Genomic DNA, 44,945 nt, shown 5'->3' with positions numbered 1-44,945 from the left:
AGCCCATCGCGGAGGCCGCCTGACGCCCAATCATCAGTCGTTTCTTCCTAGCGAAGCGAAGCAATCCAGACTGGCTCTGCGGCGGGATTCTGGATTGCTTCGCTGCGCTCGCAATGACGAAGAATGCCGCAACAGCAGCGTATCACAATGCATCATGCGAGCGCGGGGACAGACCCCCACCCGAGCGAGATCGTTCTCCTTGCGTCGCTGCCCTCTCCCACAAGGGCGAGGGCACAGTAACGCGCAGCTTGCTTGCGGATTGGATCGATCCAGCGGCACGCATGCCCTGACACCCCGCGCTCTAATGCGTCCCCGACCATATCTGGAAACAGCCGATCGCGACTTCGATCACGATCAGCACCACCACGGCCACTTCGAGCCGCAGCGAGCGCTGGGTATCGATGATGTCGGTGAGCGCGTTGGCGGTCTCCGATACGGCGGTGAGCTTGCGCTCGAGGGTGTCGAGACGCTCCTTCAATTCGTACTCGTCCTCGAGACGGGAATAGAGCCGGTCGAGCTCGGGCTTCTCCCAGAGCACGTCGGGTTTCTCGGCAATCGCAACACGGCCGGCGACGCGCTGCTGCACCAGCAGCGCGTTACCGATCAGCTGCAAAATGCCCTTGCGCCGGCGCGGAGTGCGGCCGCGCTCGGCGAGCTCCCGCGCAAAGGGCTCGATGACGTCAAATACGGCGGCGACGCGCCGCTCGTCGCGCGCCAGCGAGGTGCTCTTGGCGAGCGCGTCCGCAACCAGCAGCAGCCGGTCGTCGGAGAATTTGGCCAGGCAGATCGGCCCGCCCGGCTGGATCGCCTCGGCGTTCTCGTCGTTGCAGAGCTGCGCCTGCGCAGTCTCCTCCTCGTAGGGGCTGAACGCGCCGATCACCCGCGGCTTCAGGCTGTCGATGAGGATCTTTTCCTCCGAAGGGAGCAACCCGATCAGCACCACGACACCGTAACGGAAGATCACGGCAAGGCCCGTGTGGACGCGGAAGGCCGCGGGCGCCGAGGACACCAGCGTACCGATCTCAAGCCCCGAGGCATTGATGCGGTCGCCCAGCATCAATGCGCGGATCCGCAACGCCGGCGCGGCGTCCTGCTTCACCGATGCTGGCGCCATGCCAACGGAGTGTTGATCGGCGTTCACGCGAACATCCTGTTTGATAGGGCCGCTTTCCATCATTGCAGGTTTTTCCTGTCCAGGCCGCCGATCGAGACGTCAATGCTCGCGATCGTATAACCGGCCGATGCTCGACAATCGCGACAGCGATATCCGGTTTCCTACGTCATCGCCCTCACCTGCCGAAACATTCGGCAATCTTGTCACCCGTACGCGACACATTTGGCTGATCACTGGCGGTGGTTTACCATTGAAACGCCGAAAGCGCCGTCGAACGTTGCGCTCGGAACCGCAGCGTGTTTATGACAACATCATTACAGACTACGCTTCTCCCGAATTTGAGAGACTGAAGCCTCGATCATGCTGAGCGTCATCATTCCGACCGAAGGCGTCGAGCAGACCGCGGTCGCAACTCTGGCCGCGCTGGTACCCGGTGCCGCTGCGGGGGTCATCCGGGAGGTCCTCCTGGTCGACGGCACCCGCAACGGCGTCATCGAGCGCGTTGCCGATGTCGCTGGCTGCCGTTTCATCGGCTACGAAGGGTCCTCGCCGGGCGCCGCGCTTGCCGCCGGCGCGCTTCAGGCCCGTTCGCCGTGGCTGATGTTCCTCCCCGCCGGCGCCGTGCTTGAAACCGGCTGGATCGAGGAAACCACCCAGTTCATCCAGGCCGTCTCGACGAGCGGCCGGGATCGCGCGGCGGTGTTCCGCTATGCACGCTCGCCTTACAGCGATACCGGATTCCGCCACATGCTTCGCGCGGTGGCGCGCAAGCTGATCGGCCCGCTGGGCGATCAGGGACTTTTGATCGGGCGTGATCACTATGACCGGATCGGCGGCTACCCGCCCCAGGCGCGCCGTTCCGAGGCGCGGCTTTTGCGGCGGCTCGGCCGCTCCTCCCGGACCATGCTGCGCAGCCGGATCGTCATGGTGGGGTGAGCCAAACCAAGATACTTGCCAAAGTCAAACACTTGATTGACAATGGCAAGTATTGAGGTACCCCATGCCAGCAAGCCCTTCAACATCAAGTTCTGCGACCGATCAGGTCTGCGATAACCAGGTTCAGGCGGTTCGCGCCTTCAACCGCTTCTACACCCGCAAGCTCGGCGTGCTCGACCAGCAGCTCCTGAAGACCCCGTTCTCGCTCAGCGAGGCGCGCGTGCTCTACGAACTCGCGCATGGTGGTAAAGAAACTGGCGGCGAGCAGTCGGCCAAGGAGATCGGCGTCGCCCTTGGGCTCGATGCCGGCTATCTCAGCCGCATTGTGCAGAACTTCGACGAGAGCGGGCTGATCGTACGCAAACCGCTCGCAACCGACCGCCGGCAATACCAGCTGAGCCTGACCGCGAAGGGCCGCCAGGCCTTCGCAAGGCTCGAGAGCGTGACGCAGGAGGACGTCGCCGCGATGCTGCGAGCCCTGCCGGCCGAGGACCGCAGGCGGCTGACCGGCGCGATGGAGACGATCGAGCGGCTGCTCGGTCTGCCGCGCACGCCGCCCCCGCGCGCGATCTTGCGCGATCCCCGTCCCGGCGACATGGGCTGGGTGGTGCAGAGCCACGGCGCGCTTTACGCCAGCGAATATGGCTTCAATTCCGGCTTCGAGGCGCTGGTGGCCGAGATCGTCGCCAAATACATGACCTCCTACGACGCCTCGCGCGAGCGCTGCTGGATCGCCGACATCGAGGGCCGCCCGGTCGGCTCGGTGTTTCTGGTCAAGGCGAGCGACGATGTCGCCAAGCTGCGCCTGCTGCTGCTCGATCCGGCGGCGCGCGGCCAGGGCCTCGGCCAGCGGCTGGTGGCCGAATGCGTCACCTTCGCGCGCGCCTGCGGCTATCGGCGAATGACGCTGTGGACGCAGAGCATACTCGTTGCCGCACGGCACATCTATGAAGGCGCCGGCTTCAAGCTCGTCGCCACCGAACCGCACCGCAGTTTTGGCCAGAACCTGATCGGCGAGACCTGGGAGCGGGATCTCTGATGATTCCGCAACGGGTGAGATGCGCATTATTGTGCCCTCGCCCCTTGTGGGAGAGGGCAGCTCCGCAGCGAGACGCGAACTCACTCGGGTGAGGGGTCTATCTCCGCGAACTCAATCTTGCACTTGCGAAGAGAGACCCCTCATCCGGCGCCGTAGCCGAAGCTTGGCTTCGGCGTTCTTAAGAACGGCGGCCGAAGGCCGCCTATGCCACCTTCTCCCACAAGGGGAGAAGGGAAGAAATAGCGCCCGCAACTACACCGTCGCGCCTTTTGCCTTCGCCCTTCGCAGATGCTCATCCAGCCGCGGCATGATCTCGACGAAGTTGCAGGGGCGCGTGCGGTAGTCGAGTTGGGCGGCGAGGATGCCGTCCCAGCCGTCGCGGCAGGCGCCCGGAGAACCGGGGAGACAGAAGATGTAGGTCGCGCCCGCGACGCCCGCGGTGGCGCGGCTCTGGATCGTCGAGGTCCCGATCTTGGCGTGGCTCAACATGTGGAACGCGATCGAGAAGCCGTCCATGCGCTTCTCGAATAACGGCTCGATCGCCTCGGGCGTAACGTCGCGCCCGGTAAAACCGGTGCCGCCGGTGGTGATGACGACATCGACACCGGCGTCGGCGATCCAGCGGCGGATGACGGCGCGGATCGCCTCGATGTCGTCGGTAACGATCGCGCGCGCGGCGAGGAGATGGCCCGCGCCCGTGAGGCGGTCAACGAGCGTCTGGCCCGACTTGTCGTCAGCGAGTGCGCGCGTGTCGGAGACTGTGAGCACCGCGATGTTGAGGGGGACGAACTGTTTTGACTCGTCGATCGATGCCATCGCTTGATACCTCCTTGCCCATCCACCGGCGTCATCCTGAGGTGCGCGCCCTTGCGCGCCTCGAAGGATGGGCCGGAGGGTCCGGGGATGACGTACGGCCAGTCTACAACGCCCCGGCGCCGAACGTGTTGCAGCCCTGCACCGTGCCCTGTTTATAGCCGGTCATGAACCATTGCTTGCGTTGCGCGGCCGAGCCGTGGGTGAAGGAGTCAGGCACCACCCTGCCGGTGGCCTGGCGCTGCAGCGTGTCGTCGCCGATCGCGGTCGCCGTAGTCAGCGCTGCATCGATGTCGCCAGCCTCGAGGAAGCCCGGACGCTTCTTCTCCTCGCGGTTGACCCAGACGCCCGACAGGCAGTCGGCCTGGAGCTCCACCTTGACCTGCAGCGCATTGGCCTCGGCCTTGCTGCCGGCCTGCTGTTGCAGCCGCGTCACCCGCGGAATGATGCCGAGCAGGTTCTGGATGTGATGGCCGGCCTCATGTGCGATGATGTAAGCGGCGGTGAACTTGCAGGCATTGCCGGAGCAGCCGCGGAAGCGCGTCTCGACCTCGCGGAAGAAGCCTGTGTCGAGAAAGATGGTGCGGTCCGGCGGACAATAGAACGGGCCCATCGCCGACTGCGCCATGCCGCAGCGGCCGCCATTGGTGGCGTTGCGGAACAGCACGATCTTTGGCCCGGTGTAGTTCTGGCCGCTGGCCTGGAAGATCTCGCTCCAGCGATCGTCGATCTCGCCCAACACGCCGGAGATCATGCTGCCCATCTCGTCGGTCGGCGCGCCGCGCTTGCCCGAGGACGCCTGCCGATCGGTCTGGTAGGTCGGCGCCTGGCCGCCGCCGGTGAGGATCTCGGCACCGCCGATCAGGATGCGCGGATCGATGCCGAAGGCGTAGCCGATCAGGCCGAGCACGATGACAGTGCCGATGCCGAGCCCGCCGCCGCCCATGGGCAGGCCGAACCCGCCTCCTCCACCACCGCCGCCGCCATCGTCGCGACGATCCTCGATGTCGTCGCTGCGGCGGAAATCATCGTAGCGCATGGCGGTTTCCCTCAGTCCTTGCCGGCATCATCTGGGCGCACAAGCGCGAAAGCCCAACGGCCACACATGTAAAATTTCCGTTGCATTGATCAATATCGTGCTCGGCAAAAATTGCCTAGTGCGACAGCGCGCCGATGCCAGCAATATTTTCCGAGGGTCGTGCAATTTTTTCCGAGAGAAATTGCAGTCTTTCTAGGGGTTGAGCTGCTCCCGCAACGCGAAGAAGTGCGAAATACACTGTAAAACACGGAGAATGCGCGCAACAAACCGGGCGCAACGCGCGATGCGGTGCCTGCTCACAAAAGCAGCGGGTTAAGTCGATTTTTACTTTGCCGCTTCAATGTAACGGTCAGTCGGTTGTTTGGTCCCGCGTCGCCGACAGCGTCGCCTGAGTCAGAGTTCTTGAGTCATGGTAGAGTCGCGTCGCGGGGCGTCTGCAAGGGCGCCCCGCACAAATTTTGAATCCGCATCGCATCGCATCGTCCTCGGCGATTGCGTCGCCGAGATGTCGAAGCTTCAGGCCGGTTCGGTCGACCTCGTGTTCGCCGATCCGCCCTACAACCTCCAGCTCAAGGGCGATCTCAAGCGTCCCGACGAATCCCACGTCGATGCCGTCAATGACGACTGGGACAAATTCGATTCGTTTTCGGCTTATGACGATTTCACCCGCGCCTGGCTGCTCGCCGCCCGCCGCGCGATGAAGCCGTCGGCGACGATCTGGGTGATCGGTTCCTATCACAACATCTTCCGCGTCGGCGCGATCATGCAGGATCTCGGCTTCTGGCTCCTGAACGACATCGTCTGGCGCAAGACCAACCCGATGCCGAATTTCCGCGGCCGCCGCTTCACCAACGCGCACGAGACCATGATCTGGGCCGCGCGCGACGAGAAGGCCAAGGGCTACACGTTCAACTACGAAGCGCTGAAGGCGGCCAACGAGGACGTGCAGGCGCGCTCGGACTGGCTGATTCCGCTCTGCACCGGCGAGGAGCGCCTCAAGGGTGCCGACGGCAAGAAAGTTCATCCGACGCAGAAGCCGGAAGGCCTGCTCGCGCGCGTGCTGCTGTCGTCGTCAAGACCCGGCGATCTCGTGATCGATCCCTTCAACGGCACCGGCACCACCGGCGCGGTCGCCAAGCGTCTCGGCCGCTCCTATATCGGCTTCGAGCGCGACAAGGCCTACGGCAAGGCGGCCGAGATGCGCATCGCCGCGGTCGAGCCGCTGCCGGAGGACAGCCTCGCCCCGTTCATGACCGCGCGCGAAGCGCCGCGGGTCGCGTTCTCCGAATTGATCGAGCGCGGCATGATCATGCCCGGCACGAAACTGTTCGACGCCAAGAAGAAGTTAGGGGCGTTGGTCCGCGCCGACGGCGCCATCATGCTCGGGGACAAGGTGGGCTCGATCCACCGCATGGGTGCAGTGGCGCAGGGTTCGGCCGCCTGCAACGGCTGGACCTTCTGGCACGTCGAGACCAAGAAGGGCCTCAAGCTGATCGACGAGCTGCGCGCCGAGATCCGCGCCGGCATGGCGGCGGAGTAGCGTCTCTATCTCCCGTCATTCCGGGGCTCGCCAAGCGAGAACTACGATGCGCAATTGCGCATTTGAGAATCCATTGGACCGCATGTTCAGACGTTCGATGGATTCCGGGCTCGCTCGCTTTGCTCGCGCCAGGGAATGACGACTTGTTGAACACCGCCGCCGCTGGAACTGCGATAGAATCATTGCTTCCGCCCCGACCGGCCGGCTCCCATGCGACGACAGTCCGAGACATTGCTGCTGGTGCCGCTGCTGCCGATCTTCCTGATCGGCATGTTTCCGATGTTCCTGATCGGCCTGCTCGGTTTTTTCGGCCTCGCCCTCTTCGGCGTGCTCGTAATCTGCGTTGGACTGGCCAGCAGCAACGAAGCCCACGACAATTTCAATCACGACGTCATCGTTCACGGCTATGCGCGGGGATCGGAACGAGCAACGCAAGCGTCCAATATGCACACGGCGACGCGGCTGGCCTTGCGGCTCGAGGCCGTCGGCGCTGCCATGGTCATCGCGGCGGCAATCGGCCTCGTCTATCCCGGCTGATCTGCGCGGCGCGCAGATGCCACCCGGCAAACTCGTCGGTTGCGCTCCCGGACAAGCTTTTGGCAAGAGGGGCCGCCTGCGCGGCGATGATGCTGCGTTCGCGCCCGGCAACAGGAGACAAACGATGCTCAAATTCTACTTCAACGGATCGCCGAACCCGACCAAGGTCGCGCTTTATCTCGAAGAGACCGGCCTGCCGTTCGAGCCGGTGAAGATCGACACCCGCACGGGCGAGCAGTTCGCGCCGGAATTCCTCAAGATCAATCCGAACGGCAAGGTGCCGGCGATCGACGACAACGGCACCATCGTTTTCGACTCGAACGCCATCCTGCTCTATCTCGCCGAGAAGACCGGCAAATTCCTGCCCTCAAACCGCGCGGAATTACTGTCCTGGCTGATGTTCGTGGCGACCGGCGTCGGGCCGTATTCGGGTCAGGCCGTGCACTTCAAGCATTTCGCGCCCAAGGACCAGAACCACGACTACGCCCATAACCGCTACCAATACGAGACCGATCGCCACTACAAGATTCTCGACGGTCACCTCAAAGGCCGCCGCTATATGGTCGGCGATGATTATTCGATCGTCGACATGGCGCTGTGGGGTTGGGCGCGGATGGTGCCGTTCAAGCTCGGCGACGATGCCTTCGCGCGATATCCGAACGTGAAGCGCCTGGTCGACGAGATCTCGGCACGGCCTGCGGCGGCACGCGCGATCGCCTTGAAGGACAAGTTCACCTTCAAGGCCGAGATGGACGACGAGGCCCGCGGCAACATGTTCAAGCACATGACGACCAAAGTGGCCTGATCCCGCGACGGCACGATTTCAAGTCCACGCGCATGCGCGTGGACTTTTGCTTTTGAGACGTCTGCGCCGGTCAGGCGGCGTGGATTGAGCTCAGGAACTTGCCGACCTCTTGCTTTAGCCGGTTGCTGTCGGCCGACAGCGAGCGCGCCGCCGACAGCACCTGTGAGGAAGCCGAGCCGGTTTCGGATGCGCCGCGCTGCACGTCGCCGATATTGGTCGAGACCCGCTGGGTGCCGTGGGCGGCCTGCTGGACGTTGCGGGAGATCTCCTGCGTGGCGGCGCCCTGCTGTTCCACGGCGGCCGCAACGGTCGAGGCGATTTCCGAGAGACGCTCGATGGTGCCGCTGATCTCCCGGATCGAGCCGACCGACTCCTCCGTTGCCGCCTGGATGCCGGAGACCTGCTGGGCGATTTCGCCCGTGGCTTTTGCGGTCTGCTCGGCCAGCGCCTTGACCTCGGAGGCGACCACGGCAAATCCACGGCCGGCCTCGCCCGCGCGCGCCGCCTCGATGGTGGCGTTCAGCGCCAAAAGGTTGGTCTGGCCGGCGATCGTGCTGATCAGCTCGATCACGTCGCCAATCCGCGCGGCCGCCTTGGAGAGCTCGCCGACCCGCTGGTTGGTCCGGCTCGCCTGGCCGACAGCCTCGCCGGCGATTCGCGCCGATTCCTGCACCTGGCGGGCGATCTCGCCGACCGAGGAGGAGAGCTCTTCGGTCGCGGACGCCACCGCCTGGACGTTGGCGCTCGCTTCCTGGGAAGCCAATGCGACGTCCGTCGACAGATCCTGGGCCCGCGCCGCGGTCGCGGTCAGCGTGCCGGCGGAGGCTTCGAGTTCGCCTGAAGCCGAGGACACGGTGTTGACGATCTCGCCCACCGCCTGCTCGAACTGATCGGCGAGCCTGGCCATGTCGGCCTTGCGGCTCTCCGCCTGCCGCGCCTCGACCTCGATCTGCTCGTGGCGCAGACGCTCGGTCTCGACCATGCTGTCCTTGAACACCTGGATCGCCTTCGCCATGTCGCCGATCTCGTCGGCCTTGCCGCGTCCGGGAATCTCGACTTCGAGATTGCCGCCGGCAAGCAGCCCCATCGCGCGCGTCATCGCGGCGAGCGGCCCGACGATGCTGCGGGCGATCAGGAAGGCAACAATGCTGCCGAACAGGATGGCGAGGCCGCCGGCGATTTCCTGAACGGACGTCGTGCCTGCGATCGCGGCTTCAGCGGTGCTACGCGAATCCCGGTAGTCCTTCTTCAAGGTGGTTTCCGCGGCCTTGAGCCTGCCGATGCTGTCGACAATGAGAGGCGCGAGGTTCTTGTGGTAGATCTCGTCGGCCTGAAGCATCGCGGCGGATGTCGTCTCGAACGCGGATTTGTAGATTCCGAGCGAGGTCTTCACCGGCGCGAGCGTGGCTCGCAATTCCGCCGCCTGTGGGCTCTTTTCGAGCGCGGCGAGCCGCTGTGATGCCCTGTCCACATTTGTTCTGAAGTTGGCGGGCCCCTTGACGTCGCGCATGGCCAGGAAACGCCAGTTCGCGATTTGAACAAGAAGGAGCCGGGATTCGAGGTCCGCGACGAGGGCCGCGGTGTCTTCATCGACGGCTGCGCGCGCTACATCGACCAGCTTGCCCATCTTGACGGTCAATTCGTCGCCGCTCGGCAGCAGCGTCGCCTTGCCCGTTCTCGCCTCATTGACGGCGTCGCCCAAATTGTCACGCAGGGCGTGCATCTTCGCGATGTCGGCGATGAGACCGTCGTAGAGCTTCCGCCGCTCCTCGGAAGCCGTGCCTTTCGCCCCGACCTGCAACAGCTCGGTCGCCGCGGTCTCGCGTTCGGCAGCCTCCTTCATCGCAGGCTCGCTGCCGTCGTAAATGTATCGCAGATTGGCCCGCTGGATCGCCTGCAGATGGGTCGATATCTCCAAGACCCGCGCGGTACTGTCAGAAAGGGCGGATTGTCTTGCGACCTGATCCTGGACCGCACGGAGATTCCAGACCGCGGTCACGGCCATGGCCAGCCCGACCGCTACGAGAGCCGTAAACCCGGCATAAAGACGACCTCTGATCCGCAAACGAAAGTTCGGCATTCCCACTGTCCACCCAGAAGCAAGAAAATCAGGGCTGCCGAATGCCTTCCGGTATTCGCCATCGGTCACCCTTGCAGTCATCAGGATCGCCCCTGGGATCACTCATGCTGCGAAGCACACAATGGTCGACACTTCTTAATCGTATCCTTCTCTTGTTCGCACGAACTTCTGGAAAGCTGACGAAATCTGCTGATTTTGTAAGCAGATGCGCAGGAATCTCGCGTCATCGCGATGGCAGGCCGCAGGTGCCGGCCACCGCGTTGCTCGTCAGCGCGTCAGTTCGCGGCGCTAAGGGCCGTTTGCGGAAACGGCCCCAGCGCCCGCTCCGTGAGGACTGAATCGCAATACTCCCGGATCTCCTTGATCTTGCCGTCCGCCAGGCGGAACACGAGGCAGTAGTCGTTGTCATAACGCACGCCCTCGGGCGTGACGTTGTCGCCCTTGGCCTCGACGACGACGATGTCGCCGTCGGCGATGAAGCGGTGCGCGACCGTTCGGGTCCGGTCGCGAAGCCGCGTGCGCACATAGCCGTGCAGGTCGTTGAGGATCGACTCCTTGCCCGAGAATGTGCGCGACCAGGAATACTGGCCGGTCACGATCCATTTGGCGTCATCGGCGAGGCTCGTGGTGAATAGCCCCCGGTCGCGTGCGGCCGGATCGGGGTTGGCGGCGGCGGCGAAAATATCCTGCATCAGTTTCTTGTTGGCGCTCGCGCTCATGGCGGCATCTCCGTGTGGTGACATCGCGCAGATCATCGCCACCGAACCAAAATTCTTCAAATCGATAGGTCATATGCTATCTATTCACCCCATGAATTTGAATTCGCTCGACCTCAATCTCCTGACCGCGCTCGACGCGCTACTGCGCGAGGTCAATGTCAGCCGCGCCGCCTTGCGGATCGGCCTGTCGCAACCGGCCGCGAGCCACGCGCTGCAGCGCCTGCGCGACATCTTCGGCGACCCGCTGCTGGTGCGCGCCGGCGCGCGGATGGAGCTGACGCCGCGGGCGTTAGCACTGCGCGCGCCGCTGGCGCAGGCGCTCGATCAGGTGCGCGGGCTGTTCGTATCAGATGAATTCGACGCTGCGCGCAGCGAGCGGCAATTCCGCCTGATGATGCCGGACCTCGCGGTCGAGCTATTGATGCCGCCGCTGATGGAGAAGGTGACGCAGGCCGCGCCCAACGTCCGCATCGACGTCGTGCCGTGGCGGGGACCGGCGATCTTCCACGCCGAGTTCGCCCGCACCATCGACCTCGTCATCTCGATCGGCAACGCATTCAAGGGCTTTCACCGCCAGCTGCTCTACACCGACAGCGACGCGCTGGCGGTGCGGCGCGGCCATCCCGCCGGTGCCAAGCTGAAGCGGCGCGAGACTTTCCTGGCCGCGCGCCATGTCGGCGTGATCATCCGCGGCCAGCCGGAGGACCTGATCGACACCTGGCTGCGCAGCAAGGGCATCGAGCGGCACATTGCTCTCGTCGTCCCCGGCTATCTCGAAGCGCTGCATGTCGCCGCCCGCACCGACCTCGTCGCCTTCGTCCCGCGCCGGCTGATCGCAGCGCTGGCAAAACAGCTCGGGCTTGCCGTCGTGACGCCGCCGCTCGATCCCGGCATCGACGAGCAGTTCATGTTCTACCCGACCCGCGCGCAGATGGACCCCGGCTCGACCTGGCTGAGGCGGCTGATGCTGGAGACGGGACGGGAATTGGAGAAGCGGAAGGCCGGATAGGATGCAGCTTCAGCAAACACGGTGTCGTCCCGGACAAGCGCGCCCCAAGCGCGCGCCGATCCGGGACCCATAGCCACAGGAAGAAGTGGTTACGGGGACTCGGAGTTACCACCTTCGCGCCACAACCGCTCCCTGGGGTTATGGGTCCCGGGTCTGCGCTTACGCTTGCCCGGGACGACAGGGGAATATGGCGCCGCGATGCCTCACGCCGTCTGCGCGTCCATCACCTTGCGCACGGCGGGGCGATCCGACATGCGCTTGAAGTGATCCGCGACCTTCGGCGTCGCGTTGATGTCGACGCTGTCGCCTTCGAGCCAGGTCGACAGGGTGTAAAGGTAGGGATCGCAGATCGTGTACTGCTCGCCCATCACCCATGGCCCCCTGAACATCTTCTGCTCGATGAGCGCGAAGCAGGCGCCCATGGTCTTCGGGACCATCGCCTTCATGTCGGCGAACGAGCTCTCTTCACTCGCCCAGCGCGCGCCTCGCACCTTGTGGGCGTGGTTGATGTGCACGGTCGAGCAGAGGTATGAGTTGAACGACTGCACCTGCGCGAATTCGAAGGGGTCGTCGAGCGGCGCGAGCTTCGCCTTGGGGAAGGTTTGCGCGATATAGGCAAGCATCGCCGGCGTCTCGGTCAAGACGCCGCGATCGGTCACCAGCGCCGGCACGCGGCCCTTCGGGTTGATCGCGAGATAGTCCGGGCTGTTTTGCTGGTTCGTCTTGAAGCTCAGCCGCTCGGCCGAGTACTCGGCGCCGGCCTCCTCCAGGGTGATGTAGGTGGCGAGCGCGCAGGTGCCGGTGGCGTAGTAGAGCTTGAACATGTCGGACCTCATGGAAAAGCTGGAAATTAACGGCTGTCGACCCGAAGGTCCATAGCACGATCTCCTCTTCGCAGTTGCCCACCGCGGCCCCCCTGTGCCAAGACGCCTGCAATTGGAGGGGTTCTGACATGACCGTACTCATCGCCGGTGGCGGCATCGGCGGGCTGACGCTTGCGCTCAGCCTGCACGGAATCGGCGTTCCCGTAAAAGTGTTCGAGAGCGTCGCCGAGCTGAAACCCCTCGGCGTCGGCATCAACGTGCTGCCGCATGCGGTGCGAGAGCTGATTGAGCTCGGGTTGATGGACAAGCTCGACGCCAGCGGCGTGCGCACCCGCGAGCTCGCCTATTTCTCCAAGCACGGCAAGCCGATCTGGAGCGAGCCGCGCGGGCTGGAGGCCGGCTACAAATGGCCGCAATTCTCGATCCATCGCGGTACGCTTCAGCAACTCCTGCTCGACACCGCGATCGAGCGGCTCGGCCGCGACAACATTCTCACCAGCCATCATTTGACCGGCTGGAATGAGACCGCCGACGGCGTGCGCGCCGACTTCATCGACAAGGCGACCGGCAAGGCCGCAGGAACTTACGGCGGCACACTGCTGATCGCCGCCGACGGCATCCATTCCGCCGCGCGAGAAAAGCTCTATCCGCAGGAGGGATCGCCGATCTGGAACGGCCGCATCCTCTGGCGCGGCGTCACGCCGTCAAAAGCCTTCCTGTCCGGCCGCACCATGATCATGGCCGGCCACGAGATCCTGAAATTCGTCTGTTACCCGATCTCGAAACAGCCGGATGCCGCGGGCAATCACCTCATCAACTGGGTTGCCGAGCGCCACATGCCGCCGACCTACCAGTGGCGGCGCGAGGATTATAACCGCACCGCGCGGCTCGAGGAGTTTCTGCCCTGGTTCGAGAGCTGGCAGTTCGACTGGCTCGACGTGCCCGGCCTGATCAAGAACTGTCCGCACGCCTACGAATATCCGCTGGTCGACCGCGATCCGGTGTCGCAGTGGACCTTCGGCCGCGTCACGCTGATGGGCGACGCCGCGCATCCGATGTATCCGGTCGGCTCCAACGGCGCCTCGCAGGCGATCCTTGATGCCCGCGTCATCACCCGCGAGATCCTCGCGCATGGACCGACCAATGCGGCGCTCGTGGCCTATGAGGCCGAACGGAGGCCCGCGACCACCAGTCTCGTCCTGCTCAACCGCAAGAACGGCCCCGAGCAGGTCATGCAACTGGTCGAGGAGCGCGCGCCCGGCGGCTACGATGTCGTCACCGACGTATTGTCGCAGCAGGAGCTGGAAGACATCGCCGCGAACTACAAGCGTGTCGCGGGGTTTCAGGTCGAGGCGCTGAATGCGAGGCCTGCGATTGTGTCGACGACGGATGTGGAGCGCGCGAGAACTTAAACTCTCGCACGAGGCGAGATGCCCGTTGATGTGCCCTCGCCCCTTGTGGGAGAGGGCAGCGACGCCGCCAGATGCAGACTCACTCAGGTGAGGGGTTCTCTCCGCGAATACATCTCTGGCAATTGAGTTCGCTGAACCAACCCCTCATCCGGCGCTTCGCGCCACCTTCTCCCACAAGGGGAGAAGGAGAACTGAGTGCGCGGCTCGATATCTGACACCGAGCGAGATACACATCGATGTGCCCTCGCCCCTTGTGGGAGAGGGCAGCGACGCTGGTGGACGCAGACTTACTCGGGTGAGGGGTCTGTCTCCGCGATCTCTGACAGTTTGAATTCGCGGAGAGACACCCCTCATCCGGCGCCATAGCGGAAGCTTCGCTTCGGCGTTCTTAAGAACGGCCGCCGGAGGCGGCCATGCCACCTTCTCCCACAAGGGGAGAAGGGAAATGGAGTGCGTTGGGAGATCGGAAACCTACCGCACCACCCTCGTCGCCTCCAGCAAACGCTCGCTCGCGGTTGCCGTCGCCAGCACGGTGCCGTCCTCGCTCATGAGCTTGGCCGCGACGAATGCAATCGTCTTGCCGAGTTGCGTCACCGTCGCCTCGGCGATGATCGGGCCGGGTTTTGCGGGACTGAGGAAGTTCACTGTCATGCTGATGGTGGTGGTGTAGAGGCGGCCCTCGCTCATCACCAGCACGGCCGGCCCCATCGTGTCGTCGAGCATGGCCGACAGCATGCCGCCCTGGATGAAGCCCGCCGGGTTGCAGAATTCGGGCTTGCCTTCGAAGCCGAGCTTGATCCAGCCGTCTCCAGGGCGCGCATCGAGCAATTGCCATCCGAGCAGCTCGGCGCAGGGCGGCCTTCGGAAGTTGTCGAGAGCGGTCTTGACCATGCGAAATCTCCGTTTCGCCCCGCTGTTAGCGCAGCCCTGCTGCCAGCATGGTGTCAGGAGGATGCGGCCGGCGAGAGGCCCAGCGCGTGCGCGATCACCTTGCGCATGACGTTGGGCAGCGCTTCGTCGGCAAGGGTCGCGATCGGCACCCAGCGCATGCCCTCTGGTGCCCGCGTGCGGGCTTGCGCCTTGGCCGTGTAAACCACTAGCTCCAGCGGGAAATGCGTGAACACGTGGGTGACGACGCCCAGCTTGCGCTGCCAGCGCGAGAGCCCCTTCAGCTCCGGCGCCTGCTGCCTCGCCCGGGCGTCGTCCTGGCCGGCGAGCCAGTCCGAGCCCGGCACCTCGGTCATGCCGCCGAGCAGGCCCTTTTCGGCGCGGGAGCGGACCAGGAGCTCGTCACCGCGCGTGGCGACGAAGGCAGCACCACGCCGCAACGTTCCGTTCTTCTTCGGCGCCTTGCGCGGAAAACTTTGCTGGATGCCCCGCGCGCGCGCCGTGCAGTCCTCATGCAGCGGACACAATGAGCAGGCCGGCTTCTTCGGCGTGCAGATGGAGGCGCCCAGATCCATCAGCGCCTGCGCGCTATCGCCTGAGCGGGACTCGGCAAGCAGCGTTGCCGCCAATTGCTGGATCAGCGGTTTTGCCTGCGGCAACTCCTCCTCGACCGCAAACAGCCGCGACACCACCCGCTCGATATTGCCGTCGACCGGCATGGTGCGGCGATCGAAGGCGATCGCGGCAATCGCCGCCGCGGTGTAGGGCCCGATCCCGGGCAGCGCGCGCAGCCCTTCCTCGGTGTTTGGAAATACGCCGCCATGGTCGCGCGTCACCGCGACTGCGCAGGTATGGAGGTTGCGCGCGCGCGAGTAATAGCCGAGCCCGGCCCACATCCGCAGCACGTCATCCAGCGAGGCGCGGCCGAGTGCCGTGACATCCGGCCAGCGTGCGATGAACTTCTCGAAATAGGGCCCGACCGCCTTCACCGTGGTCTGCTGCAGCATGATCTCGGATAGCCAGACGCGGTAGGGGTCCGATGCCTCGCCGGGCACCGCGCGCCAGGGCAGGCGGCGGCGGTGGCGGTCGTACCATTGGAGAAGCAGTGTCGGTCGCAACGACGTTTCCGGCAGAACAGGTTCCGACGTGGCCTTGAGGGCGGATTTGGGGCTCATGCACTTTACTGTAACGACAACGCACCGAACTCTCCACGTCCTGCCCGCGCTTGTCGCGGGCATCCACGTCTTTCTTCGCCGAAGAACGTGGATCGGTCGGGACATAGGCGCGCGGAAGCGACGCCGTCCTTCGGACGGCTATGCCCGGCCATGACGGTAGAGCCTGTGGTCCGCGCCCTTGAGTGCTATAAGGGCCCATGTCCAAGCTTCGCCCCATCAAGCCCGGCCCCATCAGCGCAAAGCCGCTCTCGCTGCTGCTCAACGACGTCTTTGCCGAGGCCTATGCCAAGCAGGGCTTTGCCGCCCGCGAATTGGTGACGCGCTGGGCGCAGATTGCCGGGCCGGAGATCGCGGCTCATGCCGAACCGCTCAAGATGCAATGGCCGCGGCCTGTCGAGGGCCAGCCGCAGGAACCGGCGACGCTGGTGCTGCGGGTCGAGGGGCCGATGGCGCTGGAGATCCAGCACTCAGCCCACGTGATCCTGGAGCGGGTCAACCGCTTCTTCGGCTGGAGTGCGGTCGGCAAGCTCGCCTTCCGCCAAGCTCCCCTGTCCCGCGCCCGGCGGCCGGCGCGGCCCGCCCCGCCGGACCCCAAGACCGTCGCCAAAGTGGCGGAGAGCCTGGGCGAAATCGAAGATGAACAACTGAAGACGGCGCTGGCGCGCCTCGGCGCCGCAATCAAGCGAAATTGAGCCTCATTCCGGCGCCAATCTGGACCCGTCCTTGCGGCCCGCCATTGCCTCAAACGACGTTTCAAGCTAGCGACAGGCCGCCCGAGCGGGAACTTTGATAAAGGATCCGTAGGGCAAGACCACACCAATCCGGGAGCCGACCTTGATCATCACCCGCCGCGCCTTCACCACGATGCTGTCGCTGACCGGGCTTGCTGCGCTCGCCGGGCTCTCGCCGCTGCGGTTCGTCTCCGAGGCCATGATCCCTGAAGCCATGGCGCAGGCGGCTGGCGATGTGGCAAAACCCGTGTCGCTGCCCGACATGGCGCTCGGCCCGAAGGACGCCGCCGTCACCATCACCGAATACGCCTCGATGACCTGCCCGCACTGTGCCGCCTTCAGCGAGCAGGTGTTCCCCAAGATCAAGTCGGAATACATCGACACCGGCAAGGTCCGTTACGTCTTCCGCGAGTTCCCGCTGGACATCAAGGCCGCCGCCGGCTCGATGCTGTCGCGCTGCATAGCCAATGGCGACGCGCCGAAATACTTTGCGGTCACCGACATGCTGTTCCGCCAGCAGAACGACTGGGTAATGAAGAACACCACGGAGACCTTGACGCGGATCGGCAAGCAGGCCGGGCTCACCCAGCAGCAGGTCGAGGCCTGCCTGAAGGACCAGGCGCTACTCGACAAGATCGCCGCCGACCAGAAATATGCCAGCGACGTTCTGAAGGTCGATTCGACTCCGACCTTCTTCATCAACGGCGAGAAGATCAAGGGCGAGACCTCGTTCGAGGAATTCGCGAAGAAGATCAACTCGCTGCTGAAGAGCTGATTCTCACGCCTCGCTCCTGATTCGCGGGCTCCAAAGCCGTATCTTTCCCGGCATAAATCCCTTGGGAAAAGCGGCTTTCGCCGGTTGCCCTCACGGCGCACCACGGCCATTGTCCAGCCGCATGAGCCGCCTCGCGCGACTCACCCAGAGAGCGACATTGCCTTCCATGGTATTGTCCGGGCAGGGGGATTCGCGCCTGCCAACAGAGATGCGTGCTTATGAAGATCACCCGCCTGCGCCTTCACGGCTTCAAGTCTTTCGTTGAGCCGACCGACTTCGTCATCGAGCCCGGCCTCACCGGCGTGGTCGGCCCCAACGGCTGCGGCAAGTCGAATCTGGTCGAGGCGCTGCGCTGGGCGATGGGCGAGACCTCGTACAAATCATTGCGCGCCGCCGACATGGACGCGGTGATCTTCGCCGGCTCCGGCAACCGTCCCGCGCGCAACCACGCCGAAGTGACGATGACGATCGACAATGCTGATCGCACCGCGCCGGCGGCGATGAACGACAGCCAGCTTCTGGAAATCTCCCGCCGCATCGAGCGCGAGGCGGGCTCGGTCTACCGCATCAACGGCCGCGACGTGCGCGCCCGTGACGTGCAGATCCTGTTCGCGGACGCCGCCACCGGCGCGCGCTCGCCCGCCCTCGTCCACCAGGGCAAGATCGGCGAGATCATCCAGGCCAAGCCCGAGCAACGCCGCCGCGTGCTGGAAGACGCCGCCGGCGTCGCCGGCCTGCATGCCCGCCGCCACGAAGCCGAGCTGCGGCTGAAGGCGGCCGAAACCAACCTTACCCGCGTCGAGGACGTGATCGGCCAGCTCGCCAGCCAGGTCGAAGGCCTCAAGAAGCAGGCCCGCCAGGCCGTGCGCTATCGCGAGGTCGCGTCCAAGGTCCGCAAGGCTGAAGCGACCCTATTCCATCTGCGCTGGGTCGGGGCCCATGCCGAGGTCAACGATTCCGGCCAGACCCATGATCTCGCCGTGCGCGAGATGGCCGAGCGCACCCAGCACCAGGCCGAGGCCGCGCGCATCCAGGCGATCCGCGCCGCCGAAATGCCGGCACTGCGCGATGCAGAAGCGCGCGCAGCCGCAGGCCTGCAACGTCTGACCAACGCCCGCGAACTGCTCGACCGCGAGGAAGAGCGCGCCAAGGAGCGCGTCGCCGAGCTCGAGCGCCGGCTGGCGCAGTTCGAAGGCGACATCTCCCGCGCCCAGCAGCAGACCATGGATGCCGACGTCGCACTCGAGCGGCTCGACACCGAGGATGCCGAGCTGAAGGAAGAGATCAAGTCGCGCGTCGAGAAGCGCTCAGGCGTCGACGAGCGCGTGGCCGAGGCCGAGGCGACGCTGACCGAAGTCGAGCAACGATTCTCCGAGCTCACAACGGAGCTCGCCGACCTCACCGCCAAGCGCAATCAGCTCGAGGCCAATGTCCGCACCCACCGCGACAAGCTAGCCCGGCTGGACCAGGAGCTCGCGAATGTCGCCGCGGAAGAGCAGAAGCTCGCCGACGAGACCGGCGGCTTCGGCGATCTCGACGAGCTGACCGCCACGGTCGAGAACGCGGAGCAGACGCTCGCCGCTTCGGAAGCCGCCGCGCAGGCGAGCGAGGCCGCCCACGTCGCCGCGCGCCAGACGCTGGAATCCTCGCGCTCGCCGCTGAACGAGGCCGACAAGCGCGTGCAGCGGCTCGAGACCGAAGCGCGCACCATCTCCAAGATCGTCAACGGCGAGACCAAGAACCTCTGGCCGCCGATCATCGACGGCATCACCGTCGACAAGGGCTTTGAAAAGGCAATCGGCGCCGCGCTCGGCGACGATCTCGACGCGCCGGTCGATCCGTCGGCGCCGATGCGCTGGACCAATGCCGGCGTCACCGAGGGCGATCCGGAGCTGCCCGAGGGCGTGGTCCCGCTCGCCAATCACGTGCAGGCGCCGGCTGAGCTGGCGCGCCGCCTGGCGCAGATCGGCGTGGTGCCGCGCGAGCGCGGTGCCGAGCTAGTGTCGCAGCTCAAGACCGGCCAGCGGCTGGTCTCGCCCGAGGGTGACGTCTGGCGCTGGGACGGCTTCGTCGCCGCGGCTCACGCGCCGACCGGTGCGGCACGGCGCCTTGCCGAGCGCGCGCGCCTTGTCGACATCGAGAACGAGCTGGAGCAGGCCCGCATCGACGCGCAAATCAAACGCCAGGCGCTGGAGAATGCCGAAGCCGAATTGCAGATGGCGGCCAGCACGGAAGCTGCCAGCCGCGAAGCCTGGCGCGCCGCGCAGCGCGAGCTCAACGCCGCACGCGAGCGCCATGCCACGGCCGAGCGCGAGATCAACCGCCGCGCCGCCCGCAAATCCGCGCTGATCGAAGCGCATACCCGCCTCGCCGCCGACCGCGCCGAGGCCGAGGCCGCGCACGAATACGCCGCCGCTGCGATCTCCGAGCTGCCGTCGAGCGAGGACACCGAGACCCGTCTCGCCGCGGTCCGCAGCGACATCGAAGGCCATCGCCGCATGGCCGCCCAGGTCCGCGCCGAGGCCCAGGCGCTGGCGCGCGAGGCTGAGCTTGCCGACCGCCGCGTGCAGGCGATCGTCGCCGAGCGTACCGAGTGGCAGAACCGCAAGGGCAGCGCGGCCTCCCATATCGACACCATCCAGGCCCGCATCACCGAGGTCTCGATCGAGCGCAGCGATCTCGAGAACGCGCCGGCCGTGTTCGCCGAGAAGCGCAGCGCGCTGATCACCGAGATCGAATACGCCGAGAACGACCGCCGCGTTGCCGCCGATGCGCTCGCCGCCGCGGAAACGGCGATGGCGGAAACCGATCGCGCGGCCAAGCTGACCCTCGAAGCGCTGTCGAGCGCACGCGAGGCGACCGCACGCGCCGAAGAACGCATGGAAGGCGCCCGGCGTCGGCTCGAGGACATCGAGCGCGAGATCCGCGACATGCTCGAAGTCGAGCCGCAGGCCGTCGCCGGCCTTGCCGAGATCGAGCCCGGCGCGGAATTGCCACCGCTCGGCGAGACCGAGGAAGACCTGGAGAAGCTGCGCCGCGACCGCGAGCGTCTGGGCGCGGTGAACCTGCGCGCCGAGGAAGAGCTGCGCGAGGTCGAGACCCAGCACACCGGCCTCACCACCGAGCGCGACGACCTCGTCGAAGCCATCAAGCGGCTGCGCCAGGGCATCCAGAGCCTCAACAAGGAGGCCCGCGAGCGGCTGCTGACCTCGTTCGAGGTCGTCAACAACCACTTCAAGCGCCTGTTCGTCGAGCTGTTCGGCGGCGGCGAGGCGGCGCTGCACCTGATCGAGAGCGACGACCCACTGGAAGCTGGCCTCGAGATCATCGCAAAGCCGCCGGGCAAGAAGCCGCAGACGCTGTCGCTACTCTCGGGCGGCGAGCAGGCGCTGACCGCAATGGCGCTGATCTTCGCGGTGTTCCTCACCAACCCCTCGCCGATCTGCGTGCTGGACGAAGTCGACGCGCCGCTCGACGACCACAACGTTGAGCGCTACTGCAATTTGCTGCACGAGATGACCAGCTCGACCGACACCCGCTTCGTCATCATCACGCATAACCCGATCACGATGGCGCGGATGAACCGGCTGTTCGGCGTCACCATGGCCGAGCGCGGCGTCTCGCAGCTGGTGTCGGTGAACCTGCAAGAGGCCGTGGACATTCTCGACCAGAACGTGGCGTGACGCGGTCGACCCGCAACCATTGACGTCATCATTCGCCTTGTGCGCAATGCGCGCTGGGCGGATGATCCAGCACGCTGCGGCCTCTCGGTCGACCGGCGCTGTCTCGGAATACTGGATGCCCCGCCTGCGCGGGGCATGACGTTGGAAAGATGATCTCCCCTTCCCTTCCCGCCGAACTCAAGGCCGCGCTCGACGCCAAGCTCCAGGGCTTTTCGCGCAGCGATGCCGCACAGCGATCACAGAAGATCTCGAACGCCTATCGCGCGGGTGGTGGTTCCGGCACGATCAAGTCGGAGGCCGATGCGCTCGCCTATGCACTGGCGCGCATGCCGGCGACCTATGCAGCGGTGGCCGCGAGCCTGAACGCGCTGACCGAAATCGCGCCGGACTTCACTCCTGAGACACTGCTCGACGTCGGCGCAGGTCCGGGCACCGCGAGCTGGGCCGCCGCAGAGGCTTTTGGCTCGCTGCAATCCTTCACCCTGCTCGATGCCAACGCGACCCTGAGCCGGCTGGCGCTCGAGCTCGCGCAAGACAGCACGCGGCTGGCCGATTGCCGCTATCTGCCGGGCGACGCCGGAGCGAACCTCGCCGAAGTCCCGCAAGCCGATCTCGTCGTTGCGAGCTACATCATCGGCGAGCTCGGCGAGAGCGACCAGCGCAAGCTGACCGAGGCAATGTGGGCAAAGGCACGTCACGCGCTTGTGGTGATTGAGCCCGGCACGCCGGCCGGCTACGCCCGCATCCTCGCGCTGCGCCAGCAACTGATCGCGGCGGGCGCCTTCGTCGCCGCCCCCTGCCCGCACGAAAGACCCTGCCCGCTGATTGCACCCGACTGGTGCCATTTCTCCCAACGTTTGCCGCGCTCGCAGGCGCACCGCCAGGTCAAGGGCGCCGAGGTGCCGTTCGAGGACGAGAGGTTCATCTACGTCGCCCTGACCCGCACGCCGCCGGGGACACGCGCCTCGCGCGTGCTGGCGCCGCCGGACATCGGCAAGGCCGAGATCACGGCCAAGCTCTGCACCGAGCAGGGCGTCGAACTTGCGAAGGTGCCACGCCGCGACAAGCCCGCCTATGCGAATGCGCGGCGTTGGCGCTGGGGCGATGCAGTCCTGTCCGAAAGTTAACCTCGTTGCCCGCTTTTGCCTTGAACTCGGATGGCTGCCGATCCGACCAAGTCTAACCTTCCCTCTGCGCCGGGGCTCTCGCTCCGCGCCAATTTGGTCTAGGCTGCGCCCGCCTCAATCCCCTTCAGGAGTTCTCCATGTCGACCGGCTGGATCGTTCTCGGCGTCATCGTCGTCCTCGTGCTGTTCGCCTTCAGCGCCTATAATCGGCTGGTGGCGCTGAGCCAGCGCGTCGGCCAGGCCTTTGCCGATATCGACGTGCAGCTCAAGCAGCGTCATGACCTGATCCCGAACCTGGTTGAAACGGTGAAGGGCTATGCATCGCACGAGCGCGGCACGCTCGACGACGTCATCAAGGCACGCAATTCGGCGATGTCGGCGCAGGGCCCGGCCCAGGTGTCCGCCGCGGAGAACCAGCTCTCCGGCGCGCTCGGCCGGCTGATCGCGCTGTCGGAGGCCTATCCCGACCTCAAGGCCAATGCCAATTTCCAGCAGCTTGCCAGCGAGCTCTCCGACCTCGAGAACAAGATCGCGGCGAGCCGGCGCTTCTTCAACAACGCGGTCCAGGAGTACAACACCGGCATCCAGCAGATGCCCGCCGCGCTGTTCGCCGGCATGTTCGGCTTCACCCGGAAGGAGTTCTTCGATCTCGGCGCCAGCCGCACCGAGGTCGAGGCGACGCCGCAGGTGAAGTTCTGATTTAAACCGCCGGGCCGGCAGGGCAGCGCGTCATGGCCGCGTATGGTCTCTACACGCACATCGCCTCGAACAAGTTTCGTTCGATGCTGCTGCTCGCCGGCCTGTTCCTGCTGATTTACGTGCTGGTCTATGCCGGTGCGCTGATCGCCGAAGTTCTCATCGACAGCGATCAGACCGTCGCTTTCTATCTGAGCCGCGCCTTCTCCGACCTGCTCAAGGCCTCGCCCATTGCCACGATCGTGGCGGCCGCCTGGATCGTGATCGCCTATTTCTTCCACCAGTCGATGATCGACGCGGTGACCGGCGGCCACGACGTCACCCGGCAGGAGCAGCCGCGGCTCTACAATCTGCTCGAAAACCTCTGCATCTCCCGCGGCATCCCCATGCCGAAGCTGAAGATGATGGAGAGCCCGGCGCTGAACGCGTTCGCGACCGGCCTCAACCCGCGGCAATATGCGATCACAGTGACCACGGGCCTGCTCGATGCGCTGGACGATAAGGAGATCGAGGCGGTGCTCGGCCACGAGCTGACCCACATCAAGAACGGCGACGTGCAGCTCATGGTGGTCGCCGTCATCATCGCCGGCGTGGTCGGCTTCTTCGGCGAGTTGTTCTTCCGCGTGTTCACCAGCTTCAACTGGAGTTCCAGCTCCGGCGGCTCGCGGTCCTCTAGCTCCTCCTCGTCGTCCCGATCGTCCTCGTCGTCGAGCGATAGCAAGAGCTCGGGCGGCGGCGCGGTCGTTGTCATCATCATCGCAGTCGTGCTGATCGTGGTGGCCTGGCTGTTGTCGCAGGTGGTGAAGCTCGCGCTGTCGCGGTCGCGCGAATATCTCGCCGACGCCGGCTCGGTCGAGCTGACGAAGAATCCCGACGCCATGATTTCGGCCCTGCGCAAGATCGAGAACCGGGGCGAGCTGCCGGGCGCGACCTCGGCGGTGATGGAGCTCTGCGTCGACAATCCGCGCGAGGGCTTTGCCGATCTGTTCGCGACCCACCCGTCGGTGCAGTCCCGGGTCGATGCGCTGGTCAAGTTTGCCGGCGGCCACGATCCCGGCCCGCTGCCGCCCGACGAGGACACCAAAGAGCCCAAGGCGCAGGCCGACCAGCAGGATGCCCCGCCGCCGCTGTCACAGGGGCCGTGGAACGACGCAGGCGGCCAGGCCAGTCCGCCGCCGCTACCCGCGCCAAGGCCTTCTGGAACCGCAAGTGGCAATCCGACGGGGAATCCCGTCGGTCCGTGGGGCCGCCATTGAGCGCGTGATTTGACATCAAGCGCGATTAGTTTCGCGGCGATTGAGAAAAACCCCGGGAATTGCCGCAACGACGTGCCGAGGAATTGAATTCTCCCTTGTTTCTGCCATGTTCGCGCCCAACAGCAGACTCGGGACATCGATTTGGGGCCCGGCCGATTGCGACCTCGCGATCGGGGGCGCGCGTTAGGGGACAGCAATGGCAAAGCCGGCAGTGGTTGTGGTGGGCGCGGACAAGGGCGGGGTCGGCAAGACCACGGTCTCGCGCACCCTGCTCGATTATTTTTCCGCCAACAACGTGCCGACGCGCGCCTTCGACACCGAGTCGCCGCGCGGAACGCTGAAGCGCTTCCATCCGGGGATTACCGAGATCGTCGATATGATGACGACGTCGGACCAGATGAAGATCTTCGATACGCTCAACGCGGCAAGCCCGTCGGTGACCGTGATCGACGTCCGCGCCGGCCTGCTCTCGCCGGCCCTGGCCTCGCTGCGCGACATCGGCTTTCTCGATGCCGCCAAGGCCGGCCAGATCACCTTCGCGGTGTTCCACATCCTCGGGCCCTCGATCGCCTCGCTGGACGAGATCGCCGAGACCGCGGGCTTCATGACCGGTGCAAAATATTTCCTGGTGAAGAACTTCATCAACGACACCCAGTTCTTCCAGTGGGATCAGGCGACCTACAATTCCTACTTCCACCGGATCAAGGACGCGACCGAGCTGACCATTCCTAAGCTCAACGAAATGGCCTACGAGCAGGTCGAGGTGTCCTCCGTTCCGTTCCTGAAATTCGTCGCCAACAAGGGCATCAACGACGAAGCCGCCAACTATTCCTTCGTGCTGCGCGGCTATGTCCGGCACTGGCTCGCCAACGTCTGGAGCGAGTTCGACCGGATTCGGCTGACCGATATCGTCGGCTCGAAGTCCGCCGGCCGCAACAGCGAAAAATAGTTGCGCAATTCGGGCGGATGCGGCTGGATTGAGCGGTAAATCCGCGCAGATATGGCTGTCGATGCCCGCGACGTCCCTGTACATCATCTGCTCGCCCCGCCCGCAGGTCGGCAAGACGCTGCTGGCGCGGCTTTTGAGCGAATTTCTGCTGCTCAAGAACGGCGACGTCGCGGCCTTCGACGTCAACCTGAAGGAACCGTCGCTGGTCGACTTCCTGCCGAAGATCACCGAGACGGCTGATGTGATCGACACCTTCGGCAAGATGCAGCTGATGGACCGCGTGATCGTCGACGACGGCCTCGCCAAGGTGATCGACCTCGGCTTCCACGCCTTCGACGAGTTTTTCAAGATGGCCGACGAGATCGGCCTGCTGAAGGAGGCGGCGCGCCGCCGTGTCGCGCCGATGATCCTGTTCGTCGCCGATACCGACCGCGCCTCGGCCCGCGCTCATGAGATGCTGCGCGGGCAGATCCCGCGGATGAACCTGATCACCGTCGACAACGAGTTCATCATCCGCGGCGAGCTGCCGCCTGCGATGGCCGGCGGCCGGCTGCTCCGCCTGCCGGCGCTGCCCGGCTTCCTCAAGACCTATATCGACCGGCTGAGCTTCTCCTTCACCGGCTATCTCCGCCAGGAGAAGGACTCGTCCACCGAGCTGCACCAGTGGACCCGGCGCAACTATCTCGCCTTCCGCGAGCTCGAGCTCAGCCTGATCTTGCAACGGTCCTGAGGCGACAAATTATACCCGGGCGATATTTTCTGCCCGTCGCCGCTCAATGCCCCTCGAACGTCATCAGCGTGCGCACCGGTACGTCCATCGCGCGCAGCTTGGCGGCGCCGCCGAGCTCGGGCAGGTCGATGATGAAGCAGGCCGCGACCACGTTGGCGCCGATCTGCCGCAGCAGCTTGACCGCGCCTTCCGCGGTGCCGCCGGTGGCGATGAGGTCGTCGACCAGAATGACGCGCTCGCCGGGCTGGATCGCGTCGACATGCATCTCCATCTCGTCGATGCCATATTCGAGAGAGTAAGCGATGCGCACGGTGGTGTGCGGCAGCTTGCCTTTTTTCCGGATCGGCACGAAGCCGGCCGAGACCTGATGCGCCACCGCGCCGCCGATGATGAAGCCGCGCGCCTCCATGCCGGCGACCTTGTCGATCTTGTTGCCGGCCCAGGGGTTGACGAGCTCGTCGACCGCGCGGCGGAATGCGCGCGCGTCGGCGAGTAGCGTTGTGATGTCGCGGAACATGATTCCGGCTTTGGGGTAGTCCGGGATGGTGCGAACGCTCGCCTTCAGATCGTGGTCAAACATCATTGGTGCCTCTCAATCGACGCTCGCATTCAGCCGGAATGCGTTCTCGACAATTCGTAAACCTACCTCGCCGCTGAGCGACATCAGCGATTCCGGATGGAACTGCACGCCGGCGACCGGCAGCGTCTTGTGCTCCAGCGCCATGGCGACGCCATCCTCGGTGCTGGCGGTGACGGATAACACCTCCGGCATGCTGCCCTGCTCGACATAGAGCGAATGATAGCGGCCGATCACGATCTCGTTCGGCAAATTGCGCATCAGCCGCCCGCCGCGCACCTGAACCCGCGAGGGCCGGCCATGGGCGGGATGGGTGAGTTGCCCGAGCTCGCCGCCGAAATATTCGCCGATCGCCTGGACGCCGAGGCAGACGCCGAACACCGGCAGCGTCTTCTCCAGCGCCGCATCGATGGTCTTCTTGATTCCGAAATCCTCAGGGCGTCCGGGGCCGGGCGACAGCACGAGCAAATCCCACGTCCTCTGCTTGAGCATGTCGAGCGCATGCACGTAACGGACCACGGTGACGCTGGCGCCGACCTGACGGAAATAGTCCGCCAGCATGTGCACAAAACTGTCGTCGTGATCGATCAGCAGTACCCGCTTGCCCGAGCCCGTGGCGTCGGGCGCAAAGGCCGAGAGCGGCTTTGGCGGATCGCCCCGCAGTGCCTGGAACAGGGCCGCGGCCTTGACCTGGCATTCGCGATCCTCGGCGGCGGGATCGGAATCGAACAGGCAGGTGGCGCCGACGCGCACCTCGGCGAGACCGTCCTTCATGCGGATGGTGCGGATGGTGAGACCGGTATTGATGCTGCCGTCGAAATTCACCGCCCCGATCGCGCCGGCATACCAGCGCCGCGGCGAGCGTTCGTGATCCTCGACGAATTGCATCGCCCAGAGCTTTGGCGCGCCGGTGACAGTGACCGCCCAGGCGTGGGTGAGAAACGCATCGAGCGCGTCGAAGCCCGGGCGCAGCGTGCCCTCGACATGGTCGACGGTGTGGAACAGCTTCGAGTAGGTCTCGATCTGCCGCCGCGCCAGCACCTTGATCGTGCCGGGAACGCAGACGCGCGCCTTGTCGTTGCGGTCGACGTCGGTGCACATGTTGAGCTCGAACTCGTCCTTCTCCGAGTTCAGGAGCTGGCGGATCTGCTCGGCGTCGCCGATCGCGTCGGTGCCGCGCGCGATCGTGCCGGAGATCGGGCAGGTCTCGACGCGGCGCCCGTCGGAGCGCACGAACATTTCCGGCGAAGCCGAGACCAGAAATTCGCCGTCGCCGAGATTCATCAGTGCGCCGTAGGGCGACGGGTTGATGACGCAGAGCCGCTGGAACACTTCCGCCGGCGAGCGGTCGCAGGGTTCGGCAAAGAGCTGCCCGGGCACCGCCTCAAACAAATCACCACGCGCGAAGGCCGCGCGCGCGGTCTCGACGGTGGCCTGATATTCGCCGGGCGCATGATCGGCAAAACCCTGGCGCGGGGTTTTGAGATAAGGACTTTCGGCGGTCTCGCGCGGCAGGCCTTCGGTGGATTTGCCCTTCCAGGCGAAATCGTAGCTCAGCACCACGCCGCGGCCGGTGGCGCGATCATAGGCGAGCAGGCGATCCGGCACGTAGAGTACGATGTCGCGCTGGTCTTGCTCGCGCGCGCGCTTCTGCACGAGGTCCTCGATCTGGAACACGAGATCGTAGGCAAAAGCGCCGAATAGGCCGAGCAGCCCGTCGTCATTGGCGGAGGAGGCGGCAACGAGATCGCGCACCAGCGACATCACGCTGGCGCGGCGCGTGCGCTGGTCTTCCTCGACCGGCGCTTCGCCGCGGATGATGTGGCCGGCAAGGCGCGAAGCGGTCGTCTCGGAGATTACCACGCAGGGCTCGCGCAGAACGTCGGCGAGGAAGGCGATCAGCACCTGCCCGCGCTCGTTGAGCGCCTCCAGCGTAAAATTGAAGCCCGTGGTCTCGAGCTTGAGCGGCGGGTCGGAGAAGCCGAGATCAAAACTCTCGTAGCGGCCGGGCACGGTCGTGCCTGACGACAGCACCACGCCGCGGCGGCGGTCGAGCAGGCTGACGAGATCGTCGAGCCGGTTGGCGCCGCCGGAAAACTGCTCGGCCACGCGCGTGATCGCAAGACCTGCGCGGGTCACATAGTCGCTTCTGGCCGGGAGGGTAAAGACGGTCCTGTTCATGTAATCCTCTTGGGGTCCTCTTACGAGACTTGCCGAGGAAACGCCACACAGGACAAACGATCAGGCCGCCGCACTGCGTTGGCGACCTCAGACGATTTGGGAAAGGAAAATCGCACCGGCCACCTCGTTAGGAGGTGCGCCACCAAAGACGGGCTAGGCGAACGGCGGTGCTCATGGGGAACTAACACCATGGCGCGGCGGCGGCGTCAAGGGCAAGACTTGGAGACCTGGCTCCCAAGAACCTGGCGCCGAGACGCCGGGGCGTTTCTTCTCAGTCCGGCAGGCCAGCCGCACGAAGGGCCGCGATGTCGGCTTCGAATTCGGTGGTATCGCTGCGAAACTGCGTCGCGATCCACCCGCTGATGGTAAAGTCCGGCACCGCCTTGAGGAGGCGGGCTGCGGCATCTTTTGCTTCGTCGTGCCGGCCGCTGCGCTCATAGGCAATCACCAAGTCCCTGCCTCCAAAGCCCGGCATCCGGGCAGAGTACTCCTCCAACGTGGCGATCGCCTCGTCCATGCGTCCAGCGAGGCGGTAGGCATTGCCCAGAAAACTGAGGTAGAGCTGCGGGAAATGCGGGTTCAGCCGGATCGCCTTCTCAATTTGGGCGATCGCTTCCTGCGCAAGCCCAGTCGCCGTGAAAACGTAGCCTGCGAAGGTTGCGATCTTTGGCGCGCCTGGCGCCAAGTCAACGGCTCTTCGGGCTTTGCCCACCGCTTCATCGAAACGGGCTTCCATGAGGCAGGCGATCGCCGAACTGACCAGCGCTTCCGCATTCGTCGGGTCGATCGACAGAGCCTTCTCGATGTGCATCGTTCCGCTTGCCAGGTAGGCTTTCCGATCGCCCCACCACCCGAACCGCGCATTCCACGTATGCGCAAATCCCAACATCGCGTGCAGCGCTGCGGAATGAGGGTCGTGCGCGAGCGCCCGTTCCCAATGGCGGCAGGCGATCGCCATGTCCTCGCCAGGCTTCGTCTGTCGGTCGGGCCAGAAGATGGTGGCGAGCCCCTTCACGTAGCACGCCCAGGCCTCGACGTTGGTCGTCGTGGTGTAGTACTGAAGCCGCGCTTCCTCGCCTTGCATGAAGATGACCTGCATGTCAGTCGCAAGGCGTAGCGCGATCTCATCCCGTATGGCGAAGAGATCGGAAAGCCCGCGATCGTAGCGTTCGGCCCAAATGGCGGCAGCGCGCTCGACATCGCTCAGGCGGACGGAAATTCGAATGCGGTCCCCGCTCTTCTGCAGGCTGCCCTGCAGCACATAGCGCACACCGAGGTCACGCGCGATCTCCCGGATATCCGTCTCGCGCCCCTTGTAAAAAAGGGATGAGTTGTGGGCGATGACCGTCAGACCGGAGAGTTTCGAAAGGGTGTTGATGATGTCGTCCACCAGCCCGTCGGCAAAGAGCTCCCGGTCCGGTTCAGGGCCGAGATGCGCGAAGGGAAGGATCGCGATCGAGGGCCTTTCGCCGTTTCGCGGGGGTGTCGCGCCGGCTTTCTCGGGGGCCGGAGGCCTGAAGCGATAGCCAACGCGCGGAATGGTGATGATCCATTCGCCGCCTTCGGGCGAGGGCCCCAGCGCCTTGCGAAGCTGCGCGATCTGGACCGAGAGGTTGCTCTCTTCAACGGCAAGACCAGGCCAGCCCACGTCGAGAAGTTCCGACTTGGTCAGGACTTCACCCGCGCGCCCGAGCAGAGCCCTCAGCAGGCGCGCGCCCCGTCTTCCAATGGGAACGTGCTCCCCCTCCCGCGAAAAGCGCACCGCTATCGCAGTCAAGACGAAAGGGTCCAAAGGTCAGGCCACGATCCTGCACGGCGGGGAGATTAGCTGCTTCAACGTCTTTTCGGAACTCCTTCGGCGAACCTTCGATACAAGCGCTTTCCGTGCCTGCACAGTCTCCCGCGTCACGGATGTTTTACACCGCAATTCGGCGGGAGAGATCGATGGTTTATTGGGACTATTACTATCTTTGCCTTATGGAAATCGAGGCCGCACGAAGGACCAGTTCGGCTGCAAGCGACCGTATTCCCCCGAAAGTCGTGTCGTCGCCGGCCCGCCTTCCTTGGCCATTCGGTGTGGCCCTTCTGGTGGTTGCGCTGGGCACGATAGCCGCCGCCCTCTGGCACTCCTGAAACGTTGCCAAGGAGAGGCAGATGACTATGGCTCTTCCCACCCTCACCCATAAGCTTCCCGACAGCACGCGGCTCGGCCGCGCTCATCTCAAGGTCACGAACTTTGAGCGGGCGGCTGCGGTGTGGCGGGACCTCGTTGGCCTCTCAATACTTTCACGCGACCGCGATAGTATGGAAATGGGCGTTGGAAGTCGGGTGCTCCTGGCCTTCTGTGCCTCCGCACGCGACGAGGCCTCGGAGGCATCCCTTGGCCTTCATCACGTTGCCCTGCATATTCCATCTGACAAGGAATTCGCGCGTGTTGCCGCCCGGCTTGGCACAGTGGGCCGCAGTTTTCGCGCCGTAGACCGCACCGTGGCAAAGGCGATCTACCTGTCGGACGACGACGGAATCGGAATTGAACTCGTACTGGAGACGCCGCATCGCGGTCGGCTGGAAGTCGTCGGCGGAGGGCTGCGCGCGGTATCAGTTGGTGGCGAAATCCATCCTGCCGCTCTGCCTCTTGATCTCCGGCCGATGGTTGGGGACTTCATCGATGCTGCGGGACTTGCCCATCCGCTTCCAGGCGGGACCGAGCTTGGCCACATCCACCTGCGCGTTCGGGATCTCGATCTGACCAATCGATTTTATGCGGATACTATCGGCTTCCTGCCGCTGCTGCAGGTCCCGGCCTTCGGTATGTACGACGTGGGGACCGCCACACGACCGCATCTTGTCGCCTTCAGCAACTGGACTGCTGCGGATGCTCCGGATGCATCCGCTGCTATGGCCGGTCTCAAGTGGTTCACAATCTCGGTTCCCTCACCGGATGTGATCGAGGGCGTGGCGGGCCGTCTGGCTGCCGGCGGCATTCGCTTTCTCGAATCCACAAATGCCGTGCAGGCCAACGATCCCGATGGAAACAGCATCATCGTGACCTGCGACGACTGATGCAGCCTCCAGCGATCGAACGATCTACGATGCCCCTACCCCAGATGCTTGCGGAAAAACTCCGTCGCGCGGCCCCAGGCGAGCTCGGCGGCTTCGCGGTCGTGCACGGCCTGGCGCTGCTCGTTGACGAAGGCGTGCTCGGCATCATAGCGGAACAGCTCGAGCGACTTGCCGGCGGCCTTCATGCTCTTTTCGAAGGCATCCACCAGCTGCGGCGTGCACCAGTCGTCCTTGTTGGCGAAGTGGGCCTGAAGCGGGATCTTAATGTCGGCGGGCTTGGCCGCCTGCTCCGGCGGGATGCCGTAGAACACGACGCCGGCCGCGAGCTCAGGGATTTTGGTGGCGCCGATGATGGTCACGGCGCCGCCGAGGCAGAATCCGGTCAGGCCGACCTTGGCGCCATTGCGCGACAGATATTGCGCGGCGCCGCGCACGGTCTGCGTGGTGGCATCCATGAAGTCGAGCGAGTTCATCTCGTTGTTGGCGGAATCGGTGTCGTGATAGGGCACCACCTTGCCCTTGTAGAGATCGGGCGCCAGCGCATCGAAACCGGCCAGCGCAAAGCGATCGCACAGCCCCTTGATCTGGTCCGACAGACCCCACCATTCCTGGATCACGACCACGCCCGGCGCATTGCCGCGCGCCGCATTGGCGAGATAGCCCGAGGCGTCCTTGCCGTCCGGACGCTTGAAGGTGATCGCGGTTCCCATGGTGTCCTCCGATGATGTTCTGGGGGCGTTGAAGGCATTTTGGCGATTGAGAGAGCTCGGCGCAATCCACACTCTCGTCATTCCGGGGCGCGCCTAGCGCGAGCTATGATGCGCAATTGCGCATCTGAGAGCCCATGGTGCTACGGAGTTGGTGGATGAATGGATTCCGGGCTCGACGCTCCGGGCCGCGCTTTGTGCGGTCCCGTCGCATCGCCCCGGAATGACGGCAACAAAAAGCCCCCTCGCGGGGGCTTTTCTATCTCGTCTCGCTCGCGCCGCTCAGTGCGACTCGGCCCAGACTTTCTTCTTGGTGAAGTACATCAGGCCCGCGAAGATGATCAGGAAGATGAACACCTGGAAGCCGAGGCGCTTGCGCGCTTCCATGTGCGGCTCGGCGGTCCACATCAGGAACGTGGTGACGTCCTTGGCGTACTGCGCCACCGTGGTCGGCGAGCCGTCGTCATAGGTCACCTGGCCGTCGCTGAGCGGCTTCGGCATCTTGATGGCGTGGCCCGGGAAGTACTTGTTATAGTAGGAGCCCTCCGGGATGGTCACGCCTTCCGGCACCTTGTCCTCAAAGCCCTGGAGCACCGCCGCGACGTAGTCCGGGCCTTGCTCCTGGTATTGGCTGAAGAAGTCGATGATGAACATCGGGAAGCCGCGGCCATACGAGCGGGCCTTGGTGATCAGCGACAGATCGGGTGGCGCCGCGCCGCCGTTTGCCGCACGCGCCGCCTGCTCGTTCGGGAACGGCGAGGGGAAATAGTCGGCAGGCCGGCCCGGACGCTCGAACATGTCGCCGGCATCGTTCGGGCCGTCCTTGATCTTGTAGTCGGAGGCAAACGCCGTCGCCTGCGCCACCGAATAGCCGGGGCCGCCGGCTTCCGCGAGGTTGCGGAAGGCGATGTAGGACAGGCCGTGGCAGCTGGCGCAGACCTCCTTGTAGACCTTCAGGCCACGCTGCAGCGCGCCTCGGTCAAACGTGCCGACAGGGCCAGCGAAGGACCATTTGTTGCCCGGCGGCTTATCGCTGCCTTCGGCCGCTTTCGCGCTGTCGATCGAGCCCGCGAACAAGGCGCCGGCCAGCGCAAGCACGATCGCGGTCGACACCATCGGCGTCGACTTGCTGCCGGTCTTGGCGAGCACCGCGTCGGCGATCGAGTTCGGCACCGGCCGCGGCGTCTCGATGCGCGCGAGCAGCGGCAGCACGATCAGGAAGTAGGCGAAGTAGCAGAACGTCAGGATCCGGCCGGCGATCACGTAGATGCCTTCCGGCGGCTGAGCGCCGAGATAACCGAGCAGGATACAGACCGCGACGAAGATCCAGAAGAACTGCTTGGCCAACGGGCGATACTTCGAGGACCTCGTCTTGGCGCTGTCGAGCCAGGGCAGGAAGCACAGGATGAGGATTGCCGAGAACATCGCGATGACGCCGGCGAGCTTGTTCGGGATCGAGCGCAAGATCGCGTAGAACGGCAGGTAATACCATTCCGGCACGATGTGCGGCGGCGTCACGCCCGGGTTCGCCGGAATGTAGTTGTCGGCGTCGCCGAGATAGTTCGGCATGTAGAAGATGAACCAGGCGTAGAGCAGCATGAAACAGGAAACGCCGAACATGTCCTTGATGGTCGCGTGCGGCGTGAACGGAACCGTGTCCTTTTCCGTCTTCGGCTCGACGCCGTCCGGATTGTTCTGGCCGGCGACATGCAGCGCCCAGACGTGGAGCACGACCACGCCAGCGATCAGGAACGGCAGCAGATAGTGCAGCGAGAAGAAGCGGTTCAGCGTCGGGTTGCCGACCGAGTAGCCGCCCCACAGCAGTGTCACGATGCTCTCGCCGGCATAGGGAATGGCGGAGAACAAATTGGTGATGACGGTGGCGCCCCAGAAGCTCATCTGGCCCCACGGCAGCACGTAGCCCATGAAGCCTGTCGCCATCATCAGGAGGTAGATGATGACACCGAGGATCCACAGCACCTCGCGCGGCTCCTTGAAGGAGCCGTAATAGATGCCACGGAACATATGGACGTAGACCGCGACAAAGAACATCGATGCGCCGACCGCGTGCATGTTGCGGAGCAGCCAGCCGTAGTTCACGTCACGAACGATCAGCTCGACCGACTTGAAGGCGAGATCGGCGTGCGGCGTGTAGTGCATCGCCAGGATGACGCCAGTCAGGATCTGGATCCCGAGCATGAAGGAGAGGATGGCGCCGAAGGTCCACCAGTAGTTCAGGTTGCGCGGGGTCGGATAGGCGACGAAGGAGGAGTGGATGAGACCAAAAATCGGCAGGCGCCGCTCGATCCATTGCAGCGCCGGATTGCTCGGCTGGTAGTCGGATGGTCCGCTCATGATGCGATCCTGAGGAAATAAGACGACGAGACGACGCGAGGCTTCGGATGCGGGTCCGAAGCTCAGCCGATCTGGATTTTGGTGTCGGAAACGAACTGGTACGGCGGAACCGGCAGGTTTGCGGGCGCGGGCCCCTGGCGGATGCGGCCGGACGAATCGTACTGCGAACCATGGCAGGGGCAGAAGAACCCGTCGTAATTGCCCTCATGAGCGATCGGGATGCAGCCGAGATGGGTGCAGATGCCGATCACGACCAGCCACTGCTCGTGGCCGGACTTGACCCGGGCGTCGTCAGCCTGCGGATCGGGCAGGCTCGCCACGTTGACGGCGCGCGCCTCGTCGATCTGTTTCTTGGTGCGGTGGCTGATGTAGATCGGCTTGCCGCGCCAGAACACCTTGATGTCCTGCCCCTCGGCGACCGGGCTGAGATCGACCTCGATCGGCGCACCGGCGGCGATCGTCGCGGCGTCCGGATTCATCTGGGAAATGAAGGGCCAGAGCGCGGCCGCGCCCCCTACTGCTGCGGCTGCCCCGGTTGCAACGAATAAGAAATCACGGCGTGTCGGATGGTCCGCCGAAGACGCTGTCGTCACGATTCCAACCCTTTCTTCTTATGCTCCCGGCGGAACCGCTCCAGGGGGCGCCCAAACGTCCCCAGAACAGCCTGCCGGCGCCCGCGGCCCCCCCGCGGCGGCAGAACTTCGCATGTCCTCACCAAAAAGGGCAAAAACTGCAGTCCAGAATCGTTCTATTCGCACCCTTGCCGGACGAGCGCAAGCCCGCTATCGGCGCGGGAGCGTGCAATGCACGAATTCCCGCGCTAGCGATGTTTTATTGAGACATTTCCGATCCACACCAGCCCACTGCCCGGCCATGCACATCGCACTTTTCCAGCCCGACATTGCCCAGAACACCGGCACGATTCTCAGGCTCTGCGCCTGTTTGGGACTGTCGGCCCATATCATCGAACCGGCCGGCTTCCCGTTCTCGGACCGCCTGTTCCGCCGGGCGGGAATGGACTATCTCAACCACGTCAGCGTGACCCGTCATGACTCCTGGCCGAAATTCGAGGAATGGCGGGCGGCGCAGGGCTGTCGGCTGCTGCTGTTCACCACCAAGGGCGCGACCGACTACCGCGATTTCGGTTACCAGACGTCGGACATCCTGCTATTCGGACGCGAGAGCGCCGGCGTCACCGACATGGTGGTCGAGGCCGCGGATGCGCGGCTGGTGATCCCGATCGCACCGGGGCTGCGGTCGCTCAATGTGGCGATGACCGCGGCGATGGCCGCAGGCGAAGCCCTGCGGCAGGTCCGCAACCAGCCAGTTTGATACGTTGAGGAGAGACGATTGAGTTACGCGGTCAAGGAGGTCTTCCTGACCCTGCAAGGCGAAGGCGCCCATGCCGGGCGCGCTGCCGTGTTCTGCCGTTTTGCCGGCTGCAATCTCTGGAGCGGCCGCGAGGCCGATCGCGGCGATGCCGTCTGCAAGTTCTGCGACACGGATTTCGTCGGCACTGACGGCACGCTCGGCGGGCGCTACGGCTCGGCCGCAGACCTCGCCGGCACCATCGCCGCGCAATGGACGGGAGCGGCCGACAACCGCTACGTGGTGCTGACCGGCGGCGAGCCGCTGTTGCAGGTGGACGCAGCCCTAATCGACGCGCTCCATGCCCACGGCTTCGAGATCGGCGTGGAAACCAACGGCACGATTACCCCACCTGACGGGCTCGACTGGATCTGCGTCAGCCCGAAAGGCGGAAGCGAACTCGTCTTGCGCCACGGCCACGAGCTGAAGCTGGTCTATCCGCAGGCGCTCGCCGCGCCGGAGGCCTTCGAGGGCCTTGCCTTCGAACGCTTCTCGCTGCAGCCGATGGACGGGCCCGAGGTCGCCGAAAACACCGCGCGCGCCATCGACTACTGCCTGCGTCATCCGCAATGGCGGCTCAGCGTGCAAACGCATAAATCGCTCGGCATCAGATAGGGTTGGTTTTCGAACAGATGTGGGAATTGACGAAATCGTTTCGCTTCGAGGCGGCGCATTCACTGTCGGGAACGACGTTTGGCGCCGCCAGCGAAGAAATCCACGGCCACTCCTTCCGCGCCGAGGTGACGGTGCGCGGCACGCCCGATCCGGACACCGGCATGGTGGTCGATCTCGGCCTTCTCCAGCGCGCGATCGAGGACGTGCGGCTGATGCTGGACCACAAGTTCCTCAACAAGATCGAGGCGCTCGGCACCCCGACGCTGGAAAACCTCTCACGCTTCGTCTGGGAGCGGCTGGCCCATATCGGCAAGCTCACCCGCGTCAGCGTCCACCGCGACAGTTGCAACGAGAGCTGCACCTATTACGGTCCGCAGGGTTAGACTTCGTAGGGTGGGCAAAGCGGAGCGTGCCCACCATTCGAGACGACGGTGGAAGATGGTGGGCACGGCGCAAGCGCGCCTTTGCCCACCCTACGCGACAACTCCGATGGGAATGCAGATGGACGTTTCGACAATCGACGGTCGCAAGGCCCGCGCCCGCGCCTGGTTCGAAGCCTTGCGCGACGACCTCTGCGCCAGCTTCGAGCGGCTGGAAGACGACGCGCCGCAAAGCCTCCATCCCGGCGAGGCCGGCCGCTTCGTGCGCACGCCCTGGCAGCGCACCGACCACTCGGGCGCACCCGGCGGCGGCGGCGTGATGTCGATGATGTACGGCCGACTGTTCGAGAAGGTCGGCGTGCACTGTTCGACCGTACACGGCGAGTTCGCGCCTGAGTTCCGCGCGCAGATCCCGGGCGCCGCGGAGGATCCGCGGTTCTGGGCCTCCGGCATCTCGCTGATCGCGCATCTGCGCAATCCGCACGTGCCCGCCGTGCACATGAACACGCGCTTCGTCGTCACCACCAAGGCCTGGTTCGGCGGCGGCGCCGACCTCACGCCGGTGCTCGATCGCCGCCGCACCCAAGAGGACGCCGACACAATCGCCTTCCACGCCGCGATGAAGCGGGCCTGCACGCAGCCGAACGGCGTCGCCGACTACGACAAGTACAAGACATGGTGCGACGAGTACTTCTACCTGCCGCACCGCAAAGAAGCGCGCGGCGTCGGCGGCATCTTCTACGACTGGCACGACAGCGGCGATTGGGACGCAGACCTCGCCTTCACCCAGGATGTCGGCCGCGCCTTCCTGAAAGTCTACCCCGACATCGTGCGCCGCAATTTCGCGACGGCCTGGACGGCTGAGGATCGCGAGGAGCAACTGGTCCAGCGCGGGCGCTATGTCGAATTCAACCTGCTCTACGACCGCGGCACCATTTTCGGGCTCAAGACCGGCGGCAATGTGGACGCGATCCTGTCGTCGCTGCCGCCGGAGGTGAAGTGGCCATGACCACGATGAAGCCCGCATCGAGGCCACTGCCCCGCGCCATGCTGATCGACATGGACGACACAATTCTCTCGGCCTACGCCCGGCCCGAGATCGCCTGGAACACGATCGCGAACGAGTTCGCCGCGGAGCTTGCGCCGCTGCCGCCACAGCAGGTCGCAACCGCGGTGCTGGCTTTCGCACGCAACTTCTGGGCCAATGCGGAAGCCGCATGGCGGCTCAAGCTCGCCGAGGCCCGGCATCTGACGGTCAAGGGCGGTTTTGCCGCGCTCGCCGCGGCCGGTCACCGCGCCTTGCCCGACGATCTTGCAATTCGCCTCGCCGACCGCTTCACCGCCTATCGCGAGGAGGAGATGTTCGTCTTCCCCGGTGCGCATGATGCCATCGACAGGCTCAAGTCGCTCGGCATCAAGCTCGCGCTGGTGACCAACGGCGCCGCCGACACCCAGCGCGCCAAGGTCGAGCGCTTCGAGCTGGCGCATCGCTTTCACCACATCCAGATCGAGGGCGAGCACGGTTTCGGCAAGCCCGAGGAGCGCGCCTACCTGCATGCGATGGACGCGCTCGGCGTCACCGCAAAGGACACCTGGATGATCGGCGACAATCTGGAATGGGAAGTCGTGACACCGCAGCGCCTCGGCATCTACGGCATCTGGATCGACGTGCATGGCGACGGCCTGCCCGAAGGCTCGACCGTCAGGCCCGACCGCATCATCCGCTCGCTGACGGAGCTGGTGCCGAGCCCACCGTAACCAGAGCGCAAAAACAAAATATCGCAAAACAACCCCATGCACAGAAGACCGTTGCTGCAAAATCAACGGCTTACGGATTTTACGAAAAAAATTTTGATCCGTCGGGCAAAACAGGGGCATAATGTCATCATCGCGGCGCATGGGATAGAAACGTCCTTGCGCAACCGATCGAACAGGCGTCCATGCTCTCGTCACGCGTCCGCTCCGGCTTGAAACGCCGTCATCGGCGTTTCAGCAGTCTGGCAGCGGATGCAGCTGTCGCAGCACATCCACCAATCCAGCATCTCGTGGTCGGCGTGTCATGCCGGCTTGCTAACTTCTCTCGTCAATCAACCCAAGAGGACCATCCATGGAACTGAAAGCCGGCGATATCGTCATGTTGAAATCCGGCGGGCAGCCGCTCACCGTCGCGGACGTGAAGGGCGACGACGTGACCTGTCTCTGGATGGGCGCAGAAGGCGACCTGTTCCGCGAGACGCTGCCGCTCGCCGTGCTCGAACGGCTGGAAGAGGTCGATGAAGACGAAGATGAGGATGACGACGACGAGGAGTAGGCACGTCTAAGGCCGCGTCCTGGTTAGATCGGAGTTCTCGGCTCCGGCGCACCTGATGTCCGCTACTCTGCCAACAACGGCGCAATAGCGGACATCGCTGAATGTCGCAGAAGGGCCAAGAGGAGACGTCCTGTAGCAAGAGGCCCGTTTGCTCCGCGGCGCGCGGATGATGGGATCAGACGGCGCAATCCGGATGGGTCTTCGGTTAACTAAGGATGTAGATTGATCTTAGGAGGCAGCATCCGTCTTCTGCTATGATCGCCCGCGAAACTCATAGTTGCGGTTCAGCGATTAATAATGAACGGTAATTGGGATCAGGAACTCCTGCGGAGTCTCAACTCGTTCGGGGGAAGCGAGGCGCGGTATCTGTGGGAGCTTAGCAACAATCAGCTATTCGGAGGCTTTCCGGTATTCTTTGCTTTGATCGCCCTGTGGTTCTCCGGGGATTGCAGAGAGCGTCGCAGCCGAATGCTGACTGGACTCCTTGCAGTCTGTCTAGCGACTGTCCTCTCGGTTTGGATGCAGTTTCATCTCGCTGGGCATACACGTCCACTTTTGGACCCAGCGCTTCACCTGAAAATAATCGACGATCACAGATTGAGCGTGGTGGCCTGGGATCGTACAGGCTCGTTCCCCAGCGATACGTCGACACTGTTTTTCGCCTTGGCCACGGTTATTTTGTTGGAGAATCGATGGGCGGGCTTGCTTTGCTTCCTTTGGACCACGATGGTCGTTGCACTCCCTCGGGTCATTTTTGCGTGGCACTATCCAAGCGACATCATTGGATCGCTGATCTTGGGACCGGCATGCGTCTCTCTTTTTAGCGCAATCCCATACCCAAGAATAATGTTTGAGCGCGTACTGATGTGGTTTGAGGGCCGCATGTATATTGTCCATGCACTTTTATTCATTTTCTTGACAGATGCGTCCAACCTATTTCAGAGCTTGCAACAAGCCGGAAAAACCCTTGTGCGAACGTTGGGATAGAAACGCTTAGTTGATCACAGAAGTAGATTTGCTTGCCTGCTCGAGAGGCAGGTCGCCGGGCTCAACCGCGCCGCTTAGTGGCGCAGCAGCGCGTGCTTGAAGGCTGCACGTATCCAACCACGCCCCACGTCAACCCCGCGCAATTGCTTCTGGCTCCCCTTGGAGCAACATTCTTCGACCAAGACCATGCAGCGCAAGCTGTCCGGCACAAAAGATCGACATGCATGAACCAGGAATTCGTTGCTCCTCGCAGACCACCTAGGTTCCACCGGTGTCGCGCAGGGAGCAGACAGACACCGAGGTCTGCAATGGGCCAAAAGCGTCGTTCTAGTCGCCGCTAGTCACTTCCGGTCTGCTCCGATTGAGGACGATTGGGGGCCCGCCCAAGGGCAATCGCGTGGGGTTGATCCTTGGGGGAATCGCGTCCCGCCCTATCTTCATGTGTGCTACCTAGTTCGGTAGCAATGGTCAGGAGAAACCGATCATGACTGACGATCAGGTCAATCTCGTCGTTCAGCACCTTTGCGAGCATTTGCACTTGGCGCTCCGATTGAAGGACAGCGAGGCACATCCACCAAACGCCAAGGATATTGGATTTGATCCTGCCTCTGTAAGAACTGTATTGCTGACTGGGTTGCGTTCGGCGGGTGTCGCGACCCACCACGAGGCAGCCGGGGCGAGCGAAGAGCCGCCGTGGTCCTAAACGCAAAACGCGGGACAGAAGCCCCGCGCCAGTGTCTCAGTTGGGTTATCCGCGTCGGTTTGGCCGCATTTCGGCAGTTTCCGCTCCGCTATCGACTGCAGAAGTGGCGGCGGCGCGATGTTCGGCTCAGGGCCAAACGCAGACTCCCGCAGCACGGCAAAGGCAATGCTTATTCGACGACCGAATCAGCCGTTGCGAGCAGCGCTTCGGGCACGTTCAGTCCAAGAGCCTTCGCGGTCTTGAGATTGAGGGCGAGTTCAAACTCGGTTGGCAACTCGACCGGCAGATCCTCCGGTTTTGCCCCCTTGAGGATCCGGTCCACGTAATACGCGCCCCTCTGCAGCAGCGCCGAGCCTTTCGGGCTATACCGAGAGGCACATGCCAACCTTCGCGTACAAGCTGTATTCGGTTGCAAAAGGAAGCTTGTTTGCGATTCCGAACGCCGCAATCTGCTCGCGAAAGTTCTATATGATCGGATCTGAGATCATGAGTACGGCATCGGGCCGATCGGCCAATATTTCGCCCAACGCGCTTTCAATCTGCGAACGTGCATGAAGTTCGACCAGCCTTACTTCGATTCCATTGAGCAAGCCGGCGCGGCCGATCGCGGAGATCCGAGAGGGATCAAACTCGAAATTACGGAAATTACGGTCACACCCATTAGCGGGCCGCTCGTCAAGAGCGCAGATTTTCTTTGGCAGCGCGAGCTGCCAATCTATTCACTGATCGCTTCCAGCTACCGTGTTTGTATCGCGTCCGTTTCTTCGGTTGATGGCTGCGTCCGCATCGCGGATCCCGCCAGACATCCATCGGGATCAAGCTTCTGCGTGAGCCGCATCCGCTCGGCGAGCCGCTGCCGGGCGCGATCTGACAACTCCCCTGCCCCACTTGAAGTGAAATGCCTCACAATCCGCAATCCGGGATTGCAGTACCCTCGCGCCGTAGGCGTGGAGTGAGTTGGAGGCGACGATGGAGCAGGACCTTCCGAAGGACGCAGCGGGCACGCAACGGACGGCCGAAGGCCCCCTGACGTGGCTGACCAAATTCGATCGCGGATTTACCCTCGTCAAGGGCCTCTCGCTGGTGACGGTGTTGAGCAGCCTTCTCGTCGGCTACTTTCAGTATCTGGGCTCCTATCAGGAGAAGGTGAACGCTCAGGCCAAGGAAAACATGCAGACCGCGGCGAAGACGTTCGACACTATCTCGACGAAATTTTCCCTGGTCCAGGCATTGCAACAGCAGTTGTTCTCCGACTATTCGACTGCACTCGATGATCGCGCCGACGCCAACGAACAAGCTCTTGCCATCAAGAGCGCCCAGGACATTCTGAAGGACTACGAAAGCGCCCAACTGACCTTGTTCGAAACGGGCGAGTTGCTGGCACGCAACGCCCAGATGTACATCGATTGGGCCACGAACTTCAGGCAAAATCCGGCAGAACAGCTTACCCCAACCAGTGATCCGCTCGACCAGACCCTGCTTCGGGCCTTTGACTTCGATTGCGATCACAACTTGCCGCAATTCGTGCCATCCAAGGGCGGCGCGGCGACCACTCCGCGCGTGTCCGCCGAGAATGCGTGTTCGGTCGATGCCCGCTACAATTGGGACCCGGCCGATTCATACGTCGATGTTTGCCCCAAGAACCGGGAGAAGGCCGGATCAAACGACTCCGTGACGATTCACTGGTTCAGCGCAAAGCACCAGGTGCTGGTGATGCACTATTGTCTTCGCAATCTGCATGAAAGATTGGCGCCGGTGCGCCACTGGGCCTCGCAACCCGAAGCAAAGCCGGAGACCAAAGCTTCACCACAGGTCGATCGCGACCGCATTCAGAGCGCGATCGACCTTCAGGCCAAGCGGCTCAACGCCTTCATGAACCTCGCGACCTTCCACATGGACGGAATCCGGGAGAGCTATCGCCCGGACAGCTTTGCCTGCCATGTCCCGATCGTCACATCAGTGCTGAGCCTCTTCAACGATGCCTGCACCCCCGTCAAGACGACGCCGATCATCGTCAGCAGGCGTTGATATCCTGCCGTAGCCTGGCCGGTGTATCCTTACAATCGGGCGAACGCGGTCGACCGTGATCACTCTGTCATGACGGCTTGCTAGCTCTTCACTGATCGACCACTCAGGAGGACAATCCATGGAACTGAAAGTCGGCGACGTCGTGATGCTCAAATCAGGCGGCCATCCGCTGACCGTCGCCGAGGTGAAAGGCGACGACGTGCTCTGCCTCTGGATGGGCATGGAAGGCGATCTGTTCCGCGAGACGCTGCCGCTCGCCGTGCTCGAGCAGGTGGAAGAGGAAGATGAGGACGAAGAGGAAGACGACGAAGACGAGGAGTAGGCACGCCTAAGCCGCATCCTGGTTAGTTCGGAGTGCTGGGCCCCCGGCGCACCTGATGTCCGCTACTCTGCACAATGGCGGACATCGCCGCATGTCGCAGAAGTCACAACAGGAGACGTAGCTTTCGCAGAATTGGGTAGCTAGTTTTGTCCGATCGTAGCGACGCGGATGGACTCCGATGGTTCAGATTTTGGACGTTCCTAAGAGCTGATGATAAGCTTTCGCAATTCCTTAGGAACGACGTCGCGTAACCCCGCATTGGTGCTTGCCGTTGAGGGAACACTTCGTTAGCCATATTCAGCGACCGGCTACCTTTCCAGGCTCCAGCTTTTCCGCCGCCGTTCGGCTGACATGATGGAGGGTCTCATGCGAATCGCCGTGCTGGTTGTCTTCATGGTGGCGGGGCTTGCTCCCGCAGCACACGCTGAGCGTGACTACCCCTGGTGCGTCTTTGGCGGAGAGCTCGGCGCTTCCGGCGAGTGCATGTATGAGACGCGGCAACAGTGCCTGGCTTCGGCATCCGGGCGGTGGAACACCTATTGCGATGTGAACCCGCGCGTGAGGTTCAGACAGCCGCCTCCGTACCGGACGCGCTGACCACAACAAAATTACGGTGCAGTGCACTTAACTTGAGCCGGGTTGAGTGCACTGTCACGTAATCCCCGCGTCTCACAGCCAGCGCCGCACCCGCGCGACATAGTCATCATAGGCCGTGCCAAACTGGCGGCGCATTTTGGCCTCCTCGAAGGGGACGTGGACCCAGTTGACAGTCACGAAGACGGCAACGGGCGCCATGAACATCGGCCAGGCGCCGATCCATACGGCAACTCCCAGAGCGAGAGTGACGAGGCCCAAATACATCGGGTTGCGGGTGAACCTGTAGGGACCGCGCGTGACAAGTTTGCGGTTGGTCGGCGATGCCGGATTGATTTCGGTATCCTCGCTCCGGAACAGGAGGAAAGCCAGGACGGGCGGGATGAACGCAAATCCCACCAACACTATTCCCAGCGCTGGAAGCGGCAGGCCGGGAATTGCCGGCCAGTCCAGTGACCAGCTCAGCGCCAGGCAGAGCAGGATGAAGATCAACGTCCAAATTGGCGGAGCAAGTTTGAGCATGATTGAGCCACCTGAACTGGATGGTCCGACAATATCTCATTCGCCGCTCGTGGAGGGCCGGTGCCGCCCGGGACAAAGTTATGACGATAACCTGTCATAATGAGGTGATTACAGAAGAAAGCGATGGGTTTCGCAAGGGCTCAACCCATCCTACGGACTCCGCGTTGGCTGGTTCCCGCCGCACGTCCGCCCTCCGAGCGCCCGATTTTGAATGAATGAAAGAAAACATAGTCGGGTCGGCGCGTTGGTCCGACCTTGGGCGCGGACCTAGGGGATGCAGGAGATCATCGTGATGAAAGTAGCTAAGCTAGTCGCAGTACTCGCCATACCGGCATTGTTGATCGCAGGGTCAGGCC

General features: G+C 63.9%; 44 protein-coding genes. 28 read left to right on the top strand and 16 right to left on the bottom strand.

Going from position 1 to position 44,945, the window contains the following annotated elements:
• Positions 1-301: 301 nt before the first annotated feature.
• Positions 302-1,141: an RMD1 family protein gene (locus FXV83_RS27655; protein WP_430648952.1), complete on the bottom strand. Its 840-nt coding sequence runs from the start codon at positions 1,139-1,141 to the stop codon at positions 302-304.
• A gap of 333 nt (positions 1,142-1,474) precedes the next feature.
• Between FXV83_RS27655 and FXV83_RS27650 the strand changes: the two genes are divergently transcribed.
• The gene (locus tag FXV83_RS27650; RefSeq protein WP_148742744.1) at positions 1,475-2,050 is read left to right on the top strand and encodes a glycosyltransferase family protein; all 576 of its coding nucleotides are present in this window, start codon (positions 1,475-1,477) and stop codon (positions 2,048-2,050) included.
• Between the two features lie 64 nt (positions 2,051-2,114).
• Positions 2,115-3,089: a bifunctional helix-turn-helix transcriptional regulator/GNAT family N-acetyltransferase gene (locus FXV83_RS27645; protein WP_148742743.1), complete on the top strand. Its 975-nt coding sequence runs from the start codon at positions 2,115-2,117 to the stop codon at positions 3,087-3,089.
• A 252-nt stretch (positions 3,090-3,341) separates the two neighbouring features.
• On the opposite strand, the gene moaB is transcribed toward FXV83_RS27645, so the two are convergent.
• The gene (moaB, locus tag FXV83_RS27640) at positions 3,342-3,905 is read right to left on the bottom strand and encodes a molybdenum cofactor biosynthesis protein B (protein ID WP_148742742.1); all 564 of its coding nucleotides are present in this window, start codon (positions 3,903-3,905) and stop codon (positions 3,342-3,344) included.
• Between the two features lie 103 nt (positions 3,906-4,008).
• Entirely contained in the window at positions 4,009-4,941 is a 933-nt protein-coding gene (gene ypfJ, locus FXV83_RS27635) for a KPN_02809 family neutral zinc metallopeptidase (protein WP_148742741.1), read from the bottom strand.
• Between the two features lie 409 nt (positions 4,942-5,350).
• On the opposite strand from ypfJ, the gene FXV83_RS27630 reads away from it, so the two are divergent.
• The 3 genes from FXV83_RS27630 to FXV83_RS27620 all read left to right on the top strand — a co-directional run bounded on the left by FXV83_RS27630 (position 5,351) and on the right by FXV83_RS27620 (position 7,823).
• On the top strand, positions 5,351-6,481 hold the full coding sequence (locus FXV83_RS27630) for a site-specific DNA-methyltransferase (protein WP_148742740.1): 1,131 nt from the start codon (positions 5,351-5,353) through the stop codon (positions 6,479-6,481).
• Positions 6,482-6,691: 210 nt separating this feature from the next.
• Positions 6,692-7,018 (top strand): hypothetical protein, encoded by a 327-nt coding sequence (locus tag FXV83_RS27625; protein ID WP_148742739.1) that lies wholly within the window; start codon positions 6,692-6,694, stop codon positions 7,016-7,018.
• 124 nt (positions 7,019-7,142) lie between these two features.
• On the top strand, positions 7,143-7,823 hold the full coding sequence (locus tag FXV83_RS27620) for a glutathione S-transferase family protein (RefSeq protein WP_148742738.1): 681 nt from the start codon (positions 7,143-7,145) through the stop codon (positions 7,821-7,823).
• 70 nt (positions 7,824-7,893) lie between these two features.
• Here the strand turns inward: FXV83_RS27620 and FXV83_RS27615 are convergent, their stop codons facing one another.
• Together FXV83_RS27615 and FXV83_RS27610 are read right to left on the bottom strand one after the other, a co-directional pair.
• On the bottom strand, positions 7,894-9,903 hold the full coding sequence (locus tag FXV83_RS27615) for a methyl-accepting chemotaxis protein (RefSeq protein WP_187436201.1): 2,010 nt from the start codon (positions 9,901-9,903) through the stop codon (positions 7,894-7,896).
• 275 nt (positions 9,904-10,178) lie between these two features.
• Positions 10,179-10,622: a nuclear transport factor 2 family protein gene (locus FXV83_RS27610; protein WP_148742737.1), complete on the bottom strand. Its 444-nt coding sequence runs from the start codon at positions 10,620-10,622 to the stop codon at positions 10,179-10,181.
• 91 nt (positions 10,623-10,713) lie between these two features.
• Here FXV83_RS27610 and FXV83_RS27605 point away from each other — a divergent pair, with 91 nt between their 5' ends.
• On the top strand, positions 10,714-11,631 hold the full coding sequence (locus FXV83_RS27605) for a LysR family transcriptional regulator (protein WP_148742747.1): 918 nt from the start codon (positions 10,714-10,716) through the stop codon (positions 11,629-11,631).
• A gap of 203 nt (positions 11,632-11,834) precedes the next feature.
• Here the strand turns inward: FXV83_RS27605 and FXV83_RS27600 are convergent, their stop codons facing one another.
• On the bottom strand, positions 11,835-12,455 hold the full coding sequence (locus tag FXV83_RS27600) for a glutathione S-transferase family protein (RefSeq protein ID WP_148742736.1): 621 nt from the start codon (positions 12,453-12,455) through the stop codon (positions 11,835-11,837).
• Positions 12,456-12,583: 128 nt separating this feature from the next.
• Between FXV83_RS27600 and FXV83_RS27595 the strand changes: the two genes are divergently transcribed.
• Positions 12,584-13,867 (top strand): flavin-dependent oxidoreductase, encoded by a 1,284-nt coding sequence (locus tag FXV83_RS27595; protein WP_148742735.1) that lies wholly within the window; start codon positions 12,584-12,586, stop codon positions 13,865-13,867.
• A 471-nt stretch (positions 13,868-14,338) separates the two neighbouring features.
• Here the strand turns inward: FXV83_RS27595 and FXV83_RS27590 are convergent, their stop codons facing one another.
• Together FXV83_RS27590 and mutY are read right to left on the bottom strand one after the other, a co-directional pair.
• On the bottom strand, positions 14,339-14,758 hold the full coding sequence (locus FXV83_RS27590) for a PaaI family thioesterase (protein WP_148742734.1): 420 nt from the start codon (positions 14,756-14,758) through the stop codon (positions 14,339-14,341).
• A 53-nt stretch (positions 14,759-14,811) separates the two neighbouring features.
• Complete coding sequence (gene mutY, locus FXV83_RS27585) at positions 14,812-15,930, bottom strand: A/G-specific adenine glycosylase (protein ID WP_148742733.1); 1,119 nt, start codon at positions 15,928-15,930, stop codon at positions 14,812-14,814.
• A 197-nt stretch (positions 15,931-16,127) separates the two neighbouring features.
• On the opposite strand from mutY, the gene FXV83_RS27580 reads away from it, so the two are divergent.
• The 8 genes from FXV83_RS27580 (at position 16,128) to FXV83_RS27545 (ending at position 25,876) form a co-directional block, all read left to right on the top strand.
• On the top strand, positions 16,128-16,622 hold the full coding sequence (locus tag FXV83_RS27580; RefSeq protein ID WP_148742732.1) for a DUF721 domain-containing protein: 495 nt from the start codon (positions 16,128-16,130) through the stop codon (positions 16,620-16,622).
• A 142-nt stretch (positions 16,623-16,764) separates the two neighbouring features.
• The gene (locus FXV83_RS27575) at positions 16,765-17,436 is read left to right on the top strand and encodes a DsbA family protein (protein ID WP_148742731.1); all 672 of its coding nucleotides are present in this window, start codon (positions 16,765-16,767) and stop codon (positions 17,434-17,436) included.
• 218 nt (positions 17,437-17,654) lie between these two features.
• Positions 17,655-21,119: a chromosome segregation protein SMC gene (gene smc / locus FXV83_RS27570; RefSeq protein WP_148742730.1), complete on the top strand. Its 3,465-nt coding sequence runs from the start codon at positions 17,655-17,657 to the stop codon at positions 21,117-21,119.
• Between the two features lie 149 nt (positions 21,120-21,268).
• On the top strand, positions 21,269-22,246 hold the full coding sequence (locus FXV83_RS27565) for a small ribosomal subunit Rsm22 family protein (RefSeq protein WP_148742729.1): 978 nt from the start codon (positions 21,269-21,271) through the stop codon (positions 22,244-22,246).
• Between the two features lie 137 nt (positions 22,247-22,383).
• Positions 22,384-22,944, top strand: a complete 561-nt coding sequence (locus tag FXV83_RS27560) for a LemA family protein (protein ID WP_148742728.1) — start codon at positions 22,384-22,386, stop codon at positions 22,942-22,944.
• 32 nt (positions 22,945-22,976) lie between these two features.
• Complete coding sequence (locus FXV83_RS27555) at positions 22,977-24,197, top strand: M48 family metallopeptidase (protein WP_148742727.1); 1,221 nt, start codon at positions 22,977-22,979, stop codon at positions 24,195-24,197.
• A gap of 196 nt (positions 24,198-24,393) precedes the next feature.
• The gene (locus FXV83_RS27550; protein ID WP_148742726.1) at positions 24,394-25,146 is read left to right on the top strand and encodes a P-loop NTPase family protein; all 753 of its coding nucleotides are present in this window, start codon (positions 24,394-24,396) and stop codon (positions 25,144-25,146) included.
• A gap of 61 nt (positions 25,147-25,207) precedes the next feature.
• Complete coding sequence (locus FXV83_RS27545; protein ID WP_148742746.1) at positions 25,208-25,876, top strand: hypothetical protein; 669 nt, start codon at positions 25,208-25,210, stop codon at positions 25,874-25,876.
• 43 nt (positions 25,877-25,919) lie between these two features.
• Here the strand turns inward: FXV83_RS27545 and FXV83_RS27540 are convergent, their stop codons facing one another.
• The 3 genes from FXV83_RS27540 to FXV83_RS27530 all read right to left on the bottom strand — a co-directional run bounded on the left by FXV83_RS27540 (position 25,920) and on the right by FXV83_RS27530 (position 30,411).
• Complete coding sequence (locus FXV83_RS27540) at positions 25,920-26,459, bottom strand: adenine phosphoribosyltransferase (protein WP_148742725.1); 540 nt, start codon at positions 26,457-26,459, stop codon at positions 25,920-25,922.
• A 9-nt stretch (positions 26,460-26,468) separates the two neighbouring features.
• On the bottom strand, positions 26,469-28,634 hold the full coding sequence (locus FXV83_RS27535) for an anthranilate synthase component I (RefSeq protein WP_148742724.1): 2,166 nt from the start codon (positions 28,632-28,634) through the stop codon (positions 26,469-26,471).
• Positions 28,635-28,905: 271 nt separating this feature from the next.
• A complete protein-coding gene (locus FXV83_RS27530) occupies positions 28,906-30,411 on the bottom strand; it encodes a winged helix-turn-helix domain-containing tetratricopeptide repeat protein (RefSeq protein WP_187436200.1) in 1,506 nt (501 codons plus the stop codon).
• Positions 30,412-30,962: 551 nt separating this feature from the next.
• Here FXV83_RS27530 and FXV83_RS27525 point away from each other — a divergent pair.
• Positions 30,963-31,697, top strand: coding sequence for a VOC family protein (locus FXV83_RS27525; protein ID WP_347341086.1), 735 nt, complete (start codon positions 30,963-30,965; stop codon positions 31,695-31,697).
• 35 nt (positions 31,698-31,732) lie between these two features.
• Here the strand turns inward: FXV83_RS27525 and FXV83_RS27520 are convergent, their stop codons facing one another.
• From FXV83_RS27520 to petA, 3 genes are all read right to left on the bottom strand, one after another.
• Positions 31,733-32,407 (bottom strand): dienelactone hydrolase family protein, encoded by a 675-nt coding sequence (locus FXV83_RS27520; protein WP_148742721.1) that lies wholly within the window; start codon positions 32,405-32,407, stop codon positions 31,733-31,735.
• A 279-nt stretch (positions 32,408-32,686) separates the two neighbouring features.
• A complete protein-coding gene (fbcH, locus tag FXV83_RS27515) occupies positions 32,687-34,759 on the bottom strand; it encodes a cytochrome b/c1 (RefSeq protein ID WP_148742720.1) in 2,073 nt (690 codons plus the stop codon).
• Between the two features lie 62 nt (positions 34,760-34,821).
• Positions 34,822-35,352 carry a ubiquinol-cytochrome c reductase iron-sulfur subunit gene (gene petA / locus FXV83_RS27510; protein WP_148742719.1) on the bottom strand — a complete coding sequence of 177 codons (531 nt, stop codon included), beginning with the start codon at positions 35,350-35,352 and terminating at the stop codon, positions 34,822-34,824.
• A 280-nt stretch (positions 35,353-35,632) separates the two neighbouring features.
• On the opposite strand from petA, the gene FXV83_RS27505 reads away from it, so the two are divergent.
• The 8 genes from FXV83_RS27505 (at position 35,633) to FXV83_RS27470 (ending at position 41,123) form a co-directional block, all read left to right on the top strand.
• Positions 35,633-36,091 (top strand): tRNA (cytidine(34)-2'-O)-methyltransferase, encoded by a 459-nt coding sequence (locus tag FXV83_RS27505; RefSeq protein WP_148742718.1) that lies wholly within the window; start codon positions 35,633-35,635, stop codon positions 36,089-36,091.
• Positions 36,092-36,109: 18 nt separating this feature from the next.
• Positions 36,110-36,742, top strand: a complete 633-nt coding sequence (gene queE, locus FXV83_RS27500; protein WP_148742717.1) for a 7-carboxy-7-deazaguanine synthase — start codon at positions 36,110-36,112, stop codon at positions 36,740-36,742.
• Positions 36,743-36,759: 17 nt separating this feature from the next.
• Complete coding sequence (locus tag FXV83_RS27495; RefSeq protein WP_148742745.1) at positions 36,760-37,125, top strand: 6-pyruvoyl trahydropterin synthase family protein; 366 nt, start codon at positions 36,760-36,762, stop codon at positions 37,123-37,125.
• Between the two features lie 118 nt (positions 37,126-37,243).
• Positions 37,244-38,131 carry an oxygen-dependent coproporphyrinogen oxidase gene (gene hemF, locus FXV83_RS27490; protein ID WP_187436198.1) on the top strand — a complete coding sequence of 296 codons (888 nt, stop codon included), beginning with the start codon at positions 37,244-37,246 and terminating at the stop codon, positions 38,129-38,131.
• Positions 38,128-38,880 carry an HAD family hydrolase gene (locus FXV83_RS27485; RefSeq protein WP_187436197.1) on the top strand — a complete coding sequence of 251 codons (753 nt, stop codon included), beginning with the start codon at positions 38,128-38,130 and terminating at the stop codon, positions 38,878-38,880. The genes hemF and FXV83_RS27485 overlap by 4 nt, the downstream gene beginning before the upstream one ends.
• A gap of 349 nt (positions 38,881-39,229) precedes the next feature.
• Complete coding sequence (locus FXV83_RS27480; protein ID WP_148742714.1) at positions 39,230-39,433, top strand: YodC family protein; 204 nt, start codon at positions 39,230-39,232, stop codon at positions 39,431-39,433.
• A 297-nt stretch (positions 39,434-39,730) separates the two neighbouring features.
• Positions 39,731-40,420 (top strand): phosphatase PAP2 family protein, encoded by a 690-nt coding sequence (locus tag FXV83_RS27475; protein WP_148742713.1) that lies wholly within the window; start codon positions 39,731-39,733, stop codon positions 40,418-40,420.
• A 484-nt stretch (positions 40,421-40,904) separates the two neighbouring features.
• The gene (locus FXV83_RS27470) at positions 40,905-41,123 is read left to right on the top strand and encodes a hypothetical protein (protein WP_148742712.1); all 219 of its coding nucleotides are present in this window, start codon (positions 40,905-40,907) and stop codon (positions 41,121-41,123) included.
• A gap of 169 nt (positions 41,124-41,292) precedes the next feature.
• Here FXV83_RS27470 and FXV83_RS44295 read toward each other — a convergent pair whose 3' ends face one another.
• Entirely contained in the window at positions 41,293-41,445 is a 153-nt protein-coding gene (locus FXV83_RS44295; protein WP_235940195.1) for an ABC transporter substrate binding protein, read from the bottom strand.
• Positions 41,446-41,674: 229 nt separating this feature from the next.
• On the opposite strand from FXV83_RS44295, the gene FXV83_RS27460 reads away from it, so the two are divergent.
• From FXV83_RS27460 to FXV83_RS27445, 4 genes are all read left to right on the top strand, one after another.
• Complete coding sequence (locus FXV83_RS27460; RefSeq protein WP_148742710.1) at positions 41,675-42,079, top strand: hypothetical protein; 405 nt, start codon at positions 41,675-41,677, stop codon at positions 42,077-42,079.
• A gap of 13 nt (positions 42,080-42,092) precedes the next feature.
• Positions 42,093-43,151: a hypothetical protein gene (locus tag FXV83_RS27455; RefSeq protein ID WP_148742709.1), complete on the top strand. Its 1,059-nt coding sequence runs from the start codon at positions 42,093-42,095 to the stop codon at positions 43,149-43,151.
• A gap of 118 nt (positions 43,152-43,269) precedes the next feature.
• Positions 43,270-43,473 carry a YodC family protein gene (locus tag FXV83_RS27450; protein ID WP_148742708.1) on the top strand — a complete coding sequence of 68 codons (204 nt, stop codon included), beginning with the start codon at positions 43,270-43,272 and terminating at the stop codon, positions 43,471-43,473.
• 351 nt (positions 43,474-43,824) lie between these two features.
• Positions 43,825-44,070 (top strand): DUF3551 domain-containing protein, encoded by a 246-nt coding sequence (locus tag FXV83_RS27445; protein WP_148742707.1) that lies wholly within the window; start codon positions 43,825-43,827, stop codon positions 44,068-44,070.
• Positions 44,071-44,142: 72 nt separating this feature from the next.
• Here FXV83_RS27445 and FXV83_RS27440 read toward each other — a convergent pair whose 3' ends face one another.
• The gene (locus tag FXV83_RS27440; RefSeq protein ID WP_148742706.1) at positions 44,143-44,589 is read right to left on the bottom strand and encodes a methyltransferase family protein; all 447 of its coding nucleotides are present in this window, start codon (positions 44,587-44,589) and stop codon (positions 44,143-44,145) included.
• Positions 44,590-44,945 lie beyond the last annotated feature (356 nt).

The sequence above is a fragment of the Bradyrhizobium hipponense genome, from assembly GCF_008123965.1.
GTDB lineage: Bacteria > Pseudomonadota > Alphaproteobacteria > Rhizobiales > Xanthobacteraceae > Bradyrhizobium > Bradyrhizobium hipponense.
The sequence above is the reverse complement of the archived record's forward strand: the minus strand, read 5'-3'. Positions and strand labels throughout refer to the sequence as shown.

Excerpts from the sequence above, each read along its gene's own strand:
- hemF (WP_187436198.1), top strand. The coding sequence starts at position 37,244 with ATGGACGTTTCGACAATCGACGGTCGCAAGGCCCGCGCCCGCGCCTGG.
- FXV83_RS27470 (WP_148742712.1), top strand. The coding sequence starts at position 40,905 with ATGACTGACGATCAGGTCAATCTCGTCGTTCAGCACCTTTGCGAGCAT.
- FXV83_RS27485 (WP_187436197.1), top strand. The coding sequence starts at position 38,128 with ATGACCACGATGAAGCCCGCATCGAGGCCACTGCCCCGCGCCATGCTG.
- ypfJ (WP_148742741.1), bottom strand. The coding sequence starts at position 4,941 with ATGCGCTACGATGATTTCCGCCGCAGCGACGACATCGAGGATCGTCGC.
- FXV83_RS27545 (WP_148742746.1), top strand. The coding sequence starts at position 25,208 with ATGCCCGCGACGTCCCTGTACATCATCTGCTCGCCCCGCCCGCAGGTC.
- FXV83_RS27540 (WP_148742725.1), bottom strand. The coding sequence starts at position 26,459 with ATGATGTTTGACCACGATCTGAAGGCGAGCGTTCGCACCATCCCGGAC.
- FXV83_RS27630 (WP_148742740.1), top strand. The coding sequence starts at position 5,351 with ATGGTAGAGTCGCGTCGCGGGGCGTCTGCAAGGGCGCCCCGCACAAAT.
- FXV83_RS27615 (WP_187436201.1), bottom strand. The coding sequence starts at position 9,903 with ATGCCGAACTTTCGTTTGCGGATCAGAGGTCGTCTTTATGCCGGGTTT.
- FXV83_RS27625 (WP_148742739.1), top strand. The coding sequence starts at position 6,692 with ATGCGACGACAGTCCGAGACATTGCTGCTGGTGCCGCTGCTGCCGATC.
- smc (WP_148742730.1), top strand. The coding sequence starts at position 17,655 with ATGAAGATCACCCGCCTGCGCCTTCACGGCTTCAAGTCTTTCGTTGAG.
- moaB (WP_148742742.1), bottom strand. The coding sequence starts at position 3,905 with ATGGCATCGATCGACGAGTCAAAACAGTTCGTCCCCCTCAACATCGCG.
- FXV83_RS27495 (WP_148742745.1), top strand. The coding sequence starts at position 36,760 with ATGTGGGAATTGACGAAATCGTTTCGCTTCGAGGCGGCGCATTCACTG.
- FXV83_RS27600 (WP_148742736.1), bottom strand. The coding sequence starts at position 12,455 with ATGTTCAAGCTCTACTACGCCACCGGCACCTGCGCGCTCGCCACCTAC.
- FXV83_RS27445 (WP_148742707.1), top strand. The coding sequence starts at position 43,825 with ATGATGGAGGGTCTCATGCGAATCGCCGTGCTGGTTGTCTTCATGGTG.
- FXV83_RS27620 (WP_148742738.1), top strand. The coding sequence starts at position 7,143 with ATGCTCAAATTCTACTTCAACGGATCGCCGAACCCGACCAAGGTCGCG.
- FXV83_RS27595 (WP_148742735.1), top strand. The coding sequence starts at position 12,584 with ATGACCGTACTCATCGCCGGTGGCGGCATCGGCGGGCTGACGCTTGCG.
- FXV83_RS27555 (WP_148742727.1), top strand. The coding sequence starts at position 22,977 with ATGGCCGCGTATGGTCTCTACACGCACATCGCCTCGAACAAGTTTCGT.
- FXV83_RS27475 (WP_148742713.1), top strand. The coding sequence starts at position 39,731 with ATGAACGGTAATTGGGATCAGGAACTCCTGCGGAGTCTCAACTCGTTC.
- FXV83_RS27610 (WP_148742737.1), bottom strand. The coding sequence starts at position 10,622 with ATGAGCGCGAGCGCCAACAAGAAACTGATGCAGGATATTTTCGCCGCC.
- FXV83_RS27550 (WP_148742726.1), top strand. The coding sequence starts at position 24,394 with ATGGCAAAGCCGGCAGTGGTTGTGGTGGGCGCGGACAAGGGCGGGGTC.
- fbcH (WP_148742720.1), bottom strand. The coding sequence starts at position 34,759 with ATGAGCGGACCATCCGACTACCAGCCGAGCAATCCGGCGCTGCAATGG.
- FXV83_RS27565 (WP_148742729.1), top strand. The coding sequence starts at position 21,269 with ATGATCTCCCCTTCCCTTCCCGCCGAACTCAAGGCCGCGCTCGACGCC.
- FXV83_RS27450 (WP_148742708.1), top strand. The coding sequence starts at position 43,270 with ATGGAACTGAAAGTCGGCGACGTCGTGATGCTCAAATCAGGCGGCCAT.
- FXV83_RS27455 (WP_148742709.1), top strand. The coding sequence starts at position 42,093 with ATGGAGCAGGACCTTCCGAAGGACGCAGCGGGCACGCAACGGACGGCC.
- FXV83_RS27520 (WP_148742721.1), bottom strand. The coding sequence starts at position 32,407 with ATGGGAACCGCGATCACCTTCAAGCGTCCGGACGGCAAGGACGCCTCG.
- mutY (WP_148742733.1), bottom strand. The coding sequence starts at position 15,930 with ATGAGCCCCAAATCCGCCCTCAAGGCCACGTCGGAACCTGTTCTGCCG.
- FXV83_RS27480 (WP_148742714.1), top strand. The coding sequence starts at position 39,230 with ATGGAACTGAAAGCCGGCGATATCGTCATGTTGAAATCCGGCGGGCAG.
- FXV83_RS27605 (WP_148742747.1), top strand. The coding sequence starts at position 10,714 with ATGAATTTGAATTCGCTCGACCTCAATCTCCTGACCGCGCTCGACGCG.
- FXV83_RS27535 (WP_148742724.1), bottom strand. The coding sequence starts at position 28,634 with ATGAACAGGACCGTCTTTACCCTCCCGGCCAGAAGCGACTATGTGACC.
- FXV83_RS27505 (WP_148742718.1), top strand. The coding sequence starts at position 35,633 with ATGCACATCGCACTTTTCCAGCCCGACATTGCCCAGAACACCGGCACG.
- FXV83_RS27440 (WP_148742706.1), bottom strand. The coding sequence starts at position 44,589 with ATGCTCAAACTTGCTCCGCCAATTTGGACGTTGATCTTCATCCTGCTC.
- FXV83_RS27650 (WP_148742744.1), top strand. The coding sequence starts at position 1,475 with ATGCTGAGCGTCATCATTCCGACCGAAGGCGTCGAGCAGACCGCGGTC.
- FXV83_RS27580 (WP_148742732.1), top strand. The coding sequence starts at position 16,128 with ATGTCCAAGCTTCGCCCCATCAAGCCCGGCCCCATCAGCGCAAAGCCG.
- FXV83_RS27560 (WP_148742728.1), top strand. The coding sequence starts at position 22,384 with ATGTCGACCGGCTGGATCGTTCTCGGCGTCATCGTCGTCCTCGTGCTG.
- FXV83_RS27590 (WP_148742734.1), bottom strand. The coding sequence starts at position 14,758 with ATGGTCAAGACCGCTCTCGACAACTTCCGAAGGCCGCCCTGCGCCGAG.
- FXV83_RS27460 (WP_148742710.1), top strand. The coding sequence starts at position 41,675 with ATGAAGTTCGACCAGCCTTACTTCGATTCCATTGAGCAAGCCGGCGCG.
- FXV83_RS27645 (WP_148742743.1), top strand. The coding sequence starts at position 2,115 with ATGCCAGCAAGCCCTTCAACATCAAGTTCTGCGACCGATCAGGTCTGC.